The organism is Cetobacterium somerae ATCC BAA-474 (genome assembly GCF_000479045.1).
GTDB lineage: Bacteria > Fusobacteriota > Fusobacteriia > Fusobacteriales > Fusobacteriaceae > Cetobacterium_A > Cetobacterium_A somerae.
In genome coordinates, this window is record NZ_KI518185.1 from 1 (window position 1) to 53,116 (window position 53,116).

At 29.2% G+C, this 53,116-nt stretch carries 51 protein-coding genes and 1 tRNA gene; 13 read left to right on the forward strand and 39 right to left on the reverse strand.

Going from position 1 to position 53,116, the window contains the following annotated elements; genetic code table 11:
- Positions 1 to 74 precede the first annotated feature (74 nt).
- The 3 genes from HMPREF0202_RS10050 to HMPREF0202_RS10060 all read left to right on the forward strand — a co-directional run bounded on the left by HMPREF0202_RS10050 (position 75) and on the right by HMPREF0202_RS10060 (position 2,793).
- Positions 75 to 755: a pseudouridine synthase gene (locus HMPREF0202_RS10050; protein WP_023050684.1), complete on the forward strand. Its 681-nt coding sequence runs from the start codon at positions 75 to 77 to the stop codon at positions 753 to 755.
- 51 nt (positions 756 to 806) lie between these two features.
- Positions 807 to 1,799 (forward strand): tyrosine-type recombinase/integrase, encoded by a 993-nt coding sequence (locus HMPREF0202_RS10055; RefSeq protein WP_023050685.1) that lies wholly within the window; start codon positions 807 to 809, stop codon positions 1,797 to 1,799.
- 157 nt (positions 1,800 to 1,956) lie between these two features.
- Positions 1,957 to 2,793 (forward strand): NAD(P)H-hydrate dehydratase, encoded by an 837-nt coding sequence (locus tag HMPREF0202_RS10060; protein WP_023050686.1) that lies wholly within the window; start codon positions 1,957 to 1,959, stop codon positions 2,791 to 2,793.
- 16 nt (positions 2,794 to 2,809) lie between these two features.
- Here HMPREF0202_RS10060 and HMPREF0202_RS10065 read toward each other — a convergent pair whose 3' ends face one another.
- The 7 genes from HMPREF0202_RS10065 to HMPREF0202_RS10095 form a co-directional block, all read right to left on the reverse strand.
- On the reverse strand, positions 2,810 to 3,397 hold the full coding sequence (locus HMPREF0202_RS10065; RefSeq protein ID WP_040407218.1) for a YeeE/YedE thiosulfate transporter family protein: 588 nt from the start codon (positions 3,395 to 3,397) through the stop codon (positions 2,810 to 2,812).
- Position 3,398: 1 nt separating this feature from the next.
- Positions 3,399 to 3,917, reverse strand: a complete 519-nt coding sequence (locus HMPREF0202_RS10070) for a YeeE/YedE thiosulfate transporter family protein (RefSeq protein ID WP_023050688.1) — start codon at positions 3,915 to 3,917, stop codon at positions 3,399 to 3,401.
- A gap of 134 nt (positions 3,918 to 4,051) precedes the next feature.
- Positions 4,052 to 5,191 (reverse strand): N-acetylglucosamine-6-phosphate deacetylase, encoded by a 1,140-nt coding sequence (gene nagA, locus HMPREF0202_RS10075; RefSeq protein WP_023050689.1) that lies wholly within the window; start codon positions 5,189 to 5,191, stop codon positions 4,052 to 4,054.
- A 15-nt stretch (positions 5,192 to 5,206) separates the two neighbouring features.
- Positions 5,207 to 6,037 carry a glucosamine-6-phosphate deaminase gene (gene nagB, locus HMPREF0202_RS10080; protein WP_023050690.1) on the reverse strand — a complete coding sequence of 277 codons (831 nt, stop codon included), beginning with the start codon at positions 6,035 to 6,037 and terminating at the stop codon, positions 5,207 to 5,209.
- 118 nt (positions 6,038 to 6,155) lie between these two features.
- The gene (locus HMPREF0202_RS10085) at positions 6,156 to 7,013 is read right to left on the reverse strand and encodes a MurR/RpiR family transcriptional regulator (protein ID WP_023050691.1); all 858 of its coding nucleotides are present in this window, start codon (positions 7,011 to 7,013) and stop codon (positions 6,156 to 6,158) included.
- 15 nt (positions 7,014 to 7,028) lie between these two features.
- Positions 7,029 to 7,934 (reverse strand): tRNA modification radical SAM protein MnmL/YtqA, encoded by a 906-nt coding sequence (gene mnmL / locus HMPREF0202_RS10090; protein ID WP_023050692.1) that lies wholly within the window; start codon positions 7,932 to 7,934, stop codon positions 7,029 to 7,031.
- Positions 7,918 to 8,568 (reverse strand): epoxyqueuosine reductase QueH, encoded by a 651-nt coding sequence (locus HMPREF0202_RS10095; RefSeq protein WP_023050693.1) that lies wholly within the window; start codon positions 8,566 to 8,568, stop codon positions 7,918 to 7,920. Before HMPREF0202_RS10095 ends, mnmL begins: the two co-directional genes overlap by 17 nt.
- A gap of 103 nt (positions 8,569 to 8,671) precedes the next feature.
- Here HMPREF0202_RS10095 and HMPREF0202_RS10100 point away from each other — a divergent pair, with 103 nt between their 5' ends.
- Positions 8,672 to 9,229 (forward strand): DJ-1 family glyoxalase III, encoded by a 558-nt coding sequence (locus tag HMPREF0202_RS10100; RefSeq protein WP_023050694.1) that lies wholly within the window; start codon positions 8,672 to 8,674, stop codon positions 9,227 to 9,229.
- 65 nt (positions 9,230 to 9,294) lie between these two features.
- Here the strand turns inward: HMPREF0202_RS10100 and HMPREF0202_RS10105 are convergent, their stop codons facing one another.
- From HMPREF0202_RS10105 to HMPREF0202_RS10135, 7 genes are all read right to left on the reverse strand, one after another.
- Entirely contained in the window at positions 9,295 to 10,014 is a 720-nt protein-coding gene (locus tag HMPREF0202_RS10105) for an SIMPL domain-containing protein (RefSeq protein ID WP_023050695.1), read from the reverse strand.
- 42 nt (positions 10,015 to 10,056) lie between these two features.
- Positions 10,057 to 11,265, reverse strand: coding sequence for a radical SAM protein (locus tag HMPREF0202_RS10110; protein ID WP_023050696.1), 1,209 nt, complete (start codon positions 11,263 to 11,265; stop codon positions 10,057 to 10,059).
- 84 nt (positions 11,266 to 11,349) lie between these two features.
- The gene (locus HMPREF0202_RS10115; RefSeq protein WP_023050697.1) at positions 11,350 to 12,936 is read right to left on the reverse strand and encodes an NAD(P)/FAD-dependent oxidoreductase; all 1,587 of its coding nucleotides are present in this window, start codon (positions 12,934 to 12,936) and stop codon (positions 11,350 to 11,352) included.
- A gap of 73 nt (positions 12,937 to 13,009) precedes the next feature.
- The gene (locus tag HMPREF0202_RS10120; RefSeq protein ID WP_023050698.1) at positions 13,010 to 13,282 is read right to left on the reverse strand and encodes an HU family DNA-binding protein; all 273 of its coding nucleotides are present in this window, start codon (positions 13,280 to 13,282) and stop codon (positions 13,010 to 13,012) included.
- A gap of 162 nt (positions 13,283 to 13,444) precedes the next feature.
- Positions 13,445 to 13,530 (reverse strand) — tRNA-Ser (locus HMPREF0202_RS10125).
- Between the two features lie 70 nt (positions 13,531 to 13,600).
- Positions 13,601 to 14,182 carry an HD domain-containing protein gene (locus tag HMPREF0202_RS10130; RefSeq protein WP_023050699.1) on the reverse strand — a complete coding sequence of 194 codons (582 nt, stop codon included), beginning with the start codon at positions 14,180 to 14,182 and terminating at the stop codon, positions 13,601 to 13,603.
- A gap of 33 nt (positions 14,183 to 14,215) precedes the next feature.
- Positions 14,216 to 15,430, reverse strand: coding sequence for a DEAD/DEAH box helicase (locus HMPREF0202_RS10135; RefSeq protein WP_211231175.1), 1,215 nt, complete (start codon positions 15,428 to 15,430; stop codon positions 14,216 to 14,218).
- Between the two features lie 170 nt (positions 15,431 to 15,600).
- On the opposite strand from HMPREF0202_RS10135, the gene HMPREF0202_RS10140 reads away from it, so the two are divergent.
- Positions 15,601 to 16,554, forward strand: a complete 954-nt coding sequence (locus HMPREF0202_RS10140; RefSeq protein WP_023050701.1) for a carbohydrate kinase family protein — start codon at positions 15,601 to 15,603, stop codon at positions 16,552 to 16,554.
- Between the two features lie 31 nt (positions 16,555 to 16,585).
- On the opposite strand, the gene HMPREF0202_RS10145 is transcribed toward HMPREF0202_RS10140, so the two are convergent.
- From HMPREF0202_RS10145 to HMPREF0202_RS10155, 3 genes are all read right to left on the reverse strand, one after another.
- Positions 16,586 to 17,260: a Bax inhibitor-1/YccA family protein gene (locus tag HMPREF0202_RS10145; RefSeq protein ID WP_023050702.1), complete on the reverse strand. Its 675-nt coding sequence runs from the start codon at positions 17,258 to 17,260 to the stop codon at positions 16,586 to 16,588.
- 71 nt (positions 17,261 to 17,331) lie between these two features.
- A complete protein-coding gene (locus HMPREF0202_RS10150; RefSeq protein ID WP_023050703.1) occupies positions 17,332 to 17,529 on the reverse strand; it encodes a hypothetical protein in 198 nt (65 codons plus the stop codon).
- Between the two features lie 471 nt (positions 17,530 to 18,000).
- Positions 18,001 to 19,383, reverse strand: a complete 1,383-nt coding sequence (locus tag HMPREF0202_RS10155; protein WP_023050704.1) for an MATE family efflux transporter — start codon at positions 19,381 to 19,383, stop codon at positions 18,001 to 18,003.
- A 90-nt stretch (positions 19,384 to 19,473) separates the two neighbouring features.
- On the opposite strand from HMPREF0202_RS10155, the gene HMPREF0202_RS10160 reads away from it, so the two are divergent.
- Both HMPREF0202_RS10160 and HMPREF0202_RS10165 read left to right on the forward strand, forming a co-directional pair.
- The gene (locus HMPREF0202_RS10160) at positions 19,474 to 21,423 is read left to right on the forward strand and encodes a molybdopterin-dependent oxidoreductase (protein WP_023050705.1); all 1,950 of its coding nucleotides are present in this window, start codon (positions 19,474 to 19,476) and stop codon (positions 21,421 to 21,423) included.
- A gap of 81 nt (positions 21,424 to 21,504) precedes the next feature.
- Positions 21,505 to 22,212, forward strand: a complete 708-nt coding sequence (locus tag HMPREF0202_RS10165; protein WP_040407221.1) for a glycerophosphodiester phosphodiesterase — start codon at positions 21,505 to 21,507, stop codon at positions 22,210 to 22,212.
- A gap of 53 nt (positions 22,213 to 22,265) precedes the next feature.
- Here the strand turns inward: HMPREF0202_RS10165 and HMPREF0202_RS10170 are convergent, their stop codons facing one another.
- From HMPREF0202_RS10170 to HMPREF0202_RS10195, 7 genes are all read right to left on the reverse strand, one after another.
- Positions 22,266 to 23,903: a BCCT family transporter gene (locus tag HMPREF0202_RS10170; protein WP_023050707.1), complete on the reverse strand. Its 1,638-nt coding sequence runs from the start codon at positions 23,901 to 23,903 to the stop codon at positions 22,266 to 22,268.
- A gap of 26 nt (positions 23,904 to 23,929) precedes the next feature.
- Positions 23,930 to 24,091 carry a hypothetical protein gene (locus HMPREF0202_RS15120; protein ID WP_023050708.1) on the reverse strand — a complete coding sequence of 54 codons (162 nt, stop codon included), beginning with the start codon at positions 24,089 to 24,091 and terminating at the stop codon, positions 23,930 to 23,932.
- Positions 24,092 to 24,258: 167 nt separating this feature from the next.
- The gene (gene ilvC / locus HMPREF0202_RS10175) at positions 24,259 to 25,206 is read right to left on the reverse strand and encodes a ketol-acid reductoisomerase (protein WP_023050709.1); all 948 of its coding nucleotides are present in this window, start codon (positions 25,204 to 25,206) and stop codon (positions 24,259 to 24,261) included.
- 29 nt (positions 25,207 to 25,235) lie between these two features.
- Positions 25,236 to 25,718, reverse strand: a complete 483-nt coding sequence (ilvN, locus tag HMPREF0202_RS10180; protein WP_023050710.1) for an acetolactate synthase small subunit — start codon at positions 25,716 to 25,718, stop codon at positions 25,236 to 25,238.
- Positions 25,719 to 25,721: 3 nt separating this feature from the next.
- Positions 25,722 to 27,386, reverse strand: coding sequence for a biosynthetic-type acetolactate synthase large subunit (gene ilvB, locus HMPREF0202_RS10185; protein WP_023050711.1), 1,665 nt, complete (start codon positions 27,384 to 27,386; stop codon positions 25,722 to 25,724).
- Positions 27,387 to 27,395: 9 nt separating this feature from the next.
- A complete protein-coding gene (gene ilvD, locus HMPREF0202_RS10190) occupies positions 27,396 to 29,051 on the reverse strand; it encodes a dihydroxy-acid dehydratase (RefSeq protein ID WP_023050712.1) in 1,656 nt (551 codons plus the stop codon).
- 277 nt (positions 29,052 to 29,328) lie between these two features.
- Entirely contained in the window at positions 29,329 to 29,817 is a 489-nt protein-coding gene (locus tag HMPREF0202_RS10195; protein WP_023050713.1) for a hypothetical protein, read from the reverse strand.
- 179 nt (positions 29,818 to 29,996) lie between these two features.
- Between HMPREF0202_RS10195 and HMPREF0202_RS10200 the strand changes: the two genes are divergently transcribed.
- Together HMPREF0202_RS10200 and HMPREF0202_RS10205 are read left to right on the forward strand one after the other, a co-directional pair.
- A complete protein-coding gene (locus tag HMPREF0202_RS10200; RefSeq protein ID WP_023050714.1) occupies positions 29,997 to 30,449 on the forward strand; it encodes a MarR family winged helix-turn-helix transcriptional regulator in 453 nt (150 codons plus the stop codon).
- A gap of 1 nt (position 30,450) precedes the next feature.
- Positions 30,451 to 30,891, forward strand: coding sequence for a GNAT family N-acetyltransferase (locus HMPREF0202_RS10205; protein WP_023050715.1), 441 nt, complete (start codon positions 30,451 to 30,453; stop codon positions 30,889 to 30,891).
- 41 nt (positions 30,892 to 30,932) lie between these two features.
- On the opposite strand, the gene HMPREF0202_RS10210 is transcribed toward HMPREF0202_RS10205, so the two are convergent.
- The 10 genes from HMPREF0202_RS10210 to HMPREF0202_RS10255 form a co-directional block, all read right to left on the reverse strand.
- Positions 30,933 to 34,361 (reverse strand): autotransporter outer membrane beta-barrel domain-containing protein, encoded by a 3,429-nt coding sequence (locus HMPREF0202_RS10210; protein ID WP_023050716.1) that lies wholly within the window; start codon positions 34,359 to 34,361, stop codon positions 30,933 to 30,935.
- 101 nt (positions 34,362 to 34,462) lie between these two features.
- Positions 34,463 to 34,783 (reverse strand): hypothetical protein, encoded by a 321-nt coding sequence (locus HMPREF0202_RS10215; RefSeq protein ID WP_023050717.1) that lies wholly within the window; start codon positions 34,781 to 34,783, stop codon positions 34,463 to 34,465.
- 17 nt (positions 34,784 to 34,800) lie between these two features.
- Positions 34,801 to 35,682 (reverse strand): 3-hydroxy-5-phosphonooxypentane-2,4-dione thiolase, encoded by an 882-nt coding sequence (lsrF, locus tag HMPREF0202_RS10220; RefSeq protein WP_023050718.1) that lies wholly within the window; start codon positions 35,680 to 35,682, stop codon positions 34,801 to 34,803.
- An 18-nt stretch (positions 35,683 to 35,700) separates the two neighbouring features.
- Complete coding sequence (locus HMPREF0202_RS10225; protein WP_023050719.1) at positions 35,701 to 36,699, reverse strand: dihydroxyacetone kinase subunit DhaK; 999 nt, start codon at positions 36,697 to 36,699, stop codon at positions 35,701 to 35,703.
- A 37-nt stretch (positions 36,700 to 36,736) separates the two neighbouring features.
- A complete protein-coding gene (locus tag HMPREF0202_RS10230; protein WP_040407224.1) occupies positions 36,737 to 37,366 on the reverse strand; it encodes a dihydroxyacetone kinase subunit L in 630 nt (209 codons plus the stop codon).
- A gap of 143 nt (positions 37,367 to 37,509) precedes the next feature.
- Entirely contained in the window at positions 37,510 to 38,442 is a 933-nt protein-coding gene (locus HMPREF0202_RS10235) for a sugar-binding transcriptional regulator (RefSeq protein WP_023050721.1), read from the reverse strand.
- 3 nt (positions 38,443 to 38,445) lie between these two features.
- Positions 38,446 to 39,831: a hypothetical protein gene (locus HMPREF0202_RS10240; protein WP_040407226.1), complete on the reverse strand. Its 1,386-nt coding sequence runs from the start codon at positions 39,829 to 39,831 to the stop codon at positions 38,446 to 38,448.
- A gap of 139 nt (positions 39,832 to 39,970) precedes the next feature.
- Complete coding sequence (locus HMPREF0202_RS10245) at positions 39,971 to 40,273, reverse strand: hypothetical protein (protein WP_023050723.1); 303 nt, start codon at positions 40,271 to 40,273, stop codon at positions 39,971 to 39,973.
- Positions 40,274 to 40,388: 115 nt separating this feature from the next.
- Entirely contained in the window at positions 40,389 to 41,012 is a 624-nt protein-coding gene (locus HMPREF0202_RS10250; RefSeq protein WP_023050724.1) for a DUF1847 domain-containing protein, read from the reverse strand.
- Between the two features lie 12 nt (positions 41,013 to 41,024).
- On the reverse strand, positions 41,025 to 41,540 hold the full coding sequence (locus HMPREF0202_RS10255; protein ID WP_023050725.1) for a YbhB/YbcL family Raf kinase inhibitor-like protein: 516 nt from the start codon (positions 41,538 to 41,540) through the stop codon (positions 41,025 to 41,027).
- 149 nt (positions 41,541 to 41,689) lie between these two features.
- On the opposite strand from HMPREF0202_RS10255, the gene HMPREF0202_RS10260 reads away from it, so the two are divergent.
- Together HMPREF0202_RS10260 and HMPREF0202_RS10265 are read left to right on the forward strand one after the other, a co-directional pair.
- On the forward strand, positions 41,690 to 42,376 hold the full coding sequence (locus HMPREF0202_RS10260; protein ID WP_040407228.1) for a type 1 glutamine amidotransferase domain-containing protein: 687 nt from the start codon (positions 41,690 to 41,692) through the stop codon (positions 42,374 to 42,376).
- A gap of 87 nt (positions 42,377 to 42,463) precedes the next feature.
- Positions 42,464 to 42,823 carry a YkvA family protein gene (locus HMPREF0202_RS10265; protein WP_023050727.1) on the forward strand — a complete coding sequence of 120 codons (360 nt, stop codon included), beginning with the start codon at positions 42,464 to 42,466 and terminating at the stop codon, positions 42,821 to 42,823.
- Positions 42,824 to 42,843: 20 nt separating this feature from the next.
- Here HMPREF0202_RS10265 and HMPREF0202_RS10270 read toward each other — a convergent pair whose 3' ends face one another.
- On the reverse strand, positions 42,844 to 43,095 hold the full coding sequence (locus HMPREF0202_RS10270; RefSeq protein ID WP_023050728.1) for a hypothetical protein: 252 nt from the start codon (positions 43,093 to 43,095) through the stop codon (positions 42,844 to 42,846).
- Between the two features lie 67 nt (positions 43,096 to 43,162).
- A complete protein-coding gene (locus HMPREF0202_RS10275; protein WP_023050729.1) occupies positions 43,163 to 47,176 on the reverse strand; it encodes an autotransporter outer membrane beta-barrel domain-containing protein in 4,014 nt (1,337 codons plus the stop codon).
- A 152-nt stretch (positions 47,177 to 47,328) separates the two neighbouring features.
- On the opposite strand from HMPREF0202_RS10275, the gene mgtA reads away from it, so the two are divergent.
- Positions 47,329 to 49,950, forward strand: coding sequence for a magnesium-translocating P-type ATPase (gene mgtA, locus HMPREF0202_RS10280; protein ID WP_245576460.1), 2,622 nt, complete (start codon positions 47,329 to 47,331; stop codon positions 49,948 to 49,950).
- Positions 49,951 to 50,031: 81 nt separating this feature from the next.
- Positions 50,032 to 50,211 (forward strand): hypothetical protein, encoded by a 180-nt coding sequence (locus HMPREF0202_RS10285; protein ID WP_023050731.1) that lies wholly within the window; start codon positions 50,032 to 50,034, stop codon positions 50,209 to 50,211.
- A gap of 42 nt (positions 50,212 to 50,253) precedes the next feature.
- On the opposite strand, the gene HMPREF0202_RS10290 is transcribed toward HMPREF0202_RS10285, so the two are convergent.
- From HMPREF0202_RS10290 to HMPREF0202_RS10300, 3 genes are all read right to left on the reverse strand, one after another.
- The gene (locus HMPREF0202_RS10290) at positions 50,254 to 50,811 is read right to left on the reverse strand and encodes a YbhB/YbcL family Raf kinase inhibitor-like protein (RefSeq protein ID WP_023050732.1); all 558 of its coding nucleotides are present in this window, start codon (positions 50,809 to 50,811) and stop codon (positions 50,254 to 50,256) included.
- 94 nt (positions 50,812 to 50,905) lie between these two features.
- On the reverse strand, positions 50,906 to 51,313 hold the full coding sequence (ndk, locus tag HMPREF0202_RS10295; RefSeq protein ID WP_023050733.1) for a nucleoside-diphosphate kinase: 408 nt from the start codon (positions 51,311 to 51,313) through the stop codon (positions 50,906 to 50,908).
- Between the two features lie 47 nt (positions 51,314 to 51,360).
- Entirely contained in the window at positions 51,361 to 52,782 is a 1,422-nt protein-coding gene (locus HMPREF0202_RS10300) for an HTH domain-containing protein (protein ID WP_023050734.1), read from the reverse strand.
- Between the last annotated feature and the right edge of the window lie 334 nt (positions 52,783 to 53,116).

Genomic DNA, 53,116 nt, shown 5'->3' on the forward strand with positions numbered 1-53,116 from the left:
TTAAAAATTATAAAGCTTGATTTTATAAAATATAAGAATTATAATTATATTATTACTATTTAGGAGGATTAAAATTGAGATTAGATAAATTTTTAGTAGAATGTGGAATTGGAAGTAGAAGTGAGGTAAAGAAACTGATATCTTCTGCTGAAATAACTATAGATGGATGTATCTGTAAAGATAACAACAAAAACATAGATGAGAAAAATACAGTGGTAGAGTATAAGGGTAGAAGAGTTATATATAAAGAGTTTAGATATTATAAGCTATATAAAATAGATGGATATATCACTGCTACTGAAGATAAAAAAGAAAAAACTGTAATGGAGCTACTACCTGAATGGGTAAATAAAAAAGATCTATTTCCAGTTGGAAGATTAGATAAAGATACTGAAGGATTACTTTTCTTTACAAATGATGGTAAGTTAGCCCATGAATTAACATCTCCTAAAAAACATGTGGATAAAATATACCGTGTTTCTTTAAGAGATGATATTGGAGAGGGAGAGATTGAAAAACTTGAAGCTGGAGTAGATATTGGTGGATATATAACTCAACCTGCAAAAGCTGAAATTGTAAATTCTAAAGAAATACTTTTGAATATAAAAGAGGGTAAGTTCCATCAGGTGAAAAAAATGTTAAAAGCTGTTGGAAATGAAGTTACATATTTAAAAAGAGAGACTTTTGGAAAATTAACTTTAGAGGATATGGTTCCATGTGAAGTTAGAGAGATTGAAAGAGATGATGTTATATAGTTTTCTATAAATTTCCATAAAAAAAATGATAGGACTTTTTTAGGAGGAACATTGAACGAGATAGTTATTAAAGAAAAACATGAAATAAGTACCCAACGTAGAAAGAAAAAAAGTAAAGAGGAGAAAAAGAGTATATTTGAAATATACAAATCTCCAAAAACAATGAAAGATTATTTTTTCTATCTAAAGGATTTTTTAACTTATGTTTATGATGGTGATTCTCCAATAGAAGGGGACGAGATAATTGAACTTATGACTGGAATAGAAAAAAGTGATATAGAAGATTATTTGTCTCATCTTTTAAATGAGAGAGAGATGAAAAAAACATCTGTAAATAAAGTTATATCATCTTTAAAATCTCTTTATAAAGAATTGGAAAAAAACGGGTATGATAATCCGTTTAAATATATTGGACTTTTTAAAACAGCAAGAAATTTAGATAATATATTAAAAGTATCCTTTGATGATATAAAAGAGATTTTGAAAAATTATAAAGTTAGTGGAGAAAAGGAGTATAGAAACACTCTTATTTTACACACACTTTTTTATACAGGAATGAGAAGTCAAGAACTTCTGTCTTTACAGTTTAAACATATACTAAAAAGAAATGGAGAGTATTTTGTAAAATTAGAAAAAACGAAAAGTGGAAGAGAACAATATAAACCACTACATAATTTTCTAATAAACAAAATTGCAGACTATAAAAATTATATAATTAATGTGTACGGAATGGACGAGGAGGAGTTAGAAGAGAGATATCTTTTCTGTAGTTCCTTTGAAAAAAATAGACCTTTATCTTATAGAGCTCTATACAATGTTGTTCAAGAAATGGGGCAAGTTATAAATAAAGATATTAGTCCACATAATATTCGTCACGCCATTGCGACTGAACTTTCATTAAATGGAGCAGATTTAATAGAGATTAGAGACTTTTTAGGTCACTCAGATACAAAAGTTACTGAAGTTTATATAAATGCAAAATCATTAATCGAAAAGAAGGTCCTTGATAAAATACCTGTGCAATCTATTGATGAAGACTTTTAAATACGATTTAAAAGCTATATTATTTGGTTATACAACTAATTTTAATGAAAATAACAGTTATTTTCGAAACAAAACTACATATAATTAACATTATATGTAGTTTATTTTTAACAAATAAAAGATAATTATTATTTCAAATAATTTAAGGAGGTTTTCTATGAATTTTATAGATTTAGATTATGTAAAAGAGATCTATAGACCTAGAGAGTTAGAATCATATAAAGGTAATTTTGGCCATACTCTGATTTTATGCGGAAGTTCAGGAATGGTCGGAGCTGGATTTTTTGCAAGTATGGGTGCTGTAAAATCAGGTTCGGGACTTACAACTTTAGGAACTTATCGTGAAACTTTTGATATTTTTTCTATAAAACTAAACGAAGTTATGTTGCTTAATTTAGATGAGATCAATATATTAGATAATTTAGAAAAATTCTCATGTATAGTTTTTGGAAGTGGATTTGGAATAAATCAAAAAAATGAGCACCTTTTAAAAGAGCTGCTTTCGAATTTTCCAAAACCTATAGTTATTGATGCAGATGGATTAACTATGTTAGCTAAAAATAGTAATCTAGATTTTTTAAAAAATAGAACTTATCCTACAATTTTAACACCTCACTATGGGGAGTTTTCAAGACTTACAAATTTAGACATAGAATATATAAAAGTAAATAGAGTAGCTATTGCAAAAGAGTTTGCCCAAAAGTATAGTTGTATACTACTTTTAAAAGACCACAAAACTTTAATTACTAATGGAGAAAATATCTTTATAAATACAACAGGAAATAGTGTTATGGCAACAGGAGGAATGGGTGATGTTTTAAGTGGAATAATTGGATCTTTTATAAGTCAGAAATATTCACCTTTAGATGCAACTTTATTAGGAACATATATACATGGAAAGAGTGGAGAACATTTTTCAGAAAGTTACTACTGCACAACTCCAACTGATATAATCAATATACTTCCTAAAATTATAAAAGGTATAGAGTTTTAAACTCTATACCTTTATTTTATTTCTTCTCATCTCTAGATAAAGAATAGGGAATAGCTAGTGATATCGCAATTAAAACAATTCCTATAAATACCCCTATCCAAGGCGTTCCATGAAAAAGAAAATTATACTTTTCAGATAAAAAAAGTAAAGTAGTTTTACCACCAATAACATTTTTAAAAAGTCCGATACTATTTAATACGGGATAGGCAAGTGTGAAAAGAAAAGCTCCAATCAATCCCCCTAAAATAACATATATACTTTTTAAATATCCAGCTCCAAAACTTGCAACTGCAGTTCCAGGACAAAGTCCAATCATTCCAAAACCTAAAGCTAAAATTGCGCTTCCTAGTATAACTCCAAAATTCATAGGTTTAATACTAAAATGATCTAAAGGAATTATATTTAAAGCTACACTTAGATATAGAAGAGACATACTAAATCCTATGGCAAAAACTATTATTTTCATAAGAGTTAAATCTTGAAGTTTTAACATTTTAGATATAACAACTCTATTTGTTGCTCCAGCATAATATAGTGCTAATCCAAAAAGTAAACCTAGTATTAATCCTAAAAGTGGTACATTATCAAAAAATAGATTTCTCATATTATTCACCTATCCTTTTGGCAATGATTACAGCTATTGGAAATAAAACTATTGTAAAAATAATGCTACTTACAGATAGTTGCATTATTCCACTCATCATATGTCCACTTGTACATCCACCAGCCATTCTAGCTCCAAAAAGTAAAAGTACTCCACCTAGAAAAAGTTTTACTCTAGAGATTCTATCTTTTTCTAACAAGCTTTCCTTTTCTATAAACTCCTCTTTTTTTCTAAAAAATATTCTACCTAACATACCTCCTAAAAAAACACCAACAACAAATATAATTCCATAGTTATACGGAGTCACTATACTTTTAGCAATACCATCTTGATTATAATAATCGATTAAACTATAAAATTCAGTTCCTTCTCTGAAAATTATATCATCTTGAAAAACTGTTTGAATCATTCCAGATGCGACACTAAATTGTGTTGAAATTCCAATTGGTTTTATAAGTAGTATAGATATAAAAAACACACTTCCTAAAAAAACACCTTTTAAGATCCATTTTCTTTTCATAATTTTTTACCCTCCTTAAAAAGAGTCATTTGAGTATAACTCTATATATGTATAAGTTTATTCGATAAAAAATTATTTTTTCTTTTTTATAATTTATATAAAAACAGGGGTAGAATAATCTACCCCTTGTCAAACTATACTAACTCTCCCTTTGCAATAACCTTTTTAAGTCTTAAATGTTTATCTAAAAATACGATATCAGCAAAACATCCAGGTTGTAGCTTTCCATACTCATTATCAATATTTACAGCTTTTGCAGGATATAAAGTTGCCATTCTTACAGCTTCTTCTAAAGTTATATCACAATATTTAACTAAGTTTCTAACTCCAGCATCCATAGTTAGTGCAGAACCACCTAAAGTTCCATCCTCTCCAAAACACTTTCCATCTTTATAGAAAACTTTGTTTCCTTCAAAGTAGAAGTATTCCATATCTGTTCCAACAGGAGAAACAGCATCAGTAACTAAATATAATCTTTCTCCCATAACTTTAATAGCTGATTTTATAGCAGAGTAGTGACAGTGGAATCCATCAGCAATTACTCCAGCTTTAATATCACTATCAAATACAGCACCAACAACTCCAGGTTCTCTGTGGTTGAAAGATGACATTCCATTGTATAGGTGAGTTGCAAGAGTTATTCCGAAACCTTCTTTTTCTTTCACTTGCTCATAAGTAGCGTTAGAATGACCTACTGCCACATGTATTCCAGCTGCGTTTAGTTTCGAAATTATTTTTTTATCTGTATTTTCTGGAGCTAATGTAACTATTCTTACATTTTCTTTTCCAGCTTCTACCATTTTATCTATCATAGCTTCATCAGCTTTTCTTATAAATTTAGGATTATGAATTCCCTTTTTTTGTAAAGAGATATATGGTCCTTCTATATGTAGTCCAACAACTCCATACTTACCTTTATTCTCAATACCTTTAACTAACTCAAGAGCTTTTTCAATATTTTCATCTCCAGTTGTAATAAGTGTTGGAGTAAAAGAAGTACATCCATATTTTAAATTAGTTTTATGCATTGTATCTAAAGTCTCTAATGATATATCATCATTAAATAAAACTCCTCCACAACCATTTAATTGTAAATCTATAAATCCAGGAGTTACATATGCATTTTCAGCATCTATAGTTTCAATATTTCCATAAGTAGTTGTTAACTCCTCTTGAGGTATAATATCAACTATTCTCTCTCCATCTATAATTAAAACTTTACCAGTATAAAATTTATTTCCTATAAATAACTCTCCATTTACAATAGCCTTCATTATTAGTTCATCTCCCTATTTTCCACAACTTTTGTATAACTCTTCTATTAATAAATCTGTATCTAAATTACTTTTTTCAATATCTTTAAAGTATCTATAAGTTCCAACTTTTAACTCTGTACAAGCAGCTTCATCAGAAACAATAATTCCTTTTGGATGTAATTGAAGTGCACTGATAGTCCACATATGATTTACACCTTGCTCAACTGCATGGTGTAATGCTCTTGCTTTGTTATGTCCATTAACCATTATTAAAACTTCTTTTGCATCAAGAATAGTTCCAACTCCAACAGTTAAAGATAACTTAGGTACTCTATCTATATCTCCACCGAAGAATCTAGCATTTGCAATTATTGTATCCATAGTTAACTCTTTATCTCTAGTTCTTGAACTTAAAGATGATCCTGGCTCGTTGAAAGCAATATGTCCATCAGGTCCAATTCCTCCTAAGAATAAATCGATTCCTCCAATAGCTTTTATTTTTGCTTCGTAATCTTCACACTCTTTTTTGTAATCAGTTGCTAATCCATTTAATATGTTGATGTTTTCCTCTTTTGCATCTATATGTTTAAAGAAGTTTTCATACATATAGTAGTGGTAACTTTGATCATTAGCTGGAGATAACCCAACATATTCATCCATATTAAATGTTACTACATTTTCAAAAGATATAATTCCATCTTGGTAAAATTGAATTAATCTTTTGTACATAGCTAAAGGTGTTCCCCCAGTTGGTAAACCTAATACAAATGGCTTCTCTGCAGTTGGCTTTGCATCTAATATTTTCTTTGCAACATAAACTGCTGCCCAGTCCCCAATATTTTTCTCAGTTATAATTACTCTCATTCTAAATCACTCCCTTGAATTGTTTACATATTCTACATTAAAGTTACCATTTATTTTTGGAAAAGTCAACCTTTTTAGAAACTTTTTTTCTAAAATGTTTTATAAAAATGAATTATATTTACATTTTGAATTTTTTTACACTTTCTACAGCATCTCCAATTAATCTGTTTGCTTTTTCTCTATCCCTTTGAATTAACTTAACATAAAGGATATCAATAACAGTTAATTGTGCCATTCTAGATGAAAGAGAAGTCGATCTTAAATTACTTTTTTCAACTATAGTACTTAAAGATATATCCCCAATATCCTTTATAGGATTTGTTGCTACTTTAGTTAATGTAATTACTTTTACACCTTTTTCTTTAAACTCTAAAATACTTTGATATATATCTAAAGTTTGACCACTATAAGATATTACAAATACTAAGTCTCCCTCTTGAGCTGTAGAAGCATTTGTTAACTGTATATGTTGATCAGTTTCAAATATAACATTTTTACCTAGCTCCCATAGTTTATATTGAAAGTCTCTTGCAATTATTCCAGAAAATCCAGCTCCTAAAAGAAATATTCTATTTGCATTTTCTATAGCTTCAACAGCTTTTTCTATCTCTTGGAAGTTTAAAACTTTATATGTATCCTCTACACTTTTAATGTTTTCATAAACAACTTTTTTAGCTAATATTTCTGTACTGTCATCAACACTAATCTCATCATAGATTATTTGAATCTCTTTTTCATTATTCTTCATAGCCAAATCTCCAGCTAATGCTATTTTAAACTCTGGAAATCCTTTAAATCCAAGTTTTTTAGCAAATCTAACTACTGAAGCTTGACTCACATCACACTTAACAGCTAAGTCATATGTATTTAATGTTTTTATCTCATCCATATTCTCTAATAGATAGTGAGATATCTTTTTCTCATTTTTAGTAAAGCTTTCTTGAAACTCTTTTAACTTTATAAGCGTTCCACCCATAATTTAAAACCTCCGTTATATATTCTCTCTCTTTTTAAGTTCTTTTTCAATTTCGTTTAAAACTTTCCTTTTATTCAAACTCCATTTAGGTTCAACAACCTCATCTTTTTTTCCATCACCTGTTACTCTATGAACAACCATTTTATCAGGTAGAAGTTTTAATATAGTAACTACAATATCCACATACTCATCTAAAGTGAAAACTTTAAAGTTTGTATCATTATATAACCTTTCTAAAGGAGTTCCTTTTATAATATGAAGAGAGTGAATTTTTATTCCCCAAGCACCAGATTGAACGATGCACCTAGCTGTATTTAAAATATCTTCCCTCTCCTCTGTAGGTAATCCCACAATCATATGTGTAACAAATTTTATCCCACTTTCTTTTAGTTTTTTAGATGTTTCAAGATATGTAGAAAGAGGATAACCTCTATTTATTATTTTTGCAACTTTATCATCAATTGTTTGAAGACCTAGTTCTATCCAAAAGAAATGTTTTTCATTTATCTCTTTTAAAAGTTCTAAAGTATCATCCTCTATACAATCAGGTCTAGTTCCTATTGCTAATCCTAAAACTTTTGGGTGATTTAAAGCTTCATAATAAATCTCTCTTAAATAATCTACATCACCATATGTATTTGTAAAGTTTTGAAAATAAGCTATCACTTTCTTATCTTTAACTTTATCTTTTAGAAACTCTAATTGTTCATCAATTTGTTCTGTTATACTTTTTCTTCTATTTCCAGCAAATTCTCCACTTCCAGCATCACTACAAAATATACATCCACCGTGAGCAACTTTTCCATCTCTATTTGGACAAGTGAATCCACCATCTAAAGATACTTTAAATATCTTGTCTTTAAACTCATCTTTAAAAAAATCATTTAAAGAATAAAATCTTCTATTATTGTGTTTCTCCATTTTCTTTTTCCTTCTCTTTCTCTTTTTCCATTCTCTCAAGTTTAGAATATATACATCCACAGTAGTCCTGTCTATATAACTCATGTTCTTTAGATAGATTTACACTTCTTAAGTATCTGCTTTTCTTTTTAAAATCTCCTCTTAAAAACTTAACTCCATACTTTTCTTCAAGTTCAATTCCAATCTCATTTATCCACTGAGCATTTTTCATAGGACTTATACTTAAAACAGTTGAAAAATATTCGTATCCCAACTCTTTAGCTTTTTTTGCAGTAGCGTCCATTCTAAGTTTATAACATCTGTAGCATCTAGCTCCGCCCTCTTTTTCTTTTTCAAATCCCTTAATTTTTTCTATAAAATCTTTACCTGGACTATATTCACCTTCGATTATAGTCATCCCAAATTCCATAGCATCATTAAATGTAAATTGTTCATTTAATCTAGTGATGTATTCCTCTTTCTCTGTTATATTTGGATTATAAAAATATATATCAATATTTAAATATGTTTTTAGGTACTCAAGTATAGCACAACTACATGGTGCACAACATGAGTGTATTAAAAGTTTTTTTTCACTGTTAAGACCTATCTTATCCAGCTCTTTTTGCATTTCTAATTCATAATTTACCTTCATGTTATCATTCCTTTTTTCATTTATATTATGATTATATCATATAACCTAGAGTTTTTTTAATGTTTCTGATATAATTAAGTTAATTATTTTTCGGAGGTGTTTTATGAACAAGAAAATTTTTGTTATGTTAGCTAATGGATTTGAACTAATTGAAGCGATGTCACCAGTAGACGTTTTAAGAAGAGCAGGACTTAATGTGGTTACTGTATCTACTATGGAAAACACTTTAGAAGTTGAGTCAGCTCAAAAAGTAAAAGTTGTTGCTGACATAAATATTTCTGATATTAATGTAGGAGAGGGAGTAATGGTTGTTATACCTGGTGGATTCCCTGGATATGTTAACTTAAGAAGCGATTCAAGAGTTGTTGAGATTGTTAAGGAATATTTAAATAGTAACGATAAGTTTGTTGGAGCTATTTGTGGAGGACCAACAACTTTAGGAATAAATGGATTAATTGGAGATTATAAATTTACTTGTCATACATCTGTTAAAGAGGAGATGGCTAGTGAAAAGTATGAGCATAAAGATGTTGTAGTTGATAGAAACTTAATTACTTCTCCAGGAGCTGGAAAATCTGTTGAATTTGGTCTTGCTTTAGCTAGTGTTTTTGTAGATGAAGCTACTATAACTAAAGTTAAAAAAGGAATGGAACTTATATAATAAAATTAGTAAGTAAAAAGGAGACTCTATTAAAGTCTCCTTTTTTATATAATATAGTATATTTTTTAATCAACTAGGTAATATTCGATTGTACTAACAACTCTCACATTTTTAATCTGTGGATTGTGTTGATCTCTGTTAGTTATAGTAAACTGTCCTTGATTTGCAGATTTAATCTTTCCTAAAGAACTATTTGAATCCTTTGCAAATTTTTCAGCAACCTCTCTAGCATTTTTAGTAGCCATCTCAATCATCTCAGGTTTTAAATCATTAAGTTTTGTATAGATATAGTCAGTTGTAGTTCCATATTGATTTGAATTTCCTAGAGCTATATTTTCTTTAACAAGTTCACCAATTTTATTCGTTAAAGTATATACCTTATCCACTTTAGTTGAATAAACAGTGACTGTTTGAGTTGCTACATATCTAAAAGCAGCAACATTATTATCATATTGATATAACATCTTGTCTTCAATAGTAGGTGCTGAAATAGTTATCTCAGTGTTTTCTATTCCGTTCTCTTTTAAGAATTCAATAATTCTACCATTATCTCTTTCTAAATTAGAGTAAATTTCTGAAAGTTCATTTCCAGCAACTTTGAAATCAATTGGCCATAGAACCACATCAGCCATAACCTCTTTTTCAGCTAATCCTTTTACAGTTACAACTCTGTCCATTGTTTTTGCTTTTATAAAGCTCTCTCCTAAAGTGTAACCTAAAATCCAAAGGCCAAGAAAAATACATACTCCTAAAATTCCATAACTTGTATTTAACCTATTTCTCATATAACCCTCCTAATTGAAAAATTATTTTGAAACTGTAATATACTACTCCTCTTCTTCCTCGTCCTCTTCAACAAAGAAATCCTCATACATCTCATCTTCATCATCAACTATAAGAAAATCTATTTCATCTAAACAATTTTCTAATTTTAAATTTTCTGGTAACTCAGCTTCTTCAATAAAAACAAAGCTCTCATCCTCTAAAGTTGCTAAGAATAGATGTGGTAAGAATCTATCAAACTCACTAACATAAGTTGTACTTCCAAAAGGTTGTCCTTGTTTAGAGTTTTTATTTAACTCTCTTGAGTATTTTGTATGGTTTGAACAATCGTGAACAACTACTGGCCAATTCTCATCACAAGCTTGTTTCATAAGTTTAAATGTAATCTCTCTTGACCAAAGTGGAGATATATATCCTCTTCTAGCCATATACATTCTCTCTCCAACATAGTTATTTATATTGTCTTCTCCAAAGTGAAGTTCAGCACAGTTTATAAAGTCTATACCTGTTGCTAGAATCTTTTCCTTCTTTTCTTGGAACTCTTCATAAAATTCTGGAGTCATTGGAGTCTCTATTCCAACCATTGGAATGTACTCTTTAGCTATTGCCATATTTTCAATAACTTTATCACTACATTTAACAGCACCTAAATTAAATCTTAACTCATTTAATCCAGCTTCACCAAGTTTTTGTAAGTTCTCTCTTGTACATAGCGAACCATTCGTATACATATGTTGATAAATTCCAGCTTCACTTAGCTTTTTTATAATTCCATAATATTTTTCAATATCTAAGAACGGCTCTAAGTATACATATGCAATTCCACTAGGTTTTTTCTGTATAGATAATAATAGGTCTATATCCTCTTCATAATAAAGTGTCTCTCCAATTTCCCACATTCCATCTGGAATTGGCTCTTGATTATCAATATTATCATGGTAGTAACAGAACTTACATAGTAAGTTACATTGGTGAGTTTTTCTTATTCCACCAAGACCGTCACCAAATAAGCAAGAAACACATCCTTTAGGGAATTTTTGTTGATCTCCAACGAAGAATGTTCTTCCTTTAAGATTTTTCAGATCAGCAATCTCATCTTTCATCTCTTGGTGTCTTTTATTAACTGCTAACTCAATCTGTCTAACAGTTGAATCTATAATTGGGCTAAATCTTTTAAATACTTCTGTTTTATCTCCAGAAAGTGATGATAAATGACTAAACCACTCTAATGCATCTTTTTTTGATATTTTCATTATTTATTCTCCAATTCTAAAATTAAAATATAATCTATCTTTAATTATATACCTTTTGAGTAAAGATTACAACTAAATAATATGTTAAAGTGTTGCAAAGGCTAAGTCCACTACTTTAAAACCATCAATGGCAGCACTTATAATTCCACCTGCGTATCCAGCTCCCTCTCCTATTGGATAAAGACCTTTTGTATTTACTGATTCTCCAAACTCATTTCTTGTAACTTTTACAGGAGCAGATGTTCTAGTTTCTGGTCCTATTAAATTTGCATGCTCACTTATAAAGTTTCTTTGTGTTTTTTCCCAATACCCCATAGCCATTTTCATATTCTTAGATATTACCTCTGGGAAAAGATTATTTAAGTCATAGCTTTTCAATTCCATCTCATAACTAGACTCAATCTTTCTATTTGTAGTTTTCCCTTTCAAGAAATCAAGAGTATTTTGATATAGTGCTCCGTAATTTCCAATTATATCATAAGTTTTCTTTTCAAGTTGATCTTGATATTCCATTCCTGAGAAAAGTTCATCTCCAAACTCATTAGCTTTAACTCCTACAACAAGTGCTGAGTTAGAAAATCTACCATCTCTTTGAGAGTAACTCATTCCATTAACAAGTGTCCCTCCCTCTTGAGAAGCAGCGTTTACAATTACACCACCTGGACACATACAAAATGAAAATACTCCTCTTTCTTCATCTCTATTGTTATAAGTTAAGCTATATGTTGCAGCTTCTAAATTTGGGTGAGAACACATCTTACCATACTGCATTGTATCTATATCCACTCTTGGATGTTCGATTCTTGCTCCTATGGCAAAAGGTTTATTTTCCATAAAAACACCATGTTTATGAAGCATTCTATAAGTATCTCTCGATGAATGTCCTATAGCTAATATTACATGATCAAATAAAACATTCTCTTCTACTAAGATTGGTGATTTCAGATTTTGAATCTTTATACCTTTTACTTTTCCATCTAAAATTATAACATCCTTTATTAAAGTGTTAAAATGAAACTCTCCACCTAAATTTATAATTTTTTCTCTTAAATTTTTTACTACTACCTTTAATACATCAGTTCCTACATGTGGTTTATAATCCCAAAGTATTTGTTCTTGGGCACCATTAGCAACTAACTCTAAAAATATTTTATTCATATATCCACTTTTTACTCTAGTGTTTAACTTTCCGTCTGAATATGTTCCTGCTCCACCCTCTCCAAATTGAATATTTGAATTAGGATTAAGCATACTAAATTTTATAAATTCATCAATAGTTTTATCTCTATCGTCAACTTTTTCTCCACGTTCATAAACTATAGGCTTTATTCCAAGTTCACAAAGTCTAAGAGCAGCAAAAAGTCCAGCTGGTCCAGCTCCTATAACAGCAACTCTTTCTATTCCATCTTTTGCTTTATAGTTTACTTCCTCATTCTCTTTAAATGGATTTACATTTGTTAGAGATGAGATATCTACATCATTTTTTAATGTAACCTCTATATTGTAAACAAATTTTATATCAGTTTTTTTTCTACTATCTATTGATCTTTTTGAATACTCTATTTTTTCTATATTCTCTTCTTTTATTCCTCTTTTAATGATCTCTTTTTTAAGTTCAAGGGTTTGATTCTTTTCAATAGAAACATTAATATTGTTTATAACGACTTTCACTTTACACCTCTTTTTAAATAAAAAAGCTCCGAATGATATTCTTCAAAAGAATTGTATTCGAAGCATTTTGTAATTATACTATTTTTTCCTCTAAAGTTTTTCCAACTCTAAATTTAACAACTTTTTTCTCTTTTAATTTCATTTTCTTACCTGTTTGTGGGTTTCTTACGTGTCTTGCTGCTCTAGTAACTACTTCAAATTTTCCCCATCCTATAAATGATACTGGTTCACCTTCAACTAACTTTTGTTCAACTAAATCTAAAAATAACTTAACTGCCTTCTCTGCATCTTTTTTAGTGTATTCACCTGTTTTTGCAAATAAATCGATAAACTCTTTTTTAGTCATTGTTACCCTCCTTGAACTATTATAGAATATAGTATGCAAGAAACCAAAAAGTTGAAAACCCTTTATTTATGGTATCTTTAAACCGATTATACTCAGTAAACCCTTAAATGTCAATACTTTATGTATATTTTTTTGTATTTATTTTAAAAAAATGTAAAAATATGGCGATAGAGGTGGGACTCGAACCCACGAAGCTTACGCTCTACACGCGTTCCAGGCGTGCTCCTTAGCCACTCGGTCACTCTACCTTGCTCATTAATTAATACTTTTTAATAATATCACATGAAAAGAGAAAAATCAATAAACTTCATGTATTTTTTACTTTATAATTCCCCTCTCCTGATACTTTAAAAACTCAGGTAACATAACTTTTTCATATAGTTCAGGAACATAGATTTTTATAACTTCAGCTCTTTTTAAAACTCTCTCCATAGGAGCGTTAAATTTCTTCCAAGTATGTCCATCAGAAGTTAAGTTTTGCATAAATCCTTGATATCTATCACAAACATTTGCAAATTTAGCTTCATTACTTTCACACTCTTCAAACTCTAACCAAAGGTTTAAAAACTCATCTTTTTGATCATCTGGTAGGAGAGAGAAAAGTTTAACTGCAGCTTTTAACTCATCGTCAGCTTTATCAGGTCTTACTTCACCAAAAGCGGGAGTATCCCCAGCGTATATCTCAACTAAATCATGGATTAAAATCATTTTCAGAGATCTTTCTAAATTGACCTCTCCTTGAAAGTACTCTTTTATTGTCAAAGCAACTAAAGCCATATGCCAACTGTGCTCTGCATCATTTTCCTCTCTTTTTCCATTTACAACAAGTGATTGTCTAAAAATATCCTTCACTTTATCAATTTCAAATAAAAATGCCATCTGTTTTTGAATTCTTTCCATTTTTTATGTATCCCCCTTCTTTTAGTTTCATTTTTATCTTCTGTAACGCTTTTTTTGCTCTTCTATATTTTTTGTTCTTGCGTTTATTTTCTTATTGTACTTCTTTTTAGGTAGCTCTAATGTAGACATAACTCCTTGAGCAAACTCTATCTCCATTTCAGGAATAGAGAATCCAATTGTATTTTCAATATCTTTTAACATACTTTCATTTCTATCTGTAACAAAAAGGTATGATTCTCCTTTTTCTCCAGCTCTACCAGTTCTTCCAATTCTATGGATATAACTTTCAACATCCTCTGTAATATCATAGTTAAATATATGAGTTACTCCAGTGATATCTACTCCTCTTGCTGCAACATCTGTTGCAACTAAAAATTGAAACTCTACATCTTTAAATGCTTTCATTATTTTCTCTCTTTTAGCTTGAGGTATATCACTATGTAGTTTTTGACAAGAGTATCCTCTAGATGATAACTCCTCTTCTAAACTATCAACTCTAACTTTAGTTCTACAGAAAATAATTCCCATAAATGGATTTGTATCATTTAATAGAGAACAAAGAGTATCTAATTTTCTTCTATCTGATGTTTTTATAATATGCTGATTTATATTTGCTAGTTTATTCTCTTTACTTTCAATAACAATATTTAATGGTTCTTTTGTTATTCTATAAGCTATCTTCTTAACTGTAGAATCTATTGTTGCAGAGAAACAAAGAGTTTGTCTTTTTCTACTACAAACTTCAATAACTTTATCAATCTCATTTCTGAATCCCATCATAAGAATTTGATCAACCTCATCTAAAACTAATGTTTTTATTTTAGATAGATCAATTGCTTTTCTTTCTATTAAATCAACTAACCTTCCAGGAGTTCCAATAACAATATCAACTCCAGATTTTAAAGTTTCTATTTGACCAGCTATCTCTCTACCACCATAAGCTAGCATAATTTTTTTATTATCGTAATTTATTTTTTCGCACTCTTCTGCAATCTGGATTGCTAACTCTCTTGTTGGAGTTATTATTAAACTTTGTGGTAATTTCCCATTTCCACCTAAGTTTTGTATAATAGGTATTATAAAAGCTAAAGTTTTTCCACTTCCTGTAGCTGCTTGAGCTATGACATCTTTACCATTTAATATTGGTGGAATTCCCTCTTTTTGTATATCAGTTGGCTCTTTAATTCCCATCTTACTTAAAAGTTCTATTATATTTTTATTAACATTTAAATTATTAAAATTATTCACATATTCTCCTTCGATTTTAACTTTATTCAATTGTTTATTATAGCATTTATTCGCTAAAAAGGGAACAAGTATAAAATTAAGTTTTATTGTACAATTTTAATCTTTGACTTTTGTAAAAAATCTGTTAAAATATATTTATTTATTTTTTTTATATTTAGGAGGAATTTGTAATGCAAGATTGTCTAAGCGGACAAAAATATATACTAGTTTTTGGAGCTTCTGTTGTTGATATGTTTGGTTTTTGCAACTCATCATATAAAGCCTGCGATTCTATTCCAGGAAAGATAAAAATATCTTTCGGAGGAGTTTCAAGAAATATAGCTGAAAATATGGCTAGAGTTGGAGTTAAAACTAAGTTCATATCTATCATAGGAGATGATGAGATCGGACGTTCAATGTTAACTCACTCTTTAAAAATTGGATATGATATGAGAAATTCTTTAGTTTTAGAAGGAAAAAGCACACCAACGTACATGGCTATTTTAGATGAGAGCGGAGAGATGGTTTCAGCAGTAGCAGACTTAGATAGTATAAGTGCTATGACAACTGATTTTATAGACTCGAAAGCACCTATGATAGAAAATGCTGCATTTACATTCTTAGATGCTGATGATCCAGAGAACTTAGAGTACCTATTAACTAAGTTTCAAGGAAAAACAAATTTCATCTTAGACCCAATCTCTTCAACAAAAGCTGAAAAGGTTAAACATCTTATAAAATATTTCCATACAATAAAGCCTAATAGAGTTGAAGCTGAAGTTTTATCTGGTATTAAAATTAATACTAGAGAGGACTTAGAAAAAGTAGGAACTCACTTTTTATCTTTAGGAATTAAAAATGTATTTATAAGTTTAGATGCCGATGGAATTTACTATACTAACGGAGTAGAGAGTGGAACATTAAAAGCTACTGGAGTTACAGTTAAAAATGTTACAGGAGCAGGAGATTCTTTTGTTGCAGGATTAGGATTTGGTTATATGCATGACCTTCCTATAAAAGAGACTGTTAAGTTCGCTATGGCGATGTCAATTGTTACAATATCTCATGAAGAGACTATTCACCCAAATATGGGGCATGAGTTAATTCAAGAAATAATAGCAAAAACAAATTGGAATGAAAATTAAAAAAATGGACTAAATTTAGTCCATTTTTTTATTAGTTATTTCTTTTACCAAATAATCTTAAAAGATTTAGGAATAAGTTTACAAAGTCTAAGTAAAGCATTAAAGCTCCAATAGTTGAAAACTTATTATAATCTTCCTCTGTTAAATCATTAGATTGGAATATTTTTACAATTCTATTTATATCATAAGCAATTAGAGCTGTAAATAGTACTACTGCACATACAGATATAAACCATCCAAGAATTGATATTTTTAAGAATAGATTTAGGAGAGAGACAATTACTAAAGCAATTAATCCTCCTTTAAAGAAACCATCATATGATGAAAGATCCTCTTTTGTTTTTAATCCATAAATTGTCATTCCAACAAATATAAGAGATGTAACTCCTAAAACATAAAGAATAGAATATGGATTGTAGATTAACATAACTACAGAAAGAACTAAACCGTTCATAGCTGAATACGCTATAAATAAAAGTTTTGCAGTTCCACTACTTATCTTATTTATACCAAAGTTTATACCAAGAACTAATAACAACTCTGCTACTATTATAAAAGTCATATAGTTAGCTACAAAAGATATTAACGGTTGACTTTGGACAACATACCAAGAAACACCTCCTGTAATTAAAAGCCCTAAGAACATTTGCATAAAAACTTTTCTTAGAAAACTATTTTTTGTAGAAATCTCAATTGAATTATACATAATTAACCTCCTCAATTATTTTAAAATTAAATATAAAAAGCTGGCTAAGCCAGCTGTTAAAATCTATATTTTTAATCTTCATCATTTATAAACTCATATAGCTTTTTCTTATCATTCACCACTTTAGTTTTTATTTTTTCCTTTACCTCTTTTTTCATTTTTGGAATTTTCTTTTTGTCCTCCTTAGTTCCACATTTTGTGAATTCTCTTGGAATGTAGTTCATTTCATCATCTTCAAATTGATCAAAGTTCATTCTTCCGTTAGCCATTTCAATCTCCTTTAAGTTTATAAAGAGGAATTAACCTCATACTAATATTTATTATATTTTCTAGTTTTTGTCAACAAGTTTATTTTAAATTTTTCACACCCCTCAAATGTTCCAAGGAAACATTATAAATCCTATGGCTAAAATTAAAATTAAAATAACTCCCATAATTATTTTTTTTACAACACTATTTTCGCTTTTCATATATCCCCTCTTTTGTAATGAATTTACTCTATTATACTTATATTTAAATATTTTTCCTTTTTTAAATAGCTATATTATTTTTTATATATCCATGTCATATAATTATTATATTTGTGTAAATTATTAATCTGATATATACTACAACCAGTACATTGTTTCCTTATAATGTATAATAAAGTGTGTGTGTGTGTGGAAAATAGGTTCTTGAAAAAAGGACCTATTTTTCTTTTTACAGAAAAATAGGTCCCTTCAAATTTTTATTAATATTTTTTATTCATAAACTCTAATTTTAAATAGTGAGAATTGTGAACCACCATTATATTTATTAAGATTTTTTCCTACCATTAGAACTGTTACTATTGCTGCAATTATATCACATATTGGCTGAGCTAACCAGATACCTGTTAATCCATAAGCTTTTGAGAAAATCATAATTAGTGGTATCAATAAGATTACTTGTCTTAGTAAACTTAAAAACATTGCTGCTTTTCCCTCACCTATTGCTAAGAAGTAATTACTTCCTGCCATTCCTAAAGCAATTGCGGGCATAGCCATTAAATAGATTCTCATTCCATGAATAGATATTGCCATTATATCTGGATTTTTATTAAATAATCCAACTATTGTTGCAGGGAAAACCTCAACTAAGAATAATGCGATAGAAAATATTACTACTCCAGTCCATGTCGCTATTTTATAAGCCTCTTCCATTCTTCCATATTGCTTAGCTCCAAAATTATATCCAATTATAGGTTGGGCTCCTTGAGATATTCCAAACACTGGCATGAAACAAAGTAGCGCTACTGCATTCACTGTGGCCATTGCTCCAATTGCTAAATCTCCACCATGAGTTTTCAAAGCATTATTATTTACAACCTGTACCATACTTGTTGCTAATTGCATTGTGAATGGTGATATTCCTATAGCAAATATAAGTTTAACAATATCAAGGTTTAGCATTAGATTCTCTTTTTTTATTTTTAAATCAGATTTTTTACTCATATAATATACGTAAGAAAGTAGTGCTGTCATAACTTGAGAAAGTACAGTTGCATACGCAGCTCCTTTTATACCTAAACCTAAAGTAAATATAAATATTGGATCTAGAACTATATTAACAAAACAGCTAAATACCATTATTGCTGAACATATCTTTGGATTACCATCAGCTCTAATCGTACTGTTCAATGCATATCCCATAATATTAAAAACTGTACCGTATAAAATAATAGTTATATACTCTCTTGCATATTTTAAAGTACTTTCACTTGCTCCAAAAGCTTTTAAAATAGGATCTCTATATATTGTTCCTAGAACTGTAATTATTACTCCTAAAATTATTGAAAGTGTAATAATGTTTCCCATTATTTTTTCAGCACTATCTCTTTTTTGTTCTCCCAGTTTTATAGAAATGTTTGCAGTAGCTCCTATTCCTATTAACATTGAAAAAGCTAATACAATTGTTACTATTGGCATTGTTATTCCAACTCCAGTAATAGCCAAAGCTCCAATCTCATCCATATTTCCTATAAAAATTCTATCAACCACATTATATAGGGCACTTACAAGCATACTAATTATTGCAGGAATAGAATATTTTATAAGTAATTTTTTAATGTCTCCATTATGTAGAGTTAATTCCTGTTGTTTCACGTGTTCCTCCTTAATTTTTTCTCATCCTTTCATCATAACATTTTTTTTAAAAATATGATATAATTTATTTATTTTTTAGGAGGATTTTTAATGGAAATATTTAAAAATAGTTGTTCTCTTGATTGTTTTGATGTATGTAAAATTGATGTATATAAAGAAAATGGAAAAGTGGTTAAGCTTCAGGGAAATAAGGAGCATAATTTAACAGATGGTTTTTTATGTTCTAAGGGTCTTAAACATTTAAACCGTCTTTATGATGAAAATAGAATTTTAAAACCACTTTTAAAAGTAGGAGAGGGATTTAAAGAGATCTCTTTTGAAGAAGCTTTAGATATTTTAAAAAATAGATTGAGTGAAATAAAAAATAGTAACTCTACAAACTCTATTATCCACTATAGTGAATCTGGAGCTGGAGGACTTTTAAAAGGAATACATGATATATTTTTTAATTTTTTAGGAGGAATTTCAACAGCTAGCGGAGGAACTTGTTGGTCTGCAGGATGTGCTGCTCATGATTACGATTTTGGAGGAAGAAAGACAAGTGATTTAGATGATATGAAAAATGCTAAAGTTATAATTCTTTGGTCTAGAAATCCAGCGATAACATCAGTTCATCTGTATAAAAAATTAATTGAAATGAAAAAATTAGGAGTTAAAATTATAACAATTGATTTTAGAACAAATGAAACTTCCGTAATAAGTGATTTACATATTAATGTTAAAAGTGGAAGTGATGGAGCTTTAGCTCTAGCACTTTGTAAAATGGCTTTTGAACACAACCTAGTTGATTATAATTTTTCTAAAAATAATATAGTTGGTTTTGAAACCTTTAAAGAGTATCTTGATACTATAACTTTAGATGAACTTCTGTTAGATTGTGGCATCACTAAAGATACAATAACAAAACTTTTAGATTATATATCTCTTGGAAACATTATGACTTTTATTGGATATGGATTACAAAGATATGTTAATGGTGGAAATAGTGTAAGAGCTATTGACGCTTTAATGAGCATAACAGGAAATGTTGGAAAAAGTGGAACTGGTGTTTTCTATTCTAGTAAGATTTATCCTCAAGTGTTAGATAGAGATCCTTATAAAAGTTCAAACTTTGCTAAAAACTCTCGCGAGTTTCCAATTACAAAATTTAGTGAGTTTGTTGCAGAAAATGAAATTAAAGCTATTTTTATAAGTAAAGCTAATCCTTTAAATCAACTTCCAAATTTAAATAAAACTTTAGAGGCTTACAAGTCTATACCTTTAAAAGTGTGTTTTGATATGTTTTTAACTGATACTGCAAAAAACAGTGATCTTATAATTCCTGTTACAAACACACTTGAAAGTGAAGATATTATATACTCATCTATGCTTATGCCATCTTTAATGTATAATGAAAAGGTTGTTGAACCCTTAGATTATAGAATGGAGGAGTTTGAGTTTTTTAAGGAGTTAGCAAAAATTTTAGATTTAAAAAATTATCCACAAGTTTCTAAAACAGAGTATTTAAATAAAGTTTTAGCACCTTTAAACATAAATGTTGAGGATTTAAAAAAACAAGATTTAAATATAGAAAAAGGATATATTGCTTGGGAAGATAAAAAGTTTAAAACACCATCAGAAAAAATTGAAATTTATAGTGAAACAGCTTTAGCAGATGGATTTGAACCAATGCCTATTTTTATGAAAGCAACAAAAGGAAGTGATGAGTATCCAATTAGACTTGTGACACCTCATTGTAAAGATTCTTTATTTAACCAACATATTGGAGATATTGATGGTATATCAAGTATATATCTATCAACAAAAAATATTGAAAACTTTCAGGAGGGGGAGATAGTTATTGTTTCATCTCAAAATGGAAGTATTTTATCCCAAGTAAAAATTGATTCAAATTTAAAAAAAGATGAAGCTTATATTTTTATGCAATGGAGTAAAAAACAGGGCAATCCAAATTTTTTAACAAATAGTCTTTCCTCTGATATTGGTGGTCAAGTTGCATATTACGATACTTTTATAAATATAAGAAAAAGTATTGTTTAAAACTTGTAAACTAATTTGACAAGTTAATATAAAAAAAATATAATGACCTTGAATTTATACAAACTTATTCTAGGAGGAAATATGGAAATATTAGCACATAGAGGTGCATCTGGAACTGCGCCTGAAAATACAATTGCAGCATTTAAAAAAGCTTTAATTGATGGATGTGATGGTTTCGAGTTTGACGTTCAACAAACAAAAGATGGGAAAATTGTTGTATTTCATGATTGGACTTTAGAAAGAACTAGTAACGGTCAAGGACATTTAAGAGATTATACATTGGAAGAGCTAAAAAAATTAGATGTAGGAAGTTGGTTTAGTGATAAATTTAAAGGAGAACAAATTCCAACTTTAGAGGAAACTTTAGATATTATTCCAGATGATAAACTTATTAATATTGAATTAAAAGAGGAGCACTCTGTTGAAAGAGGTACTGAAAATAAAGTTCTAGAAATAATTAAAAGATATCCGAATAAAAATATTATCGTTTCATCTTTTAGCCATAATCTTTTAAAAAATTTAAAAGAGTTAGATAGCTCTATTAAGGTGGGTATTCTTTTAGAAAGTGCTCTTGTTAATTTAGATAAATATATTGAAAATTTAGGTTTTAACATAGATGGATATCATCCTAGCAAAAGTTTTCTTAATCAAAAAGATGTTAATTACCTAAACTCTAAAAATATAGATATTAATGTTTGGACTGTTAATTCTTCTAAAGATGCTAAAATATTAAAAGATATGGGTGTTACAAGAATAATCACTAATTTTCCAAAAGAGATTAAAAAGTAATTATATAAAAAAGAGGTCTTAATAAACTTAGACCTCTTTTTTTAGGATATATTTTATTTTTTTATACTCTTAATTGCATCTGAAAGATCATTAATCTCTTCTAAAGACATCTTTCGAAGTTCATTTCTTAAAGCAATTTGTTTTTTTATATACATGTCTCTTTTTAAAGAGTAAAACATTGTAAATATCATTATTGGAAATAAAATCAATAATGGAAAAGCTATTATAATTGAAGCGGTTTTAAGCATATTTAATCCTCCAGCAAATATTAGAGCTATGGCCAGAAGAGATTGTGTAATACCCCATATTAACTTTTTATAACTTGGAGGATTTAAATCTCCATCTGAACTCATCATTCCTAAAACATATGTAGCAGAATCAGCTGAAGTTATAAAAAATGATCCTAATAACAGTATTGCTATTCCACTCATTAAGGCTCCAAATCTATATTGACCAAAAACTAAGAATAATGCTGTTTCTGTATTTTCCACTGCCACTGTTGCAAACTCTTTTCCAAGAGTTATACCTAAAGTTCCAAAGGCTGAAAACCAAATAAAAGAAACAATAGATGGTATTATAACTACTCCAATTACAAACTCTCTTATAGTTCTTCCCTTTGATATTCTAGCAATAAAAGTTCCAACAAAAGGTGTCCATGCAACCCAGTTAGACCAATAAAATATTGTCCATGCTGACATCCATTTATTATCACCGAAACTATTTGTTTTTAAACTAATTTTTAAAAAGTTATTTAAATAGTTTCCTAAATTTTCAGAAAAAACATTAAATATCGATATAGTAGGTCCTAATATAATAACCATTAATAGTAATACAACAGATATTAATACATTTATATTTGAAAGTATTTTTATGCCTTTATCTAAAGATCCCAAAGCTGAAGCTATAAATATAACTGTTACAATAGTTATTATAACTATTTGGCTTAATATGCTATTTGGTATATTAAAAAGATAGTTTAATCCACTATTTATTTGTAAGGCTCCTAACCCTAAAGTTGTTGCAACACCAGTTATTGTAGCTAAAATTGCGATTATATCTATTATAGTTTTCACTTTTTTTTCATAGGATTTCCCTTTTAAAATAGGTGAAAAGAGAGAACTTATAAGTCCTTTTTCTCCCTTTCTAAATTGAAAATATGCCATTGCCAATGCTAAAAAACTATAAATTGCCCAAGGATGAATACCCCAATGAAAAAATGATGTTTTAAAAGCAAAATCTATTGCCTCTTTAGTTCCGCCATCTATCCCTCCTATTGGATAAGCATAATGAGTCATTGGTTCAGCTACTCCAAAGAACACTAATCCTACTCCCATTCCTGCAGAAAAAAGCATAGAAAACCAAGAAAGGTTAGAGTACTCAGGTTTAGAATTATCTTTTCCAAGTTTTATATTTCCATAACTACTACAACATAGAAATAAACAAACTAATGCTATTACAAGTACAATGATTAAATATAAAAATCCAAAGTTTGTAATTATAGAATCAAGAAGATTTGTCGTAGCTTTTTCAAAAGTAATTTTGTCCAAACCAATTATTGATAAAATGACAAAAATAATTAAAAATGTTGTATAAAATATGGTGTTTTCTTTAGGTATAGCTTTTTCTAAAATTTTTGTTTTTTTATCAATTTCACCAGAGTTTTTGCCGTTGTCATAACTATAGCTTCCCATATTATTCCTCCTTTAAACCATTAGTTTTATCCATAAAAAAGACAAAATATAGTTGATAATAAAAATATAAGGTAGATAATATAATTTTCTAAAGAATTAGTTAATTTGTTTCTATTAAAATAAATTTTTCTTCGACTGTTATTACTTTTGTTTATATAGTTTAAATTTACAGTATTTAAAAATTTCATAACTATCTACCTCCTTTTTATACTAACTATGTTGTAAATATATTCAAAAATTTATTTTATAATCCTTTTTATCTTTATTTGAATTTATTTTTCTTAATTTATGATTATAGGTTTTTTATGTTATGGCAAATAAAAATCACAGAACTGTGTCTGTGATCTGTCTTTTTTTATTTTTTAAACATCATCTCTCTTAATTCATTTCCAACAACTTCAATTTTTTCATCTTTACATCTATTTCTCATAGTTTTTAAAATTGGATATCCCGCTTGCCCTTCTAAAATAAAATCTTTAGCGAATCTTCCATTTCTAATATCCTCTAAAACTTCTTTCATATTCTCTCTACTCTCTTTTGTAACAATCTTTTTTCCAGTTGTATAGTCTCCATATTCAGCAGTATTTGAAATCGATTCTCTCATTGCTGCAAACCCTTTTGAATAGATTAAATCTACTATTAATTTCATCTCATGAACACATTCAAAATATGCTAATTTTTCATCATAGCCTGCATCTAATAGTGTTTCATAACCTGCTTTCATTAATTCTACTAATCCCCCACATAAAACAGCTTGTTCTCCAAATAAATCTGTTTCTGTTTCATCTTTAAAGGTAGTTTCTAAAACCCCTAAATTCAAACAAACTCCCTTAGCCCAATCTTTAGCCAATTGAAGTGTTTCTTTAGACGGATCTTGATAAACAGAGATTAAGGCAGGTACTCCCTCTTTTTCTAAAAATTTTTCTCTCACTTTATGACCTGGAGACTTTGGTGCAACCATAAACACATTTAAATCCTCTCTTGGAGTAATTTGTGAATAATGAATATTAAAACCATGAGCAAATCCTAAAAACGCTCCATTTTTCAGCTCACTCTTTAAGTAATTTTTATATAATTCTGGTTGGTTTTCATCAGGTACTAAAAGCATAGCTACATCTGCAACTCTTGCTCCATCCTTCAAATTTAAAACTTCAAAGCCATCCTCTTTAGCTCTATCCCAACTTTGACTATCCTCTCTTAATGCTACACTTACATTATAACCGCAATCTTTTAAATTTAAAGCATGTGCATGCCCTTGTGACCCATACCCAAATACAACAACCTTTTTTCCTGATAAACTCATAACAACTCCTCCTCATATCTATTTTTATTTTAAACCTCTAATCCTCTACTCATTGCTGATACACCTGTTCTTGCTATCTCTAAAACATTAAAATTTTTAATAAGCTTTAAAAAACCATCTATTTTTCCAATATCTCCTGTTATCTCAACAATTAAACTTTCAAGTGCTACATCTACAACTGACCCTCTATATATATCTAATATTTGAAGTAACTCCTGTCTATTTTTAGAATTAACTTTTATTTTTATTAAAACTAACTCTCTAAAAACACTCTCTCTTGAAAAAGCTTTAATAAACTCAACATCAAATAATTTTTCAGCTTGTACAATAACTTGATTTAATGTGTATTCATCCCAAAATCCAGTTATTGTCATTCTTACAGTATCCTCTGGATATCCCTCTCCAGCCGTTATATTTTCTATATTAATACCTCTTTTTTGAAATAAACCAGATATTTTATTTAAAACTCCAGGTTTATTTTTCATAACCAATAAAATTCTTTTGGCATCCATAGATTATTCACCTCCAATTGTATGTTCATAAGATTTTCCAGCTGGTATTATTGGATAGACATTGTGTTTATAAGACATTTGAATATCAACTAAATAAGGTTTATCATTTTCTAATATCTCCTTTAATCTTTTAAGATTATCTACATTATCTATTTTTTCACCCTCTATAAAATGAGCATTTCCTAATTTTACAAAGTCTGGATTAACATCTAAAATTACACTAGAGTACCTTTTTTCATTAAATAACTCTTGCCACTGCTTTACCATTCCCAAAGCTCCATTATTAAAAATAAGTATTTTTACAGGTAGATTATATTGAGCTAATAAAATCAACTCCTGTTGATTCATTTGAAACCCTCCATCACCTAATATAGCTAATACTTTTTTATCTCTGTTAGCTATTTGAGCTCCAATTGCTGCAGGTAATCCATACCCCATTGTTCCTGCTCCACCAGATGTGCAAAATTGAAATGGTTTTTTTATATCTAAATGCTGTGCTGTAAACATCTGATGTTGACCAACATCAGTTACTACAATGTAATTTTCATCTAAAATTTCATTTAACATTTTCAATGTAGTGATTTGGTTTAGTTCTCTTTCTTTAAACACATCAACTTTTTCCAAACTCTCTCTCCAACTCTCATAATAAACTTTTAAATCCAATTTTAAAAGTCTATTAAAAATATCTTTAGCATTCCCTATAATTGGAAGATCTACAACTATATTTTTGTTTATTTCCGCTTTATCTAACTCTATATGTATCTTTTTAGAGTTTGGTGAAAATCTTTTTTTATCCCCTACTATCCTATCATCAAATCTCATTCCAACACATATCAATAGATCACATTCATCAACAGCTCTATTAGCTTCTATTAATCCATGCATACCTATCATTCCTAAGTACCCTTTATCATCTTTATTAAATATTCCTAAACCCATAAGTGTTGAAACAACAGGAATCTTAGTTCTATTTATAAACTCTCTTACCTCTTCTACACACCGAGCATTTAAAACTCCTCCTCCTATTACTAATACTGGATTTTTTGAACTATTAAAATAATTTTCAAACTCCTCAATCTCTTTATCTGTATAAGTTGGTTTAAATTTTCTCATCTCTTGAATATCCTTTTTTAAAAGTATCTCAAATAAAGAGTAATCAACTACTTGTTCTTGAATATTTTTAGGAATATCTACTAAAACTGGTCCTGGTCTTCCATGTTTTGATAGTGTATAAGCCTCTTTCAATATCTCTGGAAGATCACATATATCTCTCACTAAGTAGTTATTTTTAGTAATCGGAGATGTTATTCCAATAATATCACTCTCTTGAAAAGAATCCTTTCCTAAAAATGACGTACTCACTTGTCCTGTTATAACAAGTAAGGGTATAGAGTCCATATGAGCAGTCATTATTCCTGTAACTAAATTTGTCGCTCCAGGACCAGATGTTGCTAAACAAACTCCAGGAACCTTTTTAGTTCTTGCATAACCATCTGCACTATGAACCGCCCCTTGTTCATGTCTTGTCATATAGTGATTTATCCCTTTAAAATCATATAGTGCATCATAAATAGGAATTACAGCTCCACCTGGATATCCAAAAATATCTTTAACTCCTAAATACTTTAATGTTTCTAAAACTATTTTAGCTCCTGTTATTTTTTTCATACTCTCCTCCTATTTCATAACTGCTCCCTCTGATGCATCTGAAACTAACTTCATATATTTTTGTAGCATTCTATTTTTTACATTTTTTTCTAAAATAGACATATTTTTTTTCCTTTCCTCTATCTCTTCATTAGAAACTAATAGCTCTAGTTTTTTATTGGGTATATCTATTTCAATATAATCTCCATCCTTTACGTAAGCTATAAGTCCACCATCTAAAGCTTCTGGTGATATATGGCCTATAGCTGCTCCTCTAGAACCACCTGAAAATCTTCCATCTGTTATTAAAGCACAATACATATCTAGTCCCATTCCAGAAAGAGCTCCTGTTGGAGATAACATCTCTCTCATTCCTGGTCCTCCTTTAGGTCCTTCATACTTAATAACAATTACATCTCCCTTTTCAATATTCCCACCTAAGATAGCCTCTGTAGCACTTTCTTCACAATTAAATACTTTAGCAGTTCCCTTATGAACTAACATACTTGGATGTACTGCACCTGATTTTACAACAGCACCTTTTGGTGCTAAATTTCCTTTTAATATAGATATACCTCCACTAGTAAAATATGGATTGGAAAAATCTCTAATGACATCTTTATCTAAAACTCTTCCATTTTCTGCAACTTCTAAAATATTTCTTAATGAAACTGTATTATTTGATTTTAAAAGGTTATATTTTTTTAAAACATTTAATACAGCACTTACTCCACCAGCCTCATTAAAATCCTCTATAAAAATTGAACTAGCAGGAGATAGTTTTACAATCTGTTTTGTCTTTTTAGATATTTCATCAAAGACATTTAAATCTAAACTTATTCCTCCTTCATAAGCTATTGCTGGAATATGTAACGTAGTATTTGTTGAGCCACCTAAAGCCATATCTACCACAACAGAGTTATATAGACTATCTCTATTTAAAATATCTCTTGCTTTTATATCTCTTTTTAATAACTCCATTATTTGCATTCCTGTTTCTTTTGCTAGTCTCTTTCTCTTTGAATAAACACTAGGTATTGTTCCATTTCCAGGAAGTGCTATTCCTAAAGCTTCAGTTAAACAGTTCATTGTATTTGCAGTATACATTCCAGAACATGACCCACATGTTTTGCAAACTTCATGCTCAGCTTCATTTAACTCTTCTAGTGTCATCTCTTTATTCTGAACTTTTCCAACATACTCAAAAAGATCTGATATCCCTATTTTTTTACCTTGAAATTTCCCAGCTAGCATTGGACCTCCACTTACAAAAATAGATGGAAGATTTAATCTCATAGCTGCCATTAGCATCCCTGGAACAACCTTATCACAACTAGGCATAAAAACTAATGCATCAAAAGGCATGGCATAAACTGTTGCTTCAATAGAGTCAGCTATAATCTCCCTTGTTGGAAGAGAGTTATTCATTCCCTCATGTCCCATGGCTATCCCATCACAAATAGCTATAGTATTAAATTCCATAGGAACTCCTCCAGACATATAGATTCCAGCCTTCACCTCTTCTACAAGCTCTTTTAAATGAATATGTCCTGGAACTAACTCATTATATGAGTTGACAACTCCTATTTTAGGAAGAGCTATCTCCTTATCAGTTAACCCCATTGAATAAAACAGTGACCTATGTGGTGCTCTTGTTAACCCCTTTGTTACAACATCGCTTCTCATTACTAACCTCCTCCAAGTAAAAAATATATAAAAAAAGAGCTTAAATCCGTAGACTTAAGCTCTTAAAACTTCTAACTATTGCTCAAGCCTTTATTTTTTAAACAAAATAAGGCTTGAATATTTTCAGAGAAACAACTCGTCAAATCCAAACCCAAAAGCATATTATTATAATTATAGTAAATAGGTTTTTGAATTTGTTCATGAGTGCTTCCTCCTTTTTCTAATTTTTATAGATTTTATATTAATTTTTTTTAAATGTCAACATTTTTTTATTTTTTTAAAATCCAAAGGGGTTATATCTAACACTTGATCCTACAGATTTACTTTTTGTCATTGTTCTTTCAACTGAGTTTGAGTGAGTCGTTGTATTTGAATTTCTTGTTGTAGTTGTCATAGTTCCATTAGAACCATATGGTTGTGTATATGTCTCAGTTTTACTAGTTCCAACAGTATTTGATGTTGACGTTCCTGTTTTATGAGTTTCTGTAACTGTTTTATTTTTTCCATATATTTCATTACTAAATCCACTGCCCGTATGTCCAAAACTACTACTGCTTGAACTTCCAAAATTATTATTAAAATTACGTTCGAAATCATGGTTAAAAGAGTTGTTGTTTGATCCGTTATATAATGCCGTAGCTAATATTGTATTAGCCACTAAATTCATATCTAATCCATTTCCTCTTGTTTGTTGTCCCTCATATGATGTTGCAGCACATCCTGTTAAAATAAAAAATATTAGTAAAATTCCATTTATCTTTTTCATACTCTATCTCCTTTTTTAATAATTAAATTAATTTTTTACATTATATACTACTATAAAAATATTGATATTTATTTTTTTATACACGAATCCTTCAAAAAAGTACATGATTTTTTATTTTTGTTGAATTTTCCACAATTTTATTATATACTTATCTAAATATATTTTTAAAGGTGAGTTATATGAAAGAAATCCTAAGAGAAATAGGAATGATTAGTCGATGTTGTGCAACTATTAGTGATATTGAATTTAAAGAGATTAATCTTTCAAAAGGTCAATATCTATATCTTGTAAGAATTTATGAAAATCCCGGAATAATTCAGGATAAAGTTGCATCACTCTTAAAGGTTGATAGATCTACTGCAGCTAAATCTATTAAAAAATTAGTTGAACATGGATTAGTAAAAAAAGAAAAAGATGAGCATAACAAAAAAGAGTTAAAACTTTATTGTACTGAAAAAGGAGCAGAACTTTATCCTTTTCTCCAAAGAGAAGAGGAATATTCTACTGAGGTTATAACTGAAAATATTACTCAAGATGAAATTGAAACTACACTTAAAACTCTTTATAAAATGAGAATTAATATTGAAAAAGAGTGGGAAAATATGAAAAAAGGCATTATTAGGAGGTATTAATATGATAATATGTAAAAAATTTAATGAATTAACACTAGAGGAACTTTATGAAATTTTAAAGTTAAGATCTGAAGTTTTTGTTGTAGAACAAAATTGTATCTATAATGATATTGATGGAAAAGATTTAACATCAAGTCATATAATGATAAAAGAAAATGGAAAAATAAAGGCTTACTTAAGAGCCTTACAACCTGGAGTTTCATATGAAGATGCTTCTCTAGGAAGAGTTTTAGTTTCTCCAGATGCCAGAGGTAAAGGATATGCTAAAACCATTGTCACAAAAGGTGTTGAGTATATTTTAAATAATTTCAATACTACAAAAATTACTATTGGTGCTCAAGAGTATTTAAAAAACTTCTATAGTGAAATTGGATTTAAACCAATTTCTGAGGTTTATGATGAAGATGGTATCCCTCATTTAGATATGACTTTTGAAAAATAAAATTACAACTTGAAAAAGGAGCTTTGTAAAGCTCCTTTTTTTTAGAATCTATAACTTAAACCAGCACCAATTTTCCACGAATTTTCATCTTCAAATATATATCTATAATCTATATATAAATCAAGACTACTAATATCTATTTTTTCTATATCAACTTTTAATCCAACTTCTTTAGAAAATTGATTTTCTCTATCTACTTTTATTTTTACCTTCTCATTCTCTACATTTTTCAAACTTACTTTTAAATCATCATTTGAACTATTTATCTCTTGTCCTAATCCACCCATCAATTTAAGAGTTAACATGTAACTTTTTGGATTAAAAACTTTTCCTATCCCAACTTGAGCTTTTACTTTTCCAAAGAATCTATTTAATTCATCAACCTTTAATTCATACTCTCCACCTGACTCATTTATTTTATTTTGGAATATACCCATTGCATGGGCACCAAGTTCTGGCTCTAAGAAAAAATTAGAAACATTATATCTTTTGGATATTTTTCCTGAAGTTCCAACATAAAAGTTTTTAGTATTTCCTTTATACTTCTCATTTATCTCTTCATACATAGGAGCAAAATCTTGATAATTTAAATAACTTAAGTTAAACTTTCTTTTTATATCACCTTTAGAAAAACCTAAATATAAAGTGCTTATAGCTTTTACATCTTCGTAGTCATAATTTAAAAATGCTGTTCCTTGAAGAAAATTATCCTCTCTCTCTCCAACATTAGATTTATAATCACTATCTAACCTAGTATAACTAAAGACTAATCCATAATCTGATTTTTTATCTAAATAGAACTGCTTACCTAAATAAAATCCATTTAAACTATCATCATGTCCTTCTACACGATCAAACCCTTTTTGTCTGAATCTTTCAAAAGTATATCCAACTATATAACTACTTTTTCTATCATTTCTAAGCTTTTGATTTAAATTTTCTAATATATCTTCAGTGGTATAAATTATACTATCTCTTGTTTGAAATATAATAGCCGGATATAAATCTCTACCAAAAAATTTATCTAAATAGTAATTATACTGATTTATATTTTTAGAACTTCTTAATATATCAAAAAACTTATCTTTAGATGAGTTATCGCTATCATAGTATATTTTTTCTAAAAATTCACCAACTTCTATTTCTGTAATCTCTCTAAAATCTTTTCTTCTCATATATACTGAATCTTCACTTGAAGTGACATCATATAGATATGAGTAAGATTCAAAATTTTGAGCATCAAAAGAAAGTGGGACAAGTGCAAAAGAACTATCTTCTGCACTATATTTAGCCTGAGCATAACTCAAACCCAATGTTGCCATTTGTAGTGCTGTATTTGTAGTTCCTCCTTTTTCCATAACTAATTTCCCATTAGGACCATTTGTTATTCCTTTAGAAGCTATAATATCTCCATAATTAAATAGAGTTCCTCCAGATATTAAACTACCTGAGTTTCCCAAATTTACAATTCCTTTATTTGTTGCTGTTCCTCCTGAAACATTAAATGCAAAGTTATCTACTGCTCCATCTAATATGTTTATTGTACCGCTGCCTCCATTTACTAACGATAAATTTCCTGAAGATGCCATGGCATTAATATTAGAACCACCTATTGTTATCGTTCCATTATTTAAAGCACTGCCACTTCCATTTACATACATTCCACCATTAGTACCTGAATACACTCCAAAAACAGGCGTGTATGTTATTGTCCCTTCATTTATTATTGCTGCTCCATTTTTACCATACATTCCATACTTTGTTTTTTTTATCGCTATCTCTCCTGAACTTGTATTTGTTGCTGTTCCACTTCCTGAAATAGAGATTGCTGCTGTTCCATTTGTTAAATTTATTATCCCATTATTCTCTATACTTCCAGCACCATTAGAAACAATACCATAATAAGCTCCTTGCCCTTGATATCCATCTTTAATTGTTCCAAAGTTTCTAAATAGACTATTGGCTGTTGTATTATATAAAACAACTCCTGATCCTAAAACAGAGATATTTATGTCTCCATTATTTGTCCCTGTGGCGTCTCCTGATAGTAAAACTCCATGTTGATATGCTCCTGCATTTATAATTCCGTTATTTACTACATTTCCTGAATTATTCATAACAATCCCATAATTATCTACTCCACCATCTATCGTTATCGTTGCTCCTTGATAGTTGACAATAGATCCACCATTCTCACCATAAATAACTACTGATTGTTCAAATTCATCTGCTAATTTTAGTGACACTGTTCCATAGTTTGTTATATTTCCTGTTCCTGATAAATACATTGTATATTTTACATTTTCAGAGTTCAAAGTATTATAATTCAACGCTGTTCCACTACCTAAAACTGCCATTTTTGCAATCTCTGTATTATCTGTTGTGATAGTGCTATTATATCCACTGCCTCCATTCACTATAATACCGCCATTTTGAGATAACATCCCGTAACTTGTATTTATTAAATTTATTGACGAAAAGTTATAACTACTTCCTTGTCCGTTTACAAGTATTCCTGCCACACCATTAGATATATCTATTTTTCCATAGTTTTGAGTACTTGAGTTACCGTTTATTAATATTCCTACTTGGGCATCTCCTTTAATAACTCCATTCTCTTCATTTAATAAAAATGAATCCTCACTGGCATTATTTGCTACCATACCTATTCCTTGAGAATTTATAGAGATTACCCCTGAGTTAAATATACTTCCATTTTTTTCTACGAGCATAGCCAGCTGCTTATTTCCTACATTGATTGTTCCAATGTTCTCTCCAACTCCCTGCTCAGTTACATAAATTCCAACTCCTGTTTGAGAGTTTGAAACAGATATAGTTCCCAAGTTCCTTCCTTCTCCCTCTCCTACAATTCCCATTCCCACATCATTTCCAATTCCTTCTACAACTATAGTTCCCTCTTCTCCATTTATTATTTTAGCTCCATTTAAAGACAACATACCTACATAACTTATATCGCTGCTGTCTCCATTTACTAAAATATTTTTAACATTCTCAGCTGTAAATCCAGATTGAATAGCTCCCATACCAGTCAATATTCCACTACTTGAAGAAACTATTACATCTTCTGAATCAACATATGTATGAGTATTCCAAATCCAATTATTTTCAAAGAAAATTTCTGTATATTTATCTTCTGGTATTTCTGGTTTATCTGGATTTGTAGGTTTTACAGGCGGTATATTTTCATCAGGTGGCACTGGTATTTCAGGTTTAATAGGTTTATCTGAATCTGGATTTATAAGAGGAGGGATTGTTGGATTTTCATCTGACGAACTCATCATAAGAGATAGTCCCTCATCTTCAACTCCTACATCTTTAAAGTTTTTTTCATTTGATTTAAAATAATTAAAATTTGTAAAAAATATAACTCCTGTATCATCATTACTAGATAATGATGTTTTATTTAAAATAATTAGTAATGAAAAAAGAAATAGCAATTTTTCTTTCATAAAACACCTCACTTTTTTATGTTGGTCTTTATAAACTTAGTTTTCTTAAACTAACTTACTTAAAAAACTTGCTATTTCTTCTATTAATTTTTTTATTCTTTTTATTTTATCTCCATCAACTCTAACACAACTCCATCTCTTAAAACAAAAGCTATTTTGCAGTTTTCATTTACCACAGTTGGTTCTAATAAAACCTTATCACATGTTGGTAAAACTTTTTCAATACTTTCTACCTCAACTGCAATATGTGTTTGAGTCTGAATCTCTTTAGCCATCCAAGAGTCTTTTTCAAATCTTAGATATTCAAACTTAAACTCATCCTTTTCTGGGTCTGAAATCCATACTTTCATATCTTCACAATACTCTTCATTTGGCATTTTTTTATCAGTAGGTGCTCCTATATGAACAAATTTTTTAAACATCTTATACCTCCTACTTCTTAAATTTTATCTTTTAATTCTAAATAAAGATTATAAGCTTCAGCATCACTATAGTTTTCATGAACAATTTTTCCTACACATCTTGCCATAGCCTTAGGATTTTCTGCTTGAAATATATTCCGTCCCATATCTACACCAGCAGCACCTTTACTTATAGCGTTATAAACTAATGTTAGAGCCTCTTTTTCAGGAAGCTTTTTTCCACCTGCTACAACAAGAGGTACTGGACATGCTGCGACCACTTTTTCAAAATCTTCACAATAGTAAGTTTTTATAATTTGACACCCAAACTCAGCTAACATTCTAGTGGCTAATAGAAAAAACTTTGTTGTTCTCTCCATATCTTTTCCCACTGCAACTACTCCTAATGTTGGAATTCCATATCTATTTCCTGCGTCTATTGTTTTCACTAAATTCTCAATAGAATCCTTTTGTCCAGGTGCTCCAATAAAGGTTTGAATAGCCATGCAACTTGCATTCATTCTAATGGCATCATCTATATCTACACCTATAACTTCAAAAGACATATCATCATCTAAAACACTAGATCCAGCAGAACATCTAAGTGCAACACCTTTATTATAAATTGGTGGAACACATGTTCTTATAGCGCCCCTAGTTCCCATTATACAATCAACCTCTTCTAAGAGATCTGGTAAAACCAAATCCAATCTTTCCAGTCCAGAAGTAGACCCCATTATATATCCGTGATCAAAAGCTAACATAACTGTTTTCCCTGTTTTCGGATTAAATATTTTTGATAGACGATCTTTCATTCCCCAATCGATATTGTCCATACCTTTTATATAAAAAGATTGATTGTGAAATGGTTTATCTATTCCATAATCTTTTGCTACTTTATTTCCATCTAAATCAGCCATCCTCGTTCACTCCCCTAATTATTTAGAAAAATATGGTGTTTTTGCAGAAACATTCCAGTAATCTAATAACTCCTCATCCATTCTAGCTATAAACATCTGGAACCCTGCTTGTTCTTGAACTGTTAAAATTTCTCCTACCATATTGGCAACAACTTCAATTCCTAACTTTTCTAAATATTTAACACATCCACGGAAAAGTATAAGTTGCTCCATTAAAGTAGTTCCTCCAGATCCGTTTATGATAACCATAAGTTTTTCCCCTGTTTTTATATTCAAGTCTTTAAGAAGTGCTCCCATCATAATTTCAACAGTTTCATCTGCTGATTTCATAGGTTGACGCCCTCCTCCTCCCTCTCCATGTTGTCCCATTCCAATCTCCATATCTATATCCCCAAGGTCAGCAAATGGTGCCCCTGTTTGTGGATGTGTTGCTTCTCTAGCTGCAACTGCAATTGTCGCCATATTATCTGCAAATCTTTGAGCTATTTCTGCAACCTCTTCTAAAGTTTTTCCTGCTTTAGCTGCAGCTGCAGCAATTTTATATGTTGGAACACAACCAACTAGTCCTCTTCTATCATCACTGTTTTCTCTTGGAGCATTAGATACATCCTCTTGAGTTACAACTTTTATAACATTTAATCCCTGTTTTCTGGCCTCTTTCATTGTTAAGTTTGCTGTTAACATGTCACCTGCATGGTTTAAAACAACAAATAAAACACCATGTCCTTTTTCAGCCATTTTAATCGCTTCTATACAGGCATGAGGACCTGGAGCTGCAAATATATCTCCAACTACTGAAATATCAATCATTCCATCTCCAACAAACCCAGATAAAGCCGGTTCATGTCCTGCTCCCCCTAAAGTTACAACAGTAACTCTATTGGCATCTTTTAAAGATTTTGATACAACTAGATTATTTGGTTTTAACTCTAGTATATCTTTATTTGCTAAAGCTAGTCCTTCTAATAACTCTGATGTTAACTTTGATGGATCATTAATAAACTTTTTCATTTTCATTAAAACTCCTCCTATTTTATATAATTAAAGTTAATATCTATTTGCAACCTTCATATAAACCTAAAAATATATATGTACAACTTGTTGCTCCTGCATCAGGTGTTCCTATTGTTTGCTCTTTGTAACTTTTGGCTCTTCCAAACTTACTCACAAAATCTTTACTTTTCTCAGCTCCTTCAAGAGCAGCGTCTTTAGCTTTTGTTACTATATCAAGTATATCATCACTTGCATTTAATGCTGCTTCTGTAGCCGGTATAAGTGTATCCATCATAGTTTTGTCTCCAACTTTAGCTGTTGTTAAATATTGTAACTCTGTTAATCCTGAGTCTAGTATTTTTTTTAATGTTTTTCCATCAGCTTCAACAATATCCTCATCTAAATCTTCACCTAATCCACTTAAATATGTTCCATAAAGTGGTCCAGCAGATCCTCCATTTATATTTGTAACAGTATCTCCAATCTCTTGAAAAAACATTTTTAAAGATTGATCTTTATCTTTCCACTCTTTGGCTTTATCACCTAAAACAACTCCAATTCTTTCAATTGTAATACCGTGGTCTCCATCTCCAAATTTAGAATCAATCTGTGATAAAATATCTTTATTCTCTATCATAAGTTCTGAAATATTTTGAAAAATAGCTATCCATCTCTCTTTTGTTATAATCATATCTTCACCTCTTAAAAATAGATTTTTTTCTTTTAATATGTATATAACCTTTGTTCTGACAAATGTCAAATTTTTTTATTTCAATAATTTTAATAAAAAAAGAAGCTTACCCAAGCTTCTTAAATTTTATTATATATTTATTTTTAAATTAGATTAGCTACATCACTATCAATAATTATATGAGTAAAAAAACCTGTTTTTAAAGCTCCTATAACTGCTGATGGGTGAACTCTTTTATTTATTATACCAATTACTTTTTTATTACTTTTTAAACTTTCTAATGTAATTTGAATGGAAAAATCATTTTCTCCTTTTAAAATATTTCCATTAATATCAAAGTAATAACTTAAAAATATTCCAACAGCCTTCTCCTCTTGTAAAACTTTTCCAAATCTTGCTTCTGTGGCTAAATCTGGTGCTGATGGAAAATTTCTTATCTGTACTATTGAGCAATCTATTTTATTCCAATAATATGAAACCTCTCTTAAATTTTCCGTTTTTAAAAACATCTCTTTTTCAATATTCGATGAACATAAAAATGGTAAATATAAATATTTTGAAATTAAATTAGTTTTTTCTGAAAGCATTCTTATAAGTTCATTTGTATGATAATTTCTATGAGAAACTGGTGCATTTCCTATTAGTGGCACAACAGTTCCAGAAAAAATATGTCGATCTTTACTATCTATCCTTTCTAAAATTCCACCTATTGTATTTCCCCATCCAATACCTAATATTTGACTATTTTTATACTGATTAAAAATATATTCTAAAGAGTAATCCATAAATATCTGATCATTTAAATTTTTATTGCTACTTGATGGAACTATATACACATCTTTTAAATTATACTTTTTACATAACTCCTCTGATCTACTCTCTTGAACATTATCTTTTAAAATATCATTTATTTCTATTTTTACTAATCCTAACTCTCTAGCCTCTGTTAAAAATTTACTAATTAAAGGACGAGAAACTCCAACTATTTTTGCAATTTCACTTTGAGTCATATTTTCTAAATAATACAACTTTGCAATAGATATTAATCTCTGAATTTTTTCATTATCTGTGCTCATACACTACTCCTTATTTAATCCTCTTTTTAAAGCATGATTTTCTAAGATTTCATAAATTTTAATATTACTATATGAATCAATTAAAATTGAATCATAAGATATTTTACTATCACTTATAATAATATCATAGTTTTTTTTCAGAGTAGCCACATCTCTTTGATAAAATAGTATTGGTTCAACATCAAAATTAACAGTTGGAATATATCTTTTTAAATATACATTAAATGCACTTTTTTTATTAATTACTGCATCTTGAAATAGAAGTAATACATTTTTTATATCACTAAGATTTTCCTCTATTATAATAGTTTTCAGCACAAAAGCTATTATATATTTATCAGCAAGATACATTTTATATGAGTACTCCTCTAAAAATTTATCTAGTTTTTCTAAAATTTTTAATTGAGCTTTATCTCTCTTTAAATTTGAAATTTTTAAAATATTATTCTCAAATTTAAAAAATGAAAGATAAACTTTATTGAAAAGTAATCTGTATAAATCTTTATTTGACATTTGTAACTTAAAATATTTTTTTAAATCCTCTATAAATTTTGAACTTTTATTAATTAATGTTCCATCCATTTGCCCCTCTTCATAGGAGAATGAAAATAAAAATTCCACTAGTTGTTTTTTATATTCATCATTAAAACCTGCGCCGTGTTTGTACACTAAATTTTTTAATTTTATAAATTTCTCTATATTTGAGTCTTTATCTATTTTAAAATTAAATCCTCCAAATAGATCAACACAAATTTCTAAAGTATGAACAAAAGAAAGCATAACATAGTTTATAGATATATCTGAACTATTTAAAATAGGATACAGTTTTTCCATACGTTCTTTTGTGTCAAATTTTTTTATACTATCTAATAGTTTTTTTCTACTTGGAACTAGAATATCCTCCTCTATAAAAAATATCATTAATTTTTTACAAAAAGTTCCTTTATCAATTTGACTTAAATTTTTTAAAACTAAACCTTTTCCATGGACATATTCATAAGTTGTTCCATTTTTTGCAAAAGTCTCTTTCACAGTTTTAAAAGCTCTTAAAATTGTGCTTCTAGATATATCTAAATTTTCTTTCTCTTTTTCTAAATTCAGAAATCCTGTAGCTATAAATTTAATATATAGGTAATCTATTTTTTCTGTTAATGTTAATGTGTTGAAATTGTTAAATAGTGTTTTCATTTGTTGATTTGAAAGATTTAAAGAGTATAAGTTTTCACTCTTTTCTATTGTTGGTAAATTAATTGATTTTAAAAATTCGTTAAATTGTAATATAGATTTTATTATAGAACTCTTTTCTACTTCTAAATACAACTGCATATCATCTACAGACATTTCGCTCTGAGATAAAATTTTAAGAATATTGGCAGCTGTTGTATTCATTATACCACCCCCTACTATACATGTTATCATATATTGGGAAATCTGAAAAGAGTTGATATTTATTTTTTATTATTAATTGATTATAGGACTAAAGATATTTGTAAAAATAAAATGGAGCTAATTATTAGCTCCATTTCTCTTATAACTCTATCTCTCCTACATCTAACTTTTCTACAAATTTAAATGTAGAATCTATCTTTTTTAATATAAATATTTTTTCTTTAACTATTTGTCCACCAAAATCACTATATGCTTGATACTTTACTTTTTGAGCATATATATTCTCCTCTAGTTGTACAACTTTACCAGCCTCTAAGACCTTTGTAGCTGGGGAGTTAAAATAGTCTCCTAATGCGAAGGCTACTCCAGTTCTATATGATGTCTTTGGTGCTGAATAACTCAATGTAGAAAGTGCTAGTAAAAATAAAAACGCTTTTTTCATAGTGTGTACCTCCCTAGGATATTATTATTCATGATATCAATTATACCCTACTTAAGTATCATTTCAAAATATAATTTTTATATAATTATCATTTTGATTCACTTTAAAACGAATTTTATTTAAAAAGTTTTTTATGATAATATGTATCTGATATATATAATGGTGCTAAAGGATTGTGTCCTGTAACTCTATCTTTTACAGCTAAAACTGTTGCTGGAGCCTCTGAATACTTCATAAAAAGAGAGTCGTGACCTACACAAAGTCCTAACATAACATTTAACTGTGTTCCCATTTTATTAAGAAGCCTTGCTTGACCAATAGGATTACAAATTACCTCATTAGTTCCAGGTCTAACCTTTTCACAGTCAGATATACCTATAAACTCCTTTGGCACAGAACCATTTTTGCAAATTATTGAACATACCTCAAAATCTCTATTTTTAAGTATTTTTGTAAAAATCTCAGCTTCATTTCTAAGTCCAACACAAAATGCTAATCCTATTTTTGTAAAGTTATTTTTTTTAGCGAACTCCATTATCTCTTCTACCCTAGTTAATCTACAATAGCCTTCACTTTCAACTAAAGCTGAATTATGAGCTAATTTATAATTTTCCTCATCTAAATATAAGAGTTTATTCTCCTCTTGAAACTCTCTATCTCGACTTGGACAATTTTTAGGCATTTTTTCATAATTTTGTTCTCTACACCCATGAACTTTACAATTTGCACAACTATACATTTTTTCTCCTCCCTATACTCTATATATCCCCTCTGTTTCTGCTTCCTCTAATATATGACCTTTTATCTCTTTATAAGCTTCATTTAAATAAAATCCAGTTTTTAAATTTGGAATATTATCTAAGGCATATATTTTTACTTCATATATATGGTCTTTATCTGGTGGAGTTGGCCCACCATAAAATGTCGCTCTTTCTTTTGGTAATCCAACTAGCTTTGATGCCCAACTATTTATTCCTTGAATTATATTTTTATCCATTCTACTTGCATCCTCTTTTAATTCAGTATAATTTTTTGGAACTAGTGCTATCCAGTGTATCCAAGAAAACCCAGCTACAGGAATTGCATCATAGTCTTGCATAACAACCAAAAAACTTTCTGTTTCTTCTGGAGCATTTTCCCATTTTAAACTTAAAGATTTTGAGGGCATATTATCTATCCATAGATCTCCATGTTTTCCAAACTCATCTTTAATATAACCATCTTTAATACTATCACTTTTCAATATAAAATTTCCACTTTTTTTCATTTTTCCTCCTTAGACTCTTTTTTCTTTCTTATTCAAAAAAAATACTGATATCCTCTTTGAATTTTTTACAGGAATATAGATATAAAATTCGTAAAAGTATTTCAAATGGATTTCATTTTATTGCATCTATATTCTCAGGAGGTTTTCTTATGAATAAAAAAGTTTTAGTTGTTGTTACAAATGTTTCAAAATACTCAAATGTTAACAGAGCCACAGGTTTATGGTTAGGTGAAGCTGTTCACTTTGTTGAAGTTATGGAAAACAATGGCTTTGAAGTAACTTATGTTAGCCCTTTAGGTGGATATACACCTATTGATCCACATAGTATTGAGCCTGAAATGATGTCTGATTTAGATTGGAAATTTTATACTGATCGAAAATTCATGAACGCTCTTGGAACTACCGTTCCTGCTAAAGATATTAACTATAATGATTACTCTATTATATATTATACTGGAGGACATGGAGTTATTTGGGACTTCCCTAATGATAAAAAACTACAAGAGATTGCTATTGGTATTTGGAACAATGGTGGAATTGTTTCAGCTGTTTGTCACGGATTAGCTGGACTGTTAAATATAAAAGATAGTTCTGGAGAGTATTTAATAAAGGATAAAAAAGTTACAGGATTCTCTGATAGTGAGGAAAAAGAGGTTCAACTTGATAAGCTTGTTCCATATTTAACAGAGGATGAACTTGTTAAAAGAGGGGCTAAATATAGTAAAACTGATAATTGGGGAGAGTACGCTGTTGCTGATGGAAGATTAGTTACAGGACAAAACCCTGCATCTGGAGCTGCTGTTGCTAGAGAGATTTTAAAGGTTTTACAAAAATAATCTTTTAATAAAAAATCTTTCCTTGAATTAATTCAGAAAAAGCTTTATACTATACAATATTGTGTAATTTTATAATGGAGAGATATTATGAATAAATTGATTATTAAATTTTTTAAAAAGTTTCAAGGAAGAAAAATTAGTTCTCAAGATTTAAAACTAGCTTTGAAAAAAGCTATGAATTTAGGCGCTAGTGCTGAAGATTTCCTTCTTATTATTAATTTAGTAAAAGATACAAAAAACAGAAAATATAAACTAGATAAAAAGTATTTAGTTATTTTAACTGCTGCAATTATATATGTTATCGTTCCTATTGATGCTGTTTCAGATTTAATTCCTGGAGTTGGCTGGATTGACGATGCCACTTTAATTGGATACGTTGCTAGAGGTTATGCTGAAGTTTTAAAAGACTATAAAGATTTTTGTAATAAAAAGAAGGAGCTTGCTTAGAGCTCCTTTTTTAATTTTTACTATTTTTTGTCTTTCTCTTCTTTTTCGTGTTCCTCTTTTTCTTTATGCTTTTCTTCAATTTCAAATAGTAGCATCTTTATATCTAAAAGTTCTGCTGCAATTAGTCTATCAAAGTTATCTTTATAAATTTTCTCTAATTTTTTAAATCTATCCCAAAAGTCCTCCACTTCCTCTTTTTTAGCAGGCTCATCTTTTTTTAAGCTCTCCTTTGCCTCATCTTTTAGTTCATCTAGTTTTTTCTTATTTTCCATAGTGAAACACTCTCCTTTTTCCCAATTATACCTATATATACAAATTTTTTTCAAAAAACCTTTTTATCTAAAATTTATATACAACTCCCCCTCCAACTTTCCAAGAGTCATCATCTTCAAAAATATATCTATAATCAACGTAAAATTCTAAACTATCCGCACCTATCTTTTCTAAATTTATTTTTGTTCCCAACTCTTTTGAAAACTGATTCTCTCTATCCACTTTTATTTTAGCTTTATCTTCTGAAGCCTCTCTTAAACTAACTTTCAAATCATCTTTTGGACTGTTTAACTCTTGTCCAAGCCCTCCTATAACTTTAAGTGTCAATTGATAATTTTGAATAGGTATTACTTTTCCAACTCCAATCTCTGTTTTTACTTTACTAAAGAAGCTATTTAACTCGTCTACATGAAGATTGAACTCTTCTCCTGATTCATTAATTTTATTTTGGAAGACTCCCATTAAATAGGCACTAGCTTCAGGTTCTATAAATAAACTAGAAAAATTATATCTTTTAGATATTTTCCCAGATGTTCCTATATAAAAGTTTTTAGTATCTCCTTTATATCTATCATTAATATTTGTATATTTAGGTGTACTATCATCATAATCTATATATGTCAAATCAAAGTTTCTTTTTATATTACCTTTTGCAAAACCTAAATACATAGCTCCAACACCCTTCACATCATTTTTAGTATAGTTCATAAATGCTGTCCCTTGTAAAAAGTTATCCTCTCTTTTTCCTGCATTTGAATAGTAATCACTATCTAATCTTGTATAACTAAATACAAATCCGTAGTCACTATAATCATTTAAATAATATTGTTTTCCTAAATAAAATCCATTTAGATTATCGTCGTGACCCTCTACTCTATCGAAACCTTTTTGTCTAAACTTCTCAAAAGTATACCCTACAATGAAACTACTTTTTCTATTATTTGTTAATTTGTCTTCTAGATTATCTAAAATACTGTTTGTTGTATATTCTATAGTATCTTTAGTTTGGAATATTATATTAGGATAGATATCTCTACCAAAAATAGTATCTAAATAACTATTGTATTGAGAGCTATTTCGAGCACTTCTTAAAATATTAAAAAATTTATCTTTAGTAGTGTTTCCACTATCAAAATATATACCTTCTAAAAATTTACCTAAACTCCCTTCAGTTATTTCTGTAAAATCCTTTCTTCTTATTAAAAATTCATCATTATCTTTTCCTATGTCATATAGATATGAGTAAGAAGTTATTCCTGTTGCATTAAATTTTAAATTTAATGCTGCAAAAGCTTTATCTCCTCTATTATATATATTTGAAGCATAACTTAGGCCAACTACTGCCTCTTTCAATGTAGTATTTGTTGTTCCACCTTGCTCCATAACTAAGATTCCATTAGCTCCATTTTTTATACCATTTGGAGCATCTATATATCCATAATTAAATAAAGTTCCATTATTTACTAACTCTCCTGTAGTTCCTAAATTTACTGTTCCTGCATTTGTGGCTGTTCCACTTCCCAAGTCAAATGCAAAACTTTGAATTGCTCCATCTAAAATAGTTATTGTTCCACCTGCATCATTTTTTATTGTTGTAAGCCCTGCTGTTCCCATTGCATTAAAGTATGCTCCTCCTACAATAATCTCCCCTCTATTTATAGCTGCTCCAGATGATCCACTAACATACATAGCACTATTTCCTATACTGTATGTATTATAATCAGGTGTCACTTCAATCTCTCCATAGTTTTCTATAGTTGCTCCATTTGTAGAAAACATACCATAATCTGTACTTGCTATCTCAATCTTTCCACCTTTTAAATTTGTTGCTGTTCCACCTCCTGAAATAATAATCGCTGCATCTCCATAATCTAGTTTTACAAGTCCTGCATTTGATATTTTCCCCTCTCCAAAAGCATATATACCGTATGTTCCACCTTGATAGTTTGAAGAAGCACCTATTATATTTCCATAGTTTGTAAATTCTCCCTGTGCTGTTGTGTTATATACACTAACCCCAGTTCCATATATACCAAAATTTACATCTCCATTATTTATTCCAGTTGCAGACTCAGTTATAAGAATACCATTTTGATAACTTCCAGCATTGATTGTCCCATCATTTGTAAGTTGCCCTGATCCACTAATTATCATACCGTAGTTACTATCTCCACCATTTATATTTATAATACCATTTTTTGCATTTGTTATTGTTCCACCTTTTTCTCCATACATAGTTGTGTATGTTGAATAATTACTTGTTATGTTCGATGTCAATGTTCCTGTATTTCTTAAACTTCCATTTCCTGACAGGTACATTATATACTTAGTATTCTCAGAAGTTATCGTTCCTTGATTTAAAGCATATCCACTTCCTATTACAGCCATCTTTGCATTTTCATTATTATCTGAAGTTATACTTGATGTATACCCAGATATATTTTCATTTATTATTCCTCCACCATTTAATGACAGCATACCATATTTTGTATTAGTTATATTTATATTATGATAATTATATATTGTTCCTGTACCATTTACCATAACTGCTGCTGTTCCATTTGAAATATCTATATCTCCATAGTTTTGAACATAACCAGCTCCACCTAATAAAATCCCTGTTATAGCATCACCTTTTATAACTCCTGTATTTTCATTTAAAAAAGTAGATCCTCCATTTGTGCTATTATTTAAAACTACTCCTGTTCCTTGAGAGCTAATTAAGATATTCCCGTAATTTCTAGAGTTTGAAGCTCCTTCATTGTACATTCCAATTTGATTGCTGCCTACATTTATATCTCCCATATTTGTTGCTAATCCATTTGTAGTTACATACATTCCAACCTCTTGGTTAGTTTCTGAAGTTGCTATTTTGGTATTTGATGTTACAAGATTAATATTCCCATAATTAGTTATAATTCCATTATTTACACCACTCATACCAATTGATCCACTCTCAACATTTATAGTTCCACTACTATTATTAAAACCTTGTGCTTGATTTTGACCTTGTCCATCTATACATATCCCTGTTCCTCCATTAGTAATATTTATAACACCATTATTTGTCATCTGTCCAGCTTCACTAGCGTATCCACCTATTCCTCCACTAACTTCCAGTACTCCATTAGATACTAATTTACTTGAATCAAAGCTTAACATACCTATCTGTGAATTATTTACCACAATTGTTCCTGCATTTGTAGCAGTTGATGTGCCAAATGTTGTCATTCCAAAACCAGGAGTTGTAGATGATGTTGAAGTTTCTATTGTCCCTGTGTTTTTTATTGTTCCAGTTTCTGTAGAAATCATTCCAGCACCATTATTAACAACTATTTTATTTGAATTTAACAATGTAGAATCCTTTGTATACATTCCAAAAGCTCCATCATTTACATTTATAGTACCTTTGTTCTCTCCAGTTCCTCCTCCTAAAACAACCATTCCAAAATTATTCGTACTTCCTCCTACAGTTATATTTCCCTTTTCTCCATTTATAATACCTCCTTTATCTAAAGATAACATTCCTATTAGATTTGTTGTTGAACTACCATTTTCAATAGTTACATTGTTATTATTTTCAATGGAAAATCCACTTGCTACAGCTCCCATTCCAGTGAAAAGATTATTATTTGATGAAACTATTAAATCTCCTCCTGGAGTTAAATATGAATGAGTATCATAAATCCAATCATTATTATAAAAAATATCAGTATATAAGTTTTGCGGTGGTGTTATTACCGGTTTATCTGGTACCTTTGGTTTTGTTTCTGGCTTTACTATTGGTTTTTCTGGAATAGTCGTAGTGTCTTTTACATGAGTTGGTTGTATCACTGGTGTAGGAGGTAAAATAGGCTTGGGAGTTTCTGGTGTTTTTAATGATTTTACATCACTTATATTTAATTCAACATCTCCCTTTTCATTTACATTTTTAAAATTCCGTTCATTAGATTTAAAATAGTTAAAATTTGTAAAAAAAATTAGTCCTTCTTTTTCATTTGTAGCTTCTGAAGCTACTGAAAACGATAGCTTACTACAAACAATTAGAAGGGAAAACAAAAGTAAAACTTTCTCTTTCATACGGCACCTCACTTTGATATTTTAAATTTTGTACTGTTATACAAAACGTTTTTTATTTATCTTTTTTACTGTTTTTTTATTTTTAAAGGAGTCTGTATTTTTTTTGGTAAATACTATTTAAGGTATCTTTATTATTGGGAGGAATGATTACTTTGTATGAAAATTTTGATAACAGTGAAAATAGTATAAATGGAACGTTAAAACTATTTTCTGAAGCTGATATAAAAACCGTCTTTATGACTTTAGAAACCTCTTTAGGAGGTATTAAAAATGAAGAAGCCATAAGTCGTTTAGAGAAATTTGGATTAAATGAGATTTCAAAAGAAAAAGTAAAACCTTGGTATATCCAACTTTTACTCGCTTTTTTAAATCCTTTTAATTTTATTTTGGGAACTTTAGCCTTTGTTTCTCTTTTTACTGATGTTATTTTTGTTAAAGAGACTGAGCGTTCCTGGATATCTATAATTTTAATTATAACTATGATTTTAATAAGCAGTCTTATTAAATTTATTCAAGAATATCGTTCTAGTAAAACTGCTGAAAAACTAAAAAATCTAATTGTTACTAAAGTTACAGTAGTTAGAGATAATCTTCCTATGGAAATTGATATAAAAACCTTAGTCCCTGGGGATATTGTTAAACTTACTGCTGGAGATATTGTTCCTGGAGATATTAGAATTGTATCTAGTAAAGACCTTTTCATTAGTCAATCTGTATTAACTGGAGAGTCTAATCCTGTGGAAAAATACTCTAATCTACTTGTTAAAGCAGGAGCTATCTCTGATCTATCTAACATAGTTTTAATGGGAACTAATGTTTTAAGTGGAGCTGCTACTGGAATAGTTCTTGGAACTGGAAAACACACATTTTTAAATACTATTAGTGAAAGTTTAAAAAGCACAAAAGTAGAGACTAGTTTTGAAAAGGGAATTGATGATGTTTCAAGACTTTTAATTAAGTTTATGATTTTTATGGTACCAATTGTTTTTCTAATAAATGGTTATTTAAAAGATGCTTGGTTTGAATCTTTATTATTTAGCTTGTCTGTTGCCATTGGTTTAACTCCTGAGATGCTTCCTATGATTGTAACTGGTAACTTAACTAAAGGTGCTATTGAGCTTTCAAAGAAAAAAACTATAGTTAAAAAACTTGATTCTATTCATAACTTTGGGGCTATGAATATTCTATGTACAGATAAAACAGGAACTTTAACCCAAGATAAAGTGACTGTTGTAAAGTATTTAAATTTCAAAGGTATTGATGATGATAATGTTTTATATTTAGCATATTTAAATAGTTATTTTCAAACAGGACTTAAAAATCTTATGGATAGAGCAATCTTAGAGTTTGAAGAGGAACATTACTCTATAAAAAACGAGTATAAAAAAATTGATGAGCTACCATTTGATTTTGAACGTAGAAGAATGTCTGTTATAGTTGAAGATAGTGATGAGAATAGAACTATGATTACTAAAGGTGCCATTGAAGAGATGCTATATATCTCAAATTTTGTAGAGATTGATGGTCAGGTGTTTGAAATAAAAGATGAGATTGAAGAAAAAATCAAAAATCTTGTTTCCAATTTAAATGAGGATGGAATGAGAGTTATTGGTATTGGTAAAAAAACACTTCCCAAAGATAGGGATCTTAACTTTAGCAATAAAGATGAGGAGTCTTTAACTTTTGTTGGAATGCTAGGATTTTTAGATCCACCTAAAGAGGGTGTAGGAGATACTTTAAAATCTTTATATCAGTACGGAGTAGATGTTAAAATTTTAACTGGAGATAATGAACTAGTTACTCAAAAAATATGTAAAGATATTGGAATTGAAGTTACAGGAGCTATTGATGGAAGTTACATGGAAGCTATTGATGATTTAGAGTTAAAAAAACTTTTAAAAGATACAACTATATTTTGTAAGCTTTCACCACTTGATAAAGCTAGAGTTGTTAGACTTTTAAAAGAGATGGGAAATACCGTTGGTTATATGGGTGACGGAATAAACGATGCCCCTGCTCTTCGACAATGTGATGTTGGAATTTCAGTTGAAAATGGTATGGATATCGCTAAAGAGTCAGCTCAGATAATACTTTTAGAAAAGGAACTTTCAGTTCTTTTAGAGGGTGTTATAATTGGTCGAAAAATATTTACTAATATGATTAAATATCTAAAGATGACAGCATCTTCAAATTTTGGAAATGTATTTAGTGTTGTTTTAGCCAGTGCTTTTTTACCATTTTTACCAATGCTTCCTATACAGATACTTTTTCAAAACCTACTTTATGATATCTCTCAGATCTCTATCCCTTGGGATAATGTTGATACAGAGGATATTTTAAAACCTAAAAATTGGAGTGCTGAAAGTGTTGGAAAATTTATGGTTTATATAGGACCCTTAAGTTCTATTTTTGATATTATTACATTTTTGATTATGTTTTATATATTTAAGGCTAATTCACCTGCCACACAAGCTCTTTTTCATACTGGTTGGTTTATAGAGAGTATTTTATCTCAAACTCTTATAATTCATCTTATTAGAACTAGAAAAATACCTTTTATTGAATCTAATGCCAATATAAAAGTTATTCTTTTAACTTCTGCTATTATGATTTTTGCTTTATTTGTTCCATATTCTAAAATTAACGGAACTTTAGGATTCGTACCAATGCCTATTTCTTACTTTATTTGGGTTGTTTTAATACTTACTGGATATTTTTTTACTATAATTTTTGCAAAAAAATATTTTATTAAAAAATTCAATAGTTGGTTATGAATTTTGAAGACAACTTAATGAAAATGTGCTATAATTAAGGAATGAAAGCAATTTCAAATACATACGAGGAGGGATTTTAATATGAAAAAATTAGTATTAGGAAGCATTTTCTTTAGCTTATTCTTAGTTGGATGTTCAAGCACTCAACCTCAAGAAGAAGTAGTAGTTCAAGAGGCAGTTGTTGAGGAGGTTGTAGTAGCTACTCCTGAGCCAGTTGAAGCTCCAACTAAGCCTTTACCAAAGCCATTATTAGACAAGTAAAAATATAAGCTGAGTTCATTGAACTCAGCTTTTTTAGTTTTACTATTCTTTTATATATTTGGCTTTTAAAACTGTTTTTTCTAAAACATGACCATCTATAGCGTCATATAACTCATTTAAATAGAATCCTTTTTTTAAATCCATCTCTTTGTCTAAAGCATATAGTGTTATTGTATAAGTATGTGTTTTATTAGGTGGAACAGGTCCTCCATATCTAGCTACTTCCTCTTTTGGTAAACTACCACCAATTAAAGACCACCAGCTATTTTCACCTTGAATTAATTTTGAATCTGTTGTACTGGCATTTTCAGGTAAAGCCTTGGCATCTCCTGGTATTAGAGTTAACCAGTGTAACCAGATGACTCCAACTGCCTCTACAGCATCAAAGTCCTCTATTACTAAAGCAAACTGCTTTGTTCCTGCAGGTGCATTTTTCCATTCAAAAGGAATTGAAAGAGTTGGCATTCCATGGTATTGATCTTTTCCATAAGTTCCATATTTTTTCTCAATAACTCCATCCTTTATTCCACTACTTGTCAGCTCTAGTGCAAAAGATGTCATTCCAAGAAGTAAAAACATGCTCAATAAAAATTTTTTCATAAAGCTACCTCCTATTTAAATTAAGTTATCAAGTTATACAAAGGATTTATTCTCTTTCCTAGTTTTTTAAAATAGATAAATATTTCAAAATATCTTAGTCTATATTTTTAAAGAAGTTCTTAATCTCTCTTGTGCTTGTTTCTACGCTATCAGAAGTATGAACAATATTTCTTAAAGTATCCATTGAAAAGTCCCCTCTTATTGTCCCAGGAACTGCATCCACTGGAGACGTACTTCCAGCCATATGTCTCACTATACTTATACAATCCTTTCCTTCTAAAACCATAAGCACAACTGGTCCAGATGTGATAAACTCTATGAGACCATTATAAAACTCTTTCCCCTTATGAATTTCATAGTGTTTCTCTGCCCTTTCTACAGTTATATTTTCCATTTTTAAAGCCTTAATCTCCAATCCTTTTCTTTCTACTCTTTGGATTATCTCTCCAATTAGTTTTCTTTCCACAGCATCAGGCTTTATAATCAGAAGTGTTCTCTCCATGTCTCCCCCTTAGTATAGTTATTTTCTAATATATGTATACTAATTTATTAAACATCTTCCTTTTTTAAAAACACACTTAACTTAAATTTATCTAACTTTGTTACAGGTAGATTAAATCTAATCTGCTTTATATTATCGTACTTTTTATTTAATTTTATATCTTCAAACAACACAATCCCCTTAACACTATTTGTTTCTATAAAATAATCCAACTCTCGATAAGATACAAACTTCATATTTTTCATAAGTTTTTCAATTTTAAACTCCTCACAAATATCTTTCACTAGCCCTATATTTAAGAAGTTATAGACAACTACAATATTTTTTAAGTTTTCTATCTTTCTTTCAATATCTTTATTAATCTCATTTAAAATAGTTATTGATAAAATTGTTCTATCAAAACTATCTATATTTTTATAATATTTTTTTACTAAATTAGAAACTAATTTTAATTTATTAAAATAATCCTCAGCTACCTGATTGTTAAAAATATATATTTCAACGATATTAAAAAGTCTCTTTATTTTCATCATAGTAAGTACAATTGTTAACCTCATTAAAAGATCATCATTTAAAGGTATCTCCATCTTTAAAACTTTACTTAAGTATTCTATAAAGTTTCTTAACTCCAAAACCTCTTCTCTATTATTTTGAAAGAAGTTCATTTTTTTTCTTTTTAAAAAAATTTTTTTTACAAAATCTCTTTCATAATTTGAAAAGAATTCTATTTTTTCTAAAACTTCATTTAACTCTGTATATTCGCTTAAATCAATAGATCTATCCACAGTTTTTACACTTTCATCTTCAAAATCTTTTCGTATTATAGCAAGATAGATTAAGATCTCTATATGTAAAATTGTATATGTATTCCGAGGCATCTCCCATTTTTCACACACTTTATAGATCATATCCACAATTTTTGAAACTTTATACTCTTTTTTTATCTCATTCAGTTCTAAAAAAAAGCTTTCAAACTCTTTTGGAAGATATTTTTCCTCTACAAATAACTTTAGAAAATATAACTCAAAAAACTCTCTTTTATTTTTTTCATTCCCCTCTAAAGAGATTCCATAAGAGTTATAACCTACAATTTTTAAAGAGAAAAACTCCAACTCTTTTTTTAAATTCTGTATATCATTGGATAAAGTTCGTCTTGTAACAGAAAATCTTTCACTTATAGATGTTAAATTTATTGTATTATTTTTAAAAAAGCTCATTACAATATAGCTTTCTCTCTCTTTGGGAGTAAAAGTCTGAAACTCCTTTAATTTTTCCAATAACTCTCTATCTTTTTTTAACTTTTCATGAATACCTAAAGTATCCTCTTCTTTTAAAAGATTCCCTATATCGTTTATATACCTTTTCACCTTAAAAACAGATATATTTAATATTTCAGAAAGTTCATTTAATGAGTAATTGTTCGCTTCAAGACAACTCAAAATTTTAAAATGTAGTGATGTTAAATTCATACTTCTCCTCTTATAACTTATATAACAATAAAAAAACTCAAAATCTAGATAGTAAACTTTGAGTCTTACAGTATTGTATGAAAAACTTTTTTCAAGTTGTTATTATACCACACTTTACCTATTCTTTTAAACTACTTTTTATAAATTTCATCAAATAAGTAATTAAATTAAATATTAATTGAAATTTAATTACATAAAAACAACACTAAATTTCTACCTGTATTCCTATATTTCCTTTGACTTATACTTCAAAATCCTCTATAATTTATTTTGGAATTTAAATTTTAGGAGGACTTTTATTAATGGAACAAACTTTAACAACTTTTATTAATGA

Bases quoted from the DNA above. Each gene is read 5' to 3' on its own strand.
- HMPREF0202_RS10060 (WP_023050686.1), top strand. From the start codon at position 1,957: ATGAATTTTATAGATTTAGATTATGTAAAAGAGATCTATAGACCTAGA.
- HMPREF0202_RS10065 (WP_040407218.1), bottom strand. From the start codon at position 3,397: ATGAGAAATCTATTTTTTGATAATGTACCACTTTTAGGATTAATACTA.
- HMPREF0202_RS10070 (WP_023050688.1), bottom strand. From the start codon at position 3,917: ATGAAAAGAAAATGGATCTTAAAAGGTGTTTTTTTAGGAAGTGTGTTT.
- nagA (WP_023050689.1), bottom strand. From the start codon at position 5,191: ATGAAGGCTATTGTAAATGGAGAGTTATTTATAGGAAATAAATTTTAT.
- nagB (WP_023050690.1), bottom strand. From the start codon at position 6,037: ATGAGAGTAATTATAACTGAGAAAAATATTGGGGACTGGGCAGCAGTT.
- HMPREF0202_RS10085 (WP_023050691.1), bottom strand. From the start codon at position 7,013: ATGGGTGGAACGCTTATAAAGTTAAAAGAGTTTCAAGAAAGCTTTACT.
- mnmL (WP_023050692.1), bottom strand. From the start codon at position 7,934: ATGGAGAAACACAATAATAGAAGATTTTATTCTTTAAATGATTTTTTT.
- HMPREF0202_RS10095 (WP_023050693.1), bottom strand. From the start codon at position 8,568: ATGAAGGTAAATTATGAATTAGAAATGCAAAAAGAGCTGGATAAGATA.
- HMPREF0202_RS10100 (WP_023050694.1), top strand. From the start codon at position 8,672: ATGAACAAGAAAATTTTTGTTATGTTAGCTAATGGATTTGAACTAATT.
- HMPREF0202_RS10105 (WP_023050695.1), bottom strand. From the start codon at position 10,014: ATGAGAAATAGGTTAAATACAAGTTATGGAATTTTAGGAGTATGTATT.
- HMPREF0202_RS10110 (WP_023050696.1), bottom strand. From the start codon at position 11,265: ATGAAAATATCAAAAAAAGATGCATTAGAGTGGTTTAGTCATTTATCA.
- HMPREF0202_RS10120 (WP_023050698.1), bottom strand. From the start codon at position 13,282: ATGACTAAAAAAGAGTTTATCGATTTATTTGCAAAAACAGGTGAATAC.
- HMPREF0202_RS10130 (WP_023050699.1), bottom strand. From the start codon at position 14,182: ATGGAAAGAATTCAAAAACAGATGGCATTTTTATTTGAAATTGATAAA.
- HMPREF0202_RS10140 (WP_023050701.1), top strand. From the start codon at position 15,601: ATGCAAGATTGTCTAAGCGGACAAAAATATATACTAGTTTTTGGAGCT.
- HMPREF0202_RS10145 (WP_023050702.1), bottom strand. From the start codon at position 17,260: ATGTATAATTCAATTGAGATTTCTACAAAAAATAGTTTTCTAAGAAAA.
- HMPREF0202_RS10150 (WP_023050703.1), bottom strand. From the start codon at position 17,529: ATGGCTAACGGAAGAATGAACTTTGATCAATTTGAAGATGATGAAATG.
- HMPREF0202_RS10160 (WP_023050705.1), top strand. From the start codon at position 19,474: ATGGAAATATTTAAAAATAGTTGTTCTCTTGATTGTTTTGATGTATGT.
- HMPREF0202_RS10165 (WP_040407221.1), top strand. From the start codon at position 21,505: ATGGAAATATTAGCACATAGAGGTGCATCTGGAACTGCGCCTGAAAAT.
- HMPREF0202_RS10170 (WP_023050707.1), bottom strand. From the start codon at position 23,903: ATGGGAAGCTATAGTTATGACAACGGCAAAAACTCTGGTGAAATTGAT.
- HMPREF0202_RS15120 (WP_023050708.1), bottom strand. From the start codon at position 24,091: ATGAAATTTTTAAATACTGTAAATTTAAACTATATAAACAAAAGTAAT.
- ilvC (WP_023050709.1), bottom strand. From the start codon at position 25,206: ATGAGTTTATCAGGAAAAAAGGTTGTTGTATTTGGGTATGGGTCACAA.
- ilvN (WP_023050710.1), bottom strand. From the start codon at position 25,718: ATGGATGCCAAAAGAATTTTATTGGTTATGAAAAATAAACCTGGAGTT.
- ilvB (WP_023050711.1), bottom strand. From the start codon at position 27,386: ATGAAAAAAATAACAGGAGCTAAAATAGTTTTAGAAACATTAAAGTAT.
- ilvD (WP_023050712.1), bottom strand. From the start codon at position 29,051: ATGAGAAGCGATGTTGTAACAAAGGGGTTAACAAGAGCACCACATAGG.
- HMPREF0202_RS10195 (WP_023050713.1), bottom strand. From the start codon at position 29,817: ATGAAAAAGATAAATGGAATTTTACTAATATTTTTTATTTTAACAGGA.
- HMPREF0202_RS10200 (WP_023050714.1), top strand. From the start codon at position 29,997: ATGAAAGAAATCCTAAGAGAAATAGGAATGATTAGTCGATGTTGTGCA.
- HMPREF0202_RS10205 (WP_023050715.1), top strand. From the start codon at position 30,451: ATGATAATATGTAAAAAATTTAATGAATTAACACTAGAGGAACTTTAT.
- HMPREF0202_RS10210 (WP_023050716.1), bottom strand. From the start codon at position 34,361: ATGAAAGAAAAATTGCTATTTCTTTTTTCATTACTAATTATTTTAAAT.
- HMPREF0202_RS10215 (WP_023050717.1), bottom strand. From the start codon at position 34,783: ATGTTTAAAAAATTTGTTCATATAGGAGCACCTACTGATAAAAAAATG.
- lsrF (WP_023050718.1), bottom strand. From the start codon at position 35,682: ATGGCTGATTTAGATGGAAATAAAGTAGCAAAAGATTATGGAATAGAT.
- HMPREF0202_RS10225 (WP_023050719.1), bottom strand. From the start codon at position 36,699: ATGAAAATGAAAAAGTTTATTAATGATCCATCAAAGTTAACATCAGAG.
- HMPREF0202_RS10230 (WP_040407224.1), bottom strand. From the start codon at position 37,366: ATGATTATAACAAAAGAGAGATGGATAGCTATTTTTCAAAATATTTCA.
- HMPREF0202_RS10235 (WP_023050721.1), bottom strand. From the start codon at position 38,442: ATGAGCACAGATAATGAAAAAATTCAGAGATTAATATCTATTGCAAAG.
- HMPREF0202_RS10240 (WP_040407226.1), bottom strand. From the start codon at position 39,831: ATGAATACAACAGCTGCCAATATTCTTAAAATTTTATCTCAGAGCGAA.
- HMPREF0202_RS10245 (WP_023050723.1), bottom strand. From the start codon at position 40,273: ATGAAAAAAGCGTTTTTATTTTTACTAGCACTTTCTACATTGAGTTAT.
- HMPREF0202_RS10250 (WP_023050724.1), bottom strand. From the start codon at position 41,012: ATGTATAGTTGTGCAAATTGTAAAGTTCATGGGTGTAGAGAACAAAAT.
- HMPREF0202_RS10255 (WP_023050725.1), bottom strand. From the start codon at position 41,540: ATGAAAAAAAGTGGAAATTTTATATTGAAAAGTGATAGTATTAAAGAT.
- HMPREF0202_RS10260 (WP_040407228.1), top strand. From the start codon at position 41,690: ATGAATAAAAAAGTTTTAGTTGTTGTTACAAATGTTTCAAAATACTCA.
- HMPREF0202_RS10265 (WP_023050727.1), top strand. From the start codon at position 42,464: ATGAATAAATTGATTATTAAATTTTTTAAAAAGTTTCAAGGAAGAAAA.
- HMPREF0202_RS10270 (WP_023050728.1), bottom strand. From the start codon at position 43,095: ATGGAAAATAAGAAAAAACTAGATGAACTAAAAGATGAGGCAAAGGAG.
- HMPREF0202_RS10275 (WP_023050729.1), bottom strand. From the start codon at position 47,176: ATGAAAGAGAAAGTTTTACTTTTGTTTTCCCTTCTAATTGTTTGTAGT.
- HMPREF0202_RS10285 (WP_023050731.1), top strand. From the start codon at position 50,032: ATGAAAAAATTAGTATTAGGAAGCATTTTCTTTAGCTTATTCTTAGTT.
- HMPREF0202_RS10290 (WP_023050732.1), bottom strand. From the start codon at position 50,811: ATGAAAAAATTTTTATTGAGCATGTTTTTACTTCTTGGAATGACATCT.
- ndk (WP_023050733.1), bottom strand. From the start codon at position 51,313: ATGGAGAGAACACTTCTGATTATAAAGCCTGATGCTGTGGAAAGAAAA.
- HMPREF0202_RS10300 (WP_023050734.1), bottom strand. From the start codon at position 52,782: ATGAATTTAACATCACTACATTTTAAAATTTTGAGTTGTCTTGAAGCG.